At 58.2% G+C, this 57671-nt stretch carries 49 protein-coding genes and 1 pseudogene (1 of these 50 running past the window's edge); 24 read left to right on the top strand and 26 right to left on the bottom strand.

Going from position 1 to position 57671, the window contains the following annotated elements; translation table 11 throughout:
* The 8 genes and pseudogenes from VGC62_RS11775 to VGC62_RS11810 form a co-directional block, all read left to right on the top strand.
* Positions 1–80 (top strand): annotated as a pseudogene (locus VGC62_RS11775) (DeoR family transcriptional regulator); the annotation flags it as partial.
* Positions 81–526: 446 nt separating this feature from the next.
* Positions 527–2065: a glycerol-3-phosphate dehydrogenase gene (gene glpD / locus VGC62_RS11780; protein ID WP_331187260.1), complete on the top strand. Its 1539-nt coding sequence runs from the start codon at positions 527–529 to the stop codon at positions 2063–2065.
* 366 nt (positions 2066–2431) lie between these two features.
* Positions 2432–3346, top strand: a complete 915-nt coding sequence (locus tag VGC62_RS11785; RefSeq protein ID WP_331187261.1) for a glutamate/aspartate ABC transporter substrate-binding protein — start codon at positions 2432–2434, stop codon at positions 3344–3346.
* Between the two features lie 114 nt (positions 3347–3460).
* Positions 3461–4207 (top strand): amino acid ABC transporter permease, encoded by a 747-nt coding sequence (locus tag VGC62_RS11790; protein WP_331187262.1) that lies wholly within the window; start codon positions 3461–3463, stop codon positions 4205–4207.
* Entirely contained in the window at positions 4204–4872 is a 669-nt protein-coding gene (locus tag VGC62_RS11795) for an ABC transporter permease subunit (RefSeq protein ID WP_331187263.1), read from the top strand. The genes VGC62_RS11790 and VGC62_RS11795 overlap by 4 nt, the downstream gene beginning before the upstream one ends.
* Positions 4869–5603 carry an amino acid ABC transporter ATP-binding protein gene (locus tag VGC62_RS11800; RefSeq protein ID WP_331187264.1) on the top strand — a complete coding sequence of 245 codons (735 nt, stop codon included), beginning with the start codon at positions 4869–4871 and terminating at the stop codon, positions 5601–5603. The genes VGC62_RS11795 and VGC62_RS11800 overlap by 4 nt, the downstream gene beginning before the upstream one ends.
* A gap of 92 nt (positions 5604–5695) precedes the next feature.
* The gene (locus tag VGC62_RS11805; RefSeq protein ID WP_331187265.1) at positions 5696–7588 is read left to right on the top strand and encodes a sensor histidine kinase; all 1893 of its coding nucleotides are present in this window, start codon (positions 5696–5698) and stop codon (positions 7586–7588) included.
* 115 nt (positions 7589–7703) lie between these two features.
* Positions 7704–9029, top strand: a complete 1326-nt coding sequence (locus VGC62_RS11810) for a sigma-54 dependent transcriptional regulator (RefSeq protein ID WP_331187266.1) — start codon at positions 7704–7706, stop codon at positions 9027–9029.
* Between the two features lie 67 nt (positions 9030–9096).
* Here the strand turns inward: VGC62_RS11810 and VGC62_RS11815 are convergent, their stop codons facing one another.
* From VGC62_RS11815 to metE, 7 genes are all read right to left on the bottom strand, one after another.
* On the bottom strand, positions 9097–10029 hold the full coding sequence (locus tag VGC62_RS11815; RefSeq protein ID WP_331187267.1) for a PfkB family carbohydrate kinase: 933 nt from the start codon (positions 10027–10029) through the stop codon (positions 9097–9099).
* Positions 10019–11488, bottom strand: coding sequence for a purine-cytosine permease family protein (locus VGC62_RS11820; protein WP_331187268.1), 1470 nt, complete (start codon positions 11486–11488; stop codon positions 10019–10021). The genes VGC62_RS11815 and VGC62_RS11820 overlap by 11 nt, the downstream gene beginning before the upstream one ends.
* Before the next feature lie 133 nt (positions 11489–11621).
* Positions 11622–12638, bottom strand: coding sequence for an ADP-ribosylglycohydrolase family protein (locus VGC62_RS11825; protein WP_331187269.1), 1017 nt, complete (start codon positions 12636–12638; stop codon positions 11622–11624).
* Positions 12635–13348, bottom strand: coding sequence for a GntR family transcriptional regulator (locus tag VGC62_RS11830; RefSeq protein ID WP_331187270.1), 714 nt, complete (start codon positions 13346–13348; stop codon positions 12635–12637). The genes VGC62_RS11825 and VGC62_RS11830 overlap by 4 nt, the downstream gene beginning before the upstream one ends.
* 191 nt (positions 13349–13539) lie before the next feature.
* Positions 13540–14208: a DsbA family oxidoreductase gene (locus VGC62_RS11835; RefSeq protein ID WP_331187271.1), complete on the bottom strand. Its 669-nt coding sequence runs from the start codon at positions 14206–14208 to the stop codon at positions 13540–13542.
* Between the two features lie 110 nt (positions 14209–14318).
* Positions 14319–15311 carry an alpha/beta hydrolase gene (locus VGC62_RS11840; RefSeq protein WP_331187272.1) on the bottom strand — a complete coding sequence of 331 codons (993 nt, stop codon included), beginning with the start codon at positions 15309–15311 and terminating at the stop codon, positions 14319–14321.
* A gap of 172 nt (positions 15312–15483) precedes the next feature.
* Positions 15484–17805 carry a 5-methyltetrahydropteroyltriglutamate--homocysteine S-methyltransferase gene (gene metE, locus VGC62_RS11845; RefSeq protein WP_331187273.1) on the bottom strand — a complete coding sequence of 774 codons (2322 nt, stop codon included), beginning with the start codon at positions 17803–17805 and terminating at the stop codon, positions 15484–15486.
* 107 nt (positions 17806–17912) lie between these two features.
* On the opposite strand from metE, the gene metR reads away from it, so the two are divergent.
* Positions 17913–18830: a transcriptional regulator MetR gene (gene metR, locus VGC62_RS11850; protein ID WP_331187274.1), complete on the top strand. Its 918-nt coding sequence runs from the start codon at positions 17913–17915 to the stop codon at positions 18828–18830.
* A 52-nt stretch (positions 18831–18882) separates the two neighbouring features.
* Here the strand turns inward: metR and VGC62_RS11855 are convergent, their stop codons facing one another.
* From VGC62_RS11855 to VGC62_RS11865, 3 genes are all read right to left on the bottom strand, one after another.
* Complete coding sequence (locus VGC62_RS11855; RefSeq protein ID WP_331187275.1) at positions 18883–19284, bottom strand: NUDIX domain-containing protein; 402 nt, start codon at positions 19282–19284, stop codon at positions 18883–18885.
* The gene (ddlA, locus tag VGC62_RS11860; protein ID WP_331187276.1) at positions 19281–20372 is read right to left on the bottom strand and encodes a D-alanine--D-alanine ligase; all 1092 of its coding nucleotides are present in this window, start codon (positions 20370–20372) and stop codon (positions 19281–19283) included. Before ddlA ends, VGC62_RS11855 begins: the two co-directional genes overlap by 4 nt.
* Before the next feature lie 200 nt (positions 20373–20572).
* Positions 20573–20854, bottom strand: a complete 282-nt coding sequence (locus tag VGC62_RS11865; RefSeq protein ID WP_331187277.1) for a type B 50S ribosomal protein L31 — start codon at positions 20852–20854, stop codon at positions 20573–20575.
* 203 nt (positions 20855–21057) lie between these two features.
* Between VGC62_RS11865 and VGC62_RS11870 the strand changes: the two genes are divergently transcribed.
* The 6 genes from VGC62_RS11870 to VGC62_RS11895 all read left to right on the top strand — a co-directional run bounded on the left by VGC62_RS11870 (position 21058) and on the right by VGC62_RS11895 (position 29803).
* Positions 21058–21426, top strand: a complete 369-nt coding sequence (locus tag VGC62_RS11870) for a hypothetical protein (protein WP_331187278.1) — start codon at positions 21058–21060, stop codon at positions 21424–21426.
* Between the two features lie 529 nt (positions 21427–21955).
* Complete coding sequence (locus tag VGC62_RS11875; protein ID WP_331187279.1) at positions 21956–23569, top strand: FMN-binding glutamate synthase family protein; 1614 nt, start codon at positions 21956–21958, stop codon at positions 23567–23569.
* Between the two features lie 178 nt (positions 23570–23747).
* On the top strand, positions 23748–24884 hold the full coding sequence (locus tag VGC62_RS11880) for an OpgC domain-containing protein (protein ID WP_331187280.1): 1137 nt from the start codon (positions 23748–23750) through the stop codon (positions 24882–24884).
* Positions 24885–25075: 191 nt separating this feature from the next.
* A complete protein-coding gene (locus VGC62_RS11885; RefSeq protein WP_331187281.1) occupies positions 25076–28213 on the top strand; it encodes a transglycosylase domain-containing protein in 3138 nt (1045 codons plus the stop codon).
* Between the two features lie 214 nt (positions 28214–28427).
* Positions 28428–29036, top strand: coding sequence for a PadR family transcriptional regulator (locus VGC62_RS11890; RefSeq protein ID WP_331187282.1), 609 nt, complete (start codon positions 28428–28430; stop codon positions 29034–29036).
* A complete protein-coding gene (locus tag VGC62_RS11895) occupies positions 29033–29803 on the top strand; it encodes a siderophore-interacting protein (RefSeq protein WP_331187283.1) in 771 nt (256 codons plus the stop codon). Before VGC62_RS11890 ends, VGC62_RS11895 begins: the two co-directional genes overlap by 4 nt.
* Positions 29804–30075: 272 nt before the next feature.
* Here VGC62_RS11895 and VGC62_RS11900 read toward each other — a convergent pair whose 3' ends face one another.
* Together VGC62_RS11900 and VGC62_RS11905 are read right to left on the bottom strand one after the other, a co-directional pair.
* Positions 30076–30735: a Pr6Pr family membrane protein gene (locus VGC62_RS11900; protein ID WP_331187284.1), complete on the bottom strand. Its 660-nt coding sequence runs from the start codon at positions 30733–30735 to the stop codon at positions 30076–30078.
* Positions 30736–30963: a VF530 family protein gene (locus VGC62_RS11905; RefSeq protein WP_331187285.1), complete on the bottom strand. Its 228-nt coding sequence runs from the start codon at positions 30961–30963 to the stop codon at positions 30736–30738.
* 245 nt (positions 30964–31208) lie between these two features.
* Here VGC62_RS11905 and VGC62_RS11910 point away from each other — a divergent pair, with 245 nt between their 5' ends.
* Together VGC62_RS11910 and VGC62_RS11915 are read left to right on the top strand one after the other, a co-directional pair.
* The gene (locus VGC62_RS11910; RefSeq protein ID WP_331187286.1) at positions 31209–33236 is read left to right on the top strand and encodes a TonB-dependent receptor; all 2028 of its coding nucleotides are present in this window, start codon (positions 31209–31211) and stop codon (positions 33234–33236) included.
* A gap of 503 nt (positions 33237–33739) precedes the next feature.
* Entirely contained in the window at positions 33740–36172 is a 2433-nt protein-coding gene (locus tag VGC62_RS11915; RefSeq protein WP_331187287.1) for a glucose/quinate/shikimate family membrane-bound PQQ-dependent dehydrogenase, read from the top strand.
* A gap of 120 nt (positions 36173–36292) precedes the next feature.
* Here VGC62_RS11915 and VGC62_RS11920 read toward each other — a convergent pair whose 3' ends face one another.
* The 8 genes from VGC62_RS11920 to VGC62_RS11955 all read right to left on the bottom strand — a co-directional run bounded on the left by VGC62_RS11920 (position 36293) and on the right by VGC62_RS11955 (position 44138).
* Complete coding sequence (locus tag VGC62_RS11920; protein ID WP_331187288.1) at positions 36293–37486, bottom strand: extracellular solute-binding protein; 1194 nt, start codon at positions 37484–37486, stop codon at positions 36293–36295.
* Complete coding sequence (locus VGC62_RS11925) at positions 37483–38487, bottom strand: GTP-binding protein (protein WP_331187289.1); 1005 nt, start codon at positions 38485–38487, stop codon at positions 37483–37485. Before VGC62_RS11925 ends, VGC62_RS11920 begins: the two co-directional genes overlap by 4 nt.
* Positions 38484–38783, bottom strand: coding sequence for a hypothetical protein (locus VGC62_RS11930; protein WP_331187290.1), 300 nt, complete (start codon positions 38781–38783; stop codon positions 38484–38486). Before VGC62_RS11930 ends, VGC62_RS11925 begins: the two co-directional genes overlap by 4 nt.
* A 14-nt stretch (positions 38784–38797) precedes the next feature.
* A complete protein-coding gene (locus tag VGC62_RS11935) occupies positions 38798–39544 on the bottom strand; it encodes an SDR family NAD(P)-dependent oxidoreductase (protein WP_331187291.1) in 747 nt (248 codons plus the stop codon).
* Between the two features lie 147 nt (positions 39545–39691).
* Positions 39692–40453: an SDR family NAD(P)-dependent oxidoreductase gene (locus VGC62_RS11940; RefSeq protein ID WP_331187292.1), complete on the bottom strand. Its 762-nt coding sequence runs from the start codon at positions 40451–40453 to the stop codon at positions 39692–39694.
* A gap of 10 nt (positions 40454–40463) precedes the next feature.
* Entirely contained in the window at positions 40464–41804 is a 1341-nt protein-coding gene (locus VGC62_RS11945) for an MFS transporter (protein WP_331187293.1), read from the bottom strand.
* Between the two features lie 27 nt (positions 41805–41831).
* Positions 41832–42713 (bottom strand): polysaccharide deacetylase, encoded by an 882-nt coding sequence (locus VGC62_RS11950; RefSeq protein WP_331187294.1) that lies wholly within the window; start codon positions 42711–42713, stop codon positions 41832–41834.
* Between the two features lie 45 nt (positions 42714–42758).
* Positions 42759–44138 (bottom strand): amidase, encoded by a 1380-nt coding sequence (locus VGC62_RS11955; RefSeq protein WP_331187295.1) that lies wholly within the window; start codon positions 44136–44138, stop codon positions 42759–42761.
* Positions 44139–44471: 333 nt separating this feature from the next.
* On the opposite strand from VGC62_RS11955, the gene VGC62_RS11960 reads away from it, so the two are divergent.
* The 5 genes from VGC62_RS11960 to VGC62_RS11980 all read left to right on the top strand — a co-directional run bounded on the left by VGC62_RS11960 (position 44472) and on the right by VGC62_RS11980 (position 49524).
* Positions 44472–45473: a GntR family transcriptional regulator gene (locus tag VGC62_RS11960; RefSeq protein ID WP_331187296.1), complete on the top strand. Its 1002-nt coding sequence runs from the start codon at positions 44472–44474 to the stop codon at positions 45471–45473.
* A gap of 196 nt (positions 45474–45669) precedes the next feature.
* Positions 45670–48090 (top strand): endopeptidase La, encoded by a 2421-nt coding sequence (lon, locus tag VGC62_RS11965; RefSeq protein ID WP_331187297.1) that lies wholly within the window; start codon positions 45670–45672, stop codon positions 48088–48090.
* 213 nt (positions 48091–48303) lie between these two features.
* Entirely contained in the window at positions 48304–48696 is a 393-nt protein-coding gene (locus VGC62_RS11970) for a protease inhibitor I42 family protein (protein WP_331187298.1), read from the top strand.
* A gap of 1 nt (position 48697) precedes the next feature.
* Positions 48698–49132: a GNAT family N-acetyltransferase gene (locus tag VGC62_RS11975; protein WP_331187299.1), complete on the top strand. Its 435-nt coding sequence runs from the start codon at positions 48698–48700 to the stop codon at positions 49130–49132.
* Between the two features lie 128 nt (positions 49133–49260).
* A complete protein-coding gene (locus VGC62_RS11980; RefSeq protein WP_331187300.1) occupies positions 49261–49524 on the top strand; it encodes a DUF2845 domain-containing protein in 264 nt (87 codons plus the stop codon).
* A gap of 113 nt (positions 49525–49637) precedes the next feature.
* Here VGC62_RS11980 and VGC62_RS11985 read toward each other — a convergent pair whose 3' ends face one another.
* Positions 49638–50447, bottom strand: a complete 810-nt coding sequence (locus tag VGC62_RS11985) for an NYN domain-containing protein (protein ID WP_331187301.1) — start codon at positions 50445–50447, stop codon at positions 49638–49640.
* Between the two features lie 228 nt (positions 50448–50675).
* Positions 50676–52949, bottom strand: a complete 2274-nt coding sequence (gene katG, locus VGC62_RS11990; RefSeq protein ID WP_331187302.1) for a catalase/peroxidase HPI — start codon at positions 52947–52949, stop codon at positions 50676–50678.
* 409 nt (positions 52950–53358) lie between these two features.
* Here katG and cmoA point away from each other — a divergent pair, with 409 nt between their 5' ends.
* A complete protein-coding gene (cmoA, locus tag VGC62_RS11995) occupies positions 53359–54102 on the top strand; it encodes a carboxy-S-adenosyl-L-methionine synthase CmoA (RefSeq protein WP_331187303.1) in 744 nt (247 codons plus the stop codon).
* A complete protein-coding gene (gene cmoB / locus VGC62_RS12000; RefSeq protein ID WP_331187304.1) occupies positions 54099–55058 on the top strand; it encodes a tRNA 5-methoxyuridine(34)/uridine 5-oxyacetic acid(34) synthase CmoB in 960 nt (319 codons plus the stop codon). The genes cmoA and cmoB overlap by 4 nt, the downstream gene beginning before the upstream one ends.
* A gap of 136 nt (positions 55059–55194) precedes the next feature.
* On the opposite strand, the gene pdxJ is transcribed toward cmoB, so the two are convergent.
* The 4 genes from pdxJ to rnc all read right to left on the bottom strand — a co-directional run.
* On the bottom strand, positions 55195–55941 hold the full coding sequence (pdxJ, locus tag VGC62_RS12005) for a pyridoxine 5'-phosphate synthase (RefSeq protein ID WP_331187305.1): 747 nt from the start codon (positions 55939–55941) through the stop codon (positions 55195–55197).
* A 60-nt stretch (positions 55942–56001) separates the two neighbouring features.
* A complete protein-coding gene (gene recO, locus VGC62_RS12010) occupies positions 56002–56685 on the bottom strand; it encodes a DNA repair protein RecO (protein ID WP_331187306.1) in 684 nt (227 codons plus the stop codon).
* 77 nt (positions 56686–56762) lie between these two features.
* Complete coding sequence (gene era / locus VGC62_RS12015; protein WP_331187307.1) at positions 56763–57665, bottom strand: GTPase Era; 903 nt, start codon at positions 57663–57665, stop codon at positions 56763–56765.
* Positions 57658–57671, bottom strand: the end of a protein-coding gene (rnc, locus tag VGC62_RS12020) for a ribonuclease III (RefSeq protein ID WP_331187308.1). 676 nt of this gene lie beyond the right edge of the window; only the last 14 of its 690 coding nucleotides appear in the window; its start codon lies off the right edge, out of view; its stop codon occupies positions 57658–57660. Before rnc ends, era begins: the two co-directional genes overlap by 8 nt.

Genomic DNA, 57671 nt, shown 5'->3' on the forward strand with positions numbered 1-57671 from the left:
GTTTGGTGACCGACCAGGCACCGGTGCCCGCGCTGGCACAGTTGCTGACACAGAACAAAATTCGATTGGAAGTGGTGTAGACCCGAGGGCAAGCCCGGCTTCTGCATGTCGGGTCAGGGCCAGAACACACGGTAGGAGCGCGGCTTGTACCGCGACCTGGCGCGCAGCGGCAGTAAACCCGGTGCGCGCGGTCTGCCTGCCACACCGTGTGCGCAGGTTTACGACGAGTTCCCCGCCGGTCGCGGGACAAGCCCTGCTCCAACATTTGGGGCGCACTTCAAGCGCGGAATCTGGACAACGGGGGATCGCCTACAGAAGTCGATTCGGCCAACGCTCCTTTAATCACTACATGCGCGCATGTTCACAATTGTTCCTTTCTTTTCTTCTTGATCAGTATTTTCAATCAATACTGAGTGGATAGTCCGTTCTCTTTACGCTACCATTTTCGAAAATGAACATATATGTTCGAATTCGCCATTTTTCGATCATTGTTCGAATCCAAGATTTGAAGACAGGAGAGGCCCAAATGCCCCATTCCACACAGCCAATGCCCCCACTCTCTGAGGTGTACGACATCGCGGTCATTGGCGGTGGCATTAATGGTGTCGGGATTGCGGCAGATGCTTCCGGGCGCGGGCTCTCGGTTTTCTTGTGTGAAAAGGACGATCTGGCCAGCCATACATCGTCAGCCAGTAGCAAGCTGATCCACGGCGGCCTGCGCTACCTCGAACACTATGAGTTCCGCCTGGTACGCGAAGCCCTCGCCGAACGTGAAGTGCTGCTGGGAAAAGCACCGCATATTGTCAAACCACTGCGTTTTGTCTTGCCACACCGCCCGCACCTGCGCCCAGCGTGGATGATCCGCGCCGGTCTGTTCCTTTATGACCACCTGGGCAAGCGTGAAAAACTGCCCGCGTCGAAAAGCCTGCGTTTCGGCGCCAACAGCCCGCTCAAATCCACAATCACGCGCGGTTTCGAATACTCCGATTGCTGGGTCGACGACGCCCGCCTGGTGGTATTGAACGCCATGGCGGCTCGCGAAAACGGCGCGCACATCCACACCCAAACCCGCTGTTTGAATGCTCGCCGCAGCAAAGGCCTGTGGCACTTGCACATGGAGCGCACCGACGGCAGCTTGTTTTCGATTCGTGCCAAAGCGTTGGTCAATGCGGCCGGCCCGTGGGTTGCCAGGTTCATTCGTGAAGACCTGAAGCTGGAGTCGCAATACGGCATCCGCCTGATTCAAGGCAGCCATTTGATCGTGCCTAAGCTGTATGAAGGCGAAAATGCGTTCATTTTGCAGAACGAAGACCAGCGCATCGTGTTCACGATTCCGTATCTGGAACACTTCACCATCATTGGCACCACCGACCGCGAGTACACCGGCGATCCGAACAAAGTCGCGATCACCGAAGGCGAAACCGATTACCTGCTGAAAATCGTCAACGAGCACTTCAAAAAGCAGATCAGCCGCGACGACATCATCCGCACGTATTCGGGTGTTCGACCACTGTGCAACGACGAATCGGACAATCCGTCAGCCATTACCCGTGACTACACGCTATCGCTTTCGGGCAACGCGGGAGAAGCCCCGATCCTCTCTGTGTTCGGCGGCAAACTGACCACCTACCGCAAGCTGGCTGAATCAGCCATGCAGCAATTGGCGCCGTTCTTCACTCAAATGAAACCGGAGTGGACAGCCAAGAGCAGCCTCCCAGGCGCTGAAAACATGACCACACCTGCGGCGCTGGTCACCCAATTGCAGCAGCGTTGCGCCTGGTTGCCCGTCGAAATCGCCCAACGCTGGGCGATCACCTACGGAAGCCGCAGTGGGCGGATTGTCGAAGGCGTGCAAGACCTTAGCGACATGGGTGAGCATTTAGGTGGCGGGTTGTATTCGCGCGAGGTTGATTACCTTTGCAGCGAAGAATGGGCCACACAAGCTGAAGATATTCTGTGGCGCCGAACCAAGCTCGGCCTGTTCACCACGGCGCAAGAACAGCAGAACGTGCAGACGTATCTCGATAAGGTCGCTCGCAATAAAGGCGCTATAGAAGCCGCTTGATCAAAAAATCCTGCAGGCGCGAATTTATTGGCAAGGCGGTGTGCCTGTATCAATGTCTACACCGCCTCGCCAACCCGTTGGCTCCTACAAGCTTCTGTGCCCGCATTCGGGTTTCCGAACACCGCTACCGCATTAGTTCGGAATCCCGGACGCCGCGCTTGTCTTCTCCTCCATATAAAAACTTAAAGTCTTTTTATATCAACAGGTTAGATCATGACAAGTGTTTGGCATGAGTCATGCTCTACACTTATTTACGATTGCTTCGACCATAACGTGCGTCTGAATTGGGCCACCGTTGAAGCGTTCTTAAACAAGCGGGCCTTTCAACATCGGCCCCATAAAAAAAACAAAGTCGAGGATTCATTGATGCGCATCGTTCCCCATTTCCTGAGCGCAGCAATTGCTGTCGCTCTGATCAGCACCCCGGTTGTCGCCGCTGAACTCACCGGCACGCTGAAGAAAATCAAAGAGTCGGGCACTATTACCCTCGGTCATCGCGACTCGTCTATTCCGTTTTCCTACATCGCTGACGCTTCTGGCGTTCCGGTCGGCTACTCCCACGATATTCAACTGAAAATCGTCGAAGCGATCAAAAAAGACCTGGATATCCCAGACCTGAAGGTCAAGTACAACCTGGTCACCTCACAGACCCGTATCCCGCTGGTGCAGAACGGCACCGTCGATGTTGAATGTGGCTCCACCACCAACAACGCCGAACGCGCACAGCAAGTCGATTTCTCCATTGGCATCTTCGAAATCGGTACACGTCTGCTGTCCAAAACCGATTCGGCCTACAAGGACTTCGGCGATCTGAAAGGCAAGAACGTCGTCACCACCGCTGGCACTACGTCTGAACGCCTTCTCAAGTCCATGAACGCCGACAAGCAAATGGGCATGAACGTGATTTCTGCAAAAGACCACGGCGAGTCGTTCCAGATGCTGGAATCGGGTCGTGCTGTTGCCTTCATGATGGACGATGCCCTGCTGGCCGGCGAAATGGCCAAAGCCAAGAAGCCAACTGACTGGGCCGTTACTGGCACGCCACAGTCTTACGAAATCTATGGCTGCATGGTCCGTAAGGGCGACGAACCCTTCAAGAAAGCCGTTGATGACGCCATCGTTGCCACCTTCAAGTCTGGCGAAATCAACACGATCTACAACAAGTGGTTCACCCAGCCGATCCCACCAAAAGGCCTGAACCTGAACTTCCCGATGAGCGAAGAGTTGAAAAACCTGATCGCCAATCCGAACGACAAGCCGGCACCGGACAAGAGCGCCTAAGTACCGCTCACACGCCTGAACCGTAAAAAAGCCTGTTCCCGGGAAAGCATCGGCTTGCCCGGAACTCGCTGCAAAGCGAAGCGTGCATAACAATCGATCAGAGGGGAGACCCTGATGAATTACAACTGGGACTGGGGCGTGTTCTTCAAGTCCACAGGTGTTGGCAGCGAAACCTATCTGGACTGGTACATCACCGGCCTGGGCTGGACCATCGCGATTGCCGTCGCCGCCTGGATCATCGCGTTAACCTTGGGCTCGGTGCTCGGGGTCATGCGCACGGTGCCTAACCGTTTGCTGTCTACGATAGCTGCGGTTTACGTCGAAATCTTCCGGAATGTACCGCTGTTGGTGCAGTTGTTTATCTGGTACTTCCTGGTGCCGGACCTGCTGCCCGAAAACCTGCAAGAGTGGTACAAGCAAGACCTCAATCCAACCACCTCGGCATTTCTGAGCGTGGTCGTTTGCCTGGGCCTGTTCACTGCCGCGCGTGTTTGCGAACAGGTGCGCACCGGCATTCAGGCATTGCCGCCAGGCCAGGAATCGGCAGCCCGCGCCATGGGCTTCAAACTGCCACAAATCTATTGGAACGTGCTGTTGCCGCAGGCGTACCGGATCATCATTCCACCGCTCACCTCCGAATTCCTCAACGTGTTCAAGAACTCGTCCGTGGCCTCGCTGATCGGCTTGATGGAGTTGCTGGCCCAGACGAAACAGACCGCCGAATTTTCCGCCAACCTGTTTGAAGCCTTCACCCTGGCCACACTGATTTACTTCACCTTGAACATGAGCCTGATGTTGCTCATGCGCCTGATCGAGAAGAAAGTCGCGGTGCCGGGCCTGATTTCCGTGGGAGGTAAATGATGGACTTCTCCGGAATCATTCCTGCTATTCCCGGCATGTGGAACGGCATGATCATGACCCTGCAACTGATGGTCATGGGCATCGTCGGTGGCGTCATTCTTGGCACCCTGCTGGCGTTGATGCGCCTGTCGTCGAGCAAGTGGATGGCAAACATCGCTGGCGCGTACGTGAACTATTTCCGTTCGATCCCGCTGCTGCTGGTCATTACCTGGTTCTACCTGGCAGTGCCGTTCGTGCTGCGCTGGATCACCGGCGAAGACACGCCAATTGGCGCATTCACCTCCTGCGTCGTGGCCTTCATGATGTTCGAAGCCGCGTATTTCTGCGAAATCGTTCGTGCTGGCGTGCAGTCGATATCGCGCGGTCAGATGGGTGCCGCGCAAGCGCTGGGCATGACCTACGGCCAGATGATGCGCCTGATCATCCTGCCTCAGGCATTTCGCAAGATGACCCCGCTGTTGTTGCAGCAGAGCATCATCCTGTTTCAGGACACCTCGCTGGTCTACACCGTGGGCCTGGTCGACTTCCTCAATGCCTCGCGCTCGAGCGGCGACATCATTGGCCGCTCCAATGAATTCCTGATCTTCGCCGGTCTGGTCTACTTCATCATCAGCTTCGCTGCCTCGCGCCTGGTGAAGCTTCTGCAGAAAAGGTTTGCCGTATGATTTCCATCAAAAATATCAACAAGTGGTATGGGGACTTTCAGGTACTGACCAATTGCAGCACCGACGTCGCCAAGGGCGAAGTGGTGGTGGTTTGCGGTCCGTCCGGCTCGGGCAAATCGACCCTGATCAAGTGCGTCAATGCGCTGGAGCCATTCCAGAAAGGCGACATCGTGGTCGACGGTACTTCAATTGCCGACCCGAAAACCAATCTGCCAAAGCTGCGTTCGCGGGTGGGCATGGTGTTCCAGCATTTCGAGCTGTTCCCGCACCTGACCATCGTCGAAAACCTGACCATCGCGCAGATCAAGGTCTTGGGCCGCAGCAAGCAAGACGCCACCAAAAAAGGCCTGGCCCTGCTGGAACGCGTTGGTCTTTCTGCTCATGCCAACAAGCATCCCGGCCAACTTTCCGGTGGTCAGCAGCAGCGTGTGGCAATCGCCCGCGCATTGGCGATGGACCCGGTGGTGATGCTGTTCGACGAACCGACCTCGGCGCTGGACCCGGAAATGGTCAACGAAGTGCTGGATGTGATGGTGCAACTGGCCCAAGAAGGCATGACCATGATGTGCGTGACCCATGAAATGGGCTTCGCACGCAAAGTGGCTAACCGGGTGATCTTCATGGACCAGGGGCAGATCGTCGAAGACTGCGCCAAGGAAGAGTTCTTCGGTGATGTCAGCGCGCGCTCCGAACGTGCCCAGCAATTCCTTGCCAAGATCCTGCAGCACTAAGCGTTGAACGCCCCACAAGGGCACAAAACCTTCCGGCCGTGCGTTTTGCGATATCCAGCAAACACGCGGCTGGTCGGTCCAGGACGACTGTGATGAAATGCGACCCCCCTCTCTATCGCGACGCACCGCCATCACTCGCCGTGAAACAACCCCGTCTGATACGCCACCTGTTTCTACCACCGCTGATCATTGTGCTGATGATCGGGCTGGGTTACGTCAGTTATTTATTCAGCGAAGCCAACAGCATCAAGGCGCTGAGCGAGAACGGCGAGCGTCAACTTGAGCTGCACGCGCGCACCGTCGAAAGCGAGATCAACAAGTACAACTACCTGCCCAGCGTGCTTGAGCTTGAATCCAATGTCTCGGATCTGCTGAACGATCCGTCGCCCGAATTGCGCGGCAAGGTCAACGATTACCTGGAGGGTCTCAATCGCCGCAGCCGCAGCCGCGCCATCTATGTACTCGACACTACAGGCCGGGTATTGGCCACCAGCAACTGGCGCGATGCCGACAGTTATCTGGGCGAGGACCTGTCGTTCCGCGCCTATTATCAGGATGCCATTCGCGGTTTACCCGGTCGCTTCTATGGGATTGGCACCACCACCGGCGAGCCCGGTTATTACCTGGCACACGGGCTGGAAGAAAAAGGCAAGATCATCGGCATCGCGGTGATCAAAGTCCGCCTCGAAGCCCTTGAAGAACGCTGGCAACGGGCACGCCTGGAAGCCTTCGTCAGCGATGAGAACGGCATCATCATCTTGTCCAGCGACCCGTCCCGGCGCTTGAAATCAGTGCGCGCCCTAACCCCGGAAATCAAAGAGCGCCTGGCGCGTAGCCTGCAATATTACTGGTGGCCACTGAACGAGCTGGTGCCATTGGAGCGTGAGTCGATCTCCGAAGGCGTGGAGAAACTCACGTTCCCGGCCAACAGCAGTGTCGATCACAATCACACCGTGGTCAGTTATCTGGCCCAAACTCGAAGCCTGGCTGACACACCGTGGCACCTGACATTACTCACGCCACTGGAAGACCTGCGTCGCGAAGCCGCTAATCAAGGCATGCTCGTGGCCGTGGCCTGCGCGCTGGTGGCGTTTTTGCTGATCGCCTGGAATGAGCGGCGCAAGGTTATTTCGACCCGCCTGGCCGCCCGCGAAGCACTGGAACAAGTCAACAACGAACTGGAGCGTCGGATTACCGAACGCACCGCTGACCTGCGTGCCAGCAACGAACGGCTCAAGGGGCAGATCCGCGAACGCAGGCAAGCCGAGGACACGTTGCGTCAGGCACAGGATGAACTGGTGCAGGCCGGAAAACTGGCGGCCATCGGCCAGATGTCGACCAGCATCGCCCACGAACTCAACCAACCGCTGGCGGCGTTGCGCACGTTGTCAGGCAACACTGTGCGCTTCATCGAACGCGGAGCGCTGGACACCGCCAGCAATAATCTGCGCACGATCAACGATCTGGTCGACCGCATGGGCCGCATCACTGCCAGCCTGCGGGCCTTTGCCCGTCGCGGCGAAGACAAAGGGCAAGCATCGTTGGGCAAGGCCGTAGACGCGGCGCTGCAATTGCTCGCCGCGCGCCTGGAAAAGAGCGCGCTGGCGTTGCATCAGGATTTTGCTGACGTTGCACTGATGATCGATCAAACCCGCCTGGAACAGATTCTGGTCAACCTGATCGGTAATGCGCTGGATGCCATGCAAGCGCAACCATTACCCGAACTGTGGCTTGAAGGTGAAGTCGTAGAGGGGCGCTATCGATTGCGCGTACGGGACAACGGACATGGCATCGACGCCCAAGCGCGCAAACATTTGTTCGAACCGTTTTTCACCACCAAACCCGGTGAACAAGGTCTGGGGCTGGGTTTGACCCTGTCGGCCAGCCTTGCTGCCGCTGCCGGCGGGACCCTGAATGCTGAAGACCCGCCCGAGGGTGGAACGGTGTTTGTGTTGAGTTTGCCGCTGGTTGGGCCAACCGCATGAAATCGTCTGGTCGCCCTGTTTTCTGTAGGAGCCAACGTGTTGGCGAGGCAGGCATTGCGATTCATCAGCCCAGCCGCCTCGCGAAAACGTCAACATTGCCGATATGGAATCGCACATGAACACTGACCTGACCGTTCTCATCGTCGAAGACGATCCCCACGTCCTGCTCGGTTGCCAGCAGGCACTGGCGCTGGAAGACATTCACAGCGAAGGCGTCGCCAGTGCAGAAGAGGCACTGGCGCGGGTGGGGGATAACTTCGCGGGCATCGTCGTCAGTGACATCCGCCTACCAGGGATCGATGGTCTGCAACTGCTGACTCAGCTCAAAGCGCGCGACCGCAGCTTGCCGGTGGTGTTGATCACCGGGCACGGCGACGTGTCGATGGCTGTCAACGCCATGCGCGATGGTGCTTACGATTTCATGGAAAAACCCTTCTCCCCCGAGCGTCTGGTGGAAGTGGCGCGGCGCGCGCTTGAACAACGCGGGCTGGCCCGTGAAGTCTGGTCGTTGCGCAAGCAACTCGCCGAGCGCGATTCGCTGGAAGGCAAGATCATCGGGCGCTCCCCCGCCATGCAAAACCTGCGTGCGTTGATCGTTAATGTCGCTGATACGTCGGCCAACGTGCTGATCGAAGGCGAAACCGGCACCGGCAAGGAATTGGTCGCCCGTTGCCTGCACGATTTCAGCCGTCGGCACTCACAGCAGTTTGTCGCCCTGAACTGCGGTGGGCTACCGGAGAACCTGTTCGAAAGCGAGATTTTCGGCCACGAGGCCAATGCGTTCACCGGCGCGGGCAAACGGCGTATCGGCAAGATCGAACATGCGCACAACGGCACGCTGTTCCTCGATGAAGTCGAAAGCATGCCGATCAACCTGCAAATCAAACTGCTGCGAGTGTTGCAGGAACGCACGCTGGAACGGCTCGGTTCGAACCAGAGCGTAGCGGTGGATTGCCGGGTGATCGCCGCGACCAAAGCGGACCTGGGCGAGCTGAGCAAAGCCAGTCAGTTCCGCAGCGACTTGTATTACCGGCTGAACGTGGTGACCCTGGAGTTACCGCCGCTGCGCGAACGTCGCGAAGACATCCTGCAATTGTTCGAGCACTTTTTGCAGTTGTCGTCCTTACGTTTTGATCGCGAGCCACTGCCACTCGACCCGCAGACGATGGCGGCGTTGATGAGCCACGATTGGCCGGGCAACGTGCGCGAGCTGCGTAACGTGGCCGAGCGTTACGCCCTTGGGTTGCCAGCATTCAAGAAGAGCGGCTCGACGGCGGAAAGCCAGAGCCTGGGGTTTTCCGAAGCAGTGGAAGCGTTCGAAAAGAATCTGCTTAGCGAAGCGCTACAGCGTAGTGGCGGGAATCTGAGCCAGGCCAGCCAGGAACTTGGCCTGGCCAAGACCACGTTGTTCGACAAAGTAAAAAAATACGGGTTGGGGTGATGCGCACAACCGCCTCTGGTAGAAGCCAACGTGTTGGCAAGACATAACTGTAAACCCTGGGGGACGCCTACAGCTCAGCGTGTGCAGCGATGAGGTTGTCTACCTCTTGCGGGGTCGGTGAGGTCGCTGGCCCCCAACGCGTCACGGCAATGGCGGCGGCTGCGTTGGCGCGCAATGCTGCTTGTTCTGTTGAATAGCCCGCCGCCATGTTCGCCAACAACACACCGGCATGGGCATCGCCCGCACCATTGGTGTCGATCGCCTCGACCGGAAAACCGCGCACATGCCGTGTACGCGTGCCCTGCCGAACCCAACAACCTTGCGCCCCATCGCGCACCACGATCAACGCGCTGTCCGTCAGCAAGTCACTCAACCGCTCAAGCGCGTCAGCAATCGCTTCGCATTGAGTAAAACGCAACGCCTCTTCGCAGTTGCTAGTCCATAGCGTGATCAGCGGCAATACTGCATCCATCTGCGGACTGTCCGCAGACTTCACCAGCGGGCCGGGATCGAACGCCACGCCTGCGCCCTGCGGCAAGCGCAATAGCCACGCCAGCAAGCTCGCCACCTTGTCTTTGTGCAACAGGCTGTAGCCGCTGACAAATACGTAGTCCTCGGGCCGCACCGTGACGCGGTTCAGGTCTTGCGCCGATAAGCCACCCTCCGCGCCCACGTAAGAAATGAACGAGCGCTCGGCCGACGGTTCGATCAACGCCACCGACAAGCCGGTGTCCTGGTCGTGCGAGACCGGCGTGGCGATTTCGATGCCCTCGGCGGCCATCGACTGACGCGCCAGATCACCGAATCGACCATTGCCATGACGCCCCAGATACACCGTTTGCATCCCGTGACGACGCGCGGCGGCCATCACATTAAAGCCACCGCCCGTTTCGAACGTCGCCGAACTGGCAAGCACATCGCCCCCCGAACGAGGCAATGCCTCAAGGGCCATGACCAAATCAACCACGACCTGGCCGGTATACAGCAATCTAGCGGGCATGAACGGCCTCGTTTGTTACGACACGACGGTCGCGGGAACCACCAACAATGGCGTACAAGCCACCGGCAACCACAAAGGTCACGATCCAGCCCAAGCCGTTGTGGCCGAACCAAGAGTCGGCCAGGAAGCCCTTGAACAACACGTTTTCCGGGGTTGTGGCGACGGTTGTGAAGCTAAAACCGAGAACGATTGCCAAAGCCCAGGCACCCAGCGCACGCCATTCCACCCCACCGCGATACCAATAAGCGCTCTTGGCCGAGACGTCCATCAAGTCTGTGGGCGAGTAGTAATGACGATGAATCAAGTCGACGATAAAGATCCCGACCCACGCCGTGATGGGTACCGCCAGCATCGAAATGAAGGTAATGAACGGGCCGTAGAAACTGTCGGCGATCAGCATGAAGTAGATAGAACCGGCGAAGATCGCGACGATGTCGACAATCACCGCATGGACGCGTTTGATCTTCAGGCCCAGGGTCAGGGTGGTCAAACCGGCCGAATACACCGACAGGTTGTTTGACAGCAGCAGGCCACCAAACGCCGTAATCAGGTATGGCACCGCCATCCAGGTTGGCAGCAGTTCGCGAATCGCAATGATCGGGTCAGTGGCCGACGCCAAGTGGTCATTGCCCACCGACAACAATCCGCCAAGCGTGATCAGCAGCACCAGCGGAATGCCAGCCCCAAACGCAGCCGACGCCACCAACCCCGATGCTTTCACACTGCGATGCTGATAGCGCGACATGTCCGCCCCAGCGTTGGCCCAGCCGATACCTGTACCGGCGGCCATGGTGCCGACGCCGATGATCATCGCGCTCAGCGGCGCGGGCGTGGCATCGAACACCGCCGTCCAGTCGATATGAGCGATGAGAAAGCCACCGACGATGATGTTCAGTGCACCGAAGAGGTAAGTTGCCCATTTCTGAATGACCAGCAGCGTGGCATGGCCAAGGCCGGAAACGGACAGGGTCAGCAACACGAAGATTGCGATGAACACCAAGGTCAGCCCTGGCGCGCTCTTCGCTGCCACAGGCGTACCAAACAGGATCGAACACAGCGACAGCAGCACGAAAGCGGCCGTTGTGGTATTGACGGTTTCCCAACCCAGCCGCGACATCAGCGAAACGATGGTAGGGCCGATGTTGCCACGCACGCCGAAGATGGCGCGGGAAAGCGTAAGGCTCGGCGCTCGACCGCGACGACCGGCGATGGAAATCACACCCACCACGGCAAACGAACCCGCCGCGCCAAGAATGGCGACAATGACAGCCTGCCCCATGGATAAGCCCCGGAAAGCGACCAGCGTCGCACCCAGCGGCAGTCCAAGAATGCTGATGTTGGCCGCAAACCAGACCCAGAACAATTGCAACGGATGGCCGTTGCACTCGCCTTCCGGCACCGGTTCGATACCGCGTGTTTCAAGTTGCCCTGCGCCTTGAGTGGACTTGGATGAAGTCATGGAAATGCTCCGGTTGCCGTTTATTCTGGTTGTGGGCAGTACGCAATCCAAACGACATCCTTGTCACATGAGGCTTTTCAGGCTGCGAAAAGTCCTGTCTTGTTAGATGTTCTACAGGGCGCCTTGCGGCCTTTCAGATCGCACGCAGGGACAACAAATGCTCGACCAGCGAATACAGCTCCAGATCGTTGACAGTCTTGATCTGCTCGATCATTTGCGCAGGCCAGGCACTCAAACCCTGGCATGCACCGAGCATTGCGCCAAGAATCGCGGCGATGGTGTCAGTGTCGCCGCCCAGGCTTGCCGCCATGCACAGCGCGTCGAAGGCCGAAAGCCGGCCTGTCGCGACCTGATGCGCCAACGCAAAAGCTGCCACCACGGACTCCTGCGAGGCCACGGAGGTGCCGATGACGTCGTAGATCAGCGTCGGCAATTGCTGGTTATCGCAATTGGCACACAGCTTTTGCGCCCACTGAACGCGGGCGGCGATACGTCCACCGGCAACCCAATGGCCATATTTTTCCGCTTGCTGCGCAATCTCGACGCCAAGCTGTAAAGCATCCTGCAACTCATCACCGTTGAGACCGGCCGAGACGACAGCCGCCACCGCGGCCGCACTGGAAATACCCAGCGTGGTGTTGTGAGTGACTTGACAGGCCTGGACCACTGCCTCGACAAATTGCTGCCGATCACGCACGTCAGCAGCAATGCCCACGGGCGTGATGCGCATGGCCGCACCATTGGTGGTGCCGAAGCGTCCTGCTTCTTCAGGGGTATGGCCCGCTAGAATCATTTCAATAGCGCGCTTGGTCGACGGGCCAAGCAAGTCTTGCGAACCTTTGGCCTGCATGACGACTTCCCAGTCGATCAGGCTTTGTGCCAGATCAGAAGGATCGATCCGCCCGCCTCCAGCCACCAGCAGTTCCGCGACCAGCATGGCCTGCTCGGTATCGTCAGTGATGGAACCTGCGGCCAGGTTCGGCGCAATCGGCTGATCGGCGTCGGCGGCGGTCAGTGTGGTAATGCGATCAAAACGCTGCTTGATCTGCTCGCGGCTCAACGACTGCGTGGGCATCCCCAACGCGTCGCCCAGCGCCAAGCCGTAAAACGCACCCAAGGCGCGGTCGCGAATGTCGATAAGGCCAGTCATGAGGACGTTCCAAACGCCAGGTACAGACGAAAATGCACGGGGTCCAGAAGACTCTCCACATGCTCCATGAAACGCCCTCGACGATCATAGGTGGTGCGTAACGCTTTGAGAAAAACACTGCCGGGCTCGCGCATCATCAAAACGGCATCGTCGGCGGTCAATGGCTCGGCGCAGATCCATTGATCACCACGATCACCCACAAAGCCGTGGGCTGCGAGAGTGATGGTCAGCGAGTCGTCGATCAAGCCCATTTTCGGCACACTCTCCAAGCCATCGCTGGCTGGAATCAACGCGCGTTCAAGCGACACGATGCTGCCATTGGCAGCGCGACGTCGGCGATCCAGCGCGATAAAGTGGCGCGTGCCAAAACGGCTTTCCATATCCGGGCGCTCGACATGCACCAGCCGCAGGATCTCGGTATCGATCTTCGCGCCGGTGTCGGCCAAGGCCTGCGCCCAGCCGCTACGCTGATCCAGCGAAATACCGTCGTAGGTGACAATCGAACCGACACCCGACTGAGTAGCGATGTAATTGCGCCGCTTGAGTTCAGAAAGCGCTTCACGCAGCGTACCGCGGCTGACGTCGAACTCCTGCGCCAGCAGATGTTCGCCCGGTAACAGATCACCAGACTCTATCTCACCGGACTCGATGCGTCGGGCGAGCTCGTCGACCACGCGTTTTTTCTTATCAAATCGAACATGTCTAATCATGTACAAATTGATAACTGAAAGCGGGTCTGCGCAGCAAGGGCTTTTTGCTGTCTGGGGGAAAGAAAACCCGTAGACCTGTGTTTAAAAGAGCGGCTCAGATAACCCCATTTGCGCACAAGGTCGCCCCACAGGATCGGTGAAACACCTGTGGAACAGGGCTTGTACGCGAAAGCAGCGGTTTGGCCGATGGGTTAGCGGGCGGGATGTACCAGTTTCGCTTGCTCATCAAGCACCTGACGAATGGCACCCACAAACACGTCCACAGGCTGCCCACCCGAGACCGCGTATTGGTCATTAAATACGATGGTCGGCACTGAACTCACGCCCCGCTGCACCCACAGTTGTTCAAGCTCACGCACCTCGTTGGCGTATTCATCCGACGCCAGAATTGCCTCGGCGCGCGTCCGATCCAGCCCGACTTTTTGCGCAGTGTCCGCCAGCACTCGATGGCTGGATGGGTCGGCATGCTGGCTGAAATAAGCCGCGAACAGTGCGTCTTTCAGCGCGTGCTGCTTGCCCTCCAGCTCAGCCCAATGCAGCAGGCGATGGGCGTCGAACGTGTTGTAGATACGGCGATCACCTTCCTTGAACACAAAGCCCAACTCGGCGCCACGCTCACGAATTTGTTCACGGTTGGCCCTGGATTGCTCTGGAGTCGAGCCGTATTTCTGAAAGATATGTTCGTTGAGGTCCTGGCCTTCGGGCGGCATGTTCGGGTTGAGTTCGAAGGGCTGGAAATGTATTTGAGCGTCGACGTCGTCACCCAGATATTCCAACGCCTGATCCAGCGCCCGCAGACCGATGACACACCAAGGGCAGGAGACGTCGGAGATGAAGTCAATTTTCAGGGGAGTGCTCATCAAATGCCTCACTCGTAGAGGGGAAACTTCGCACGATACGCCAATGCGCCACCGTTTAGGACCCTGCCCGGCAGACTGATTTTGACGCTGAGCGAAGCCCGTTGGAGCGATCAGAGTTGTGCCACATGGGACGGATCTTCACGATGCTCACGCAAATAAGGCAGCACCGCCCCCAGCAACGGCGCCTTGAATGCCTCCTGAAAACGGTGAGCCAATCCGGGGATTAGTTTCAGTTGGCTACCCTGAATGTGCGCGGCCACGTGAATGCCATGCATCACAGGTAGCAAAGGGTCTGCCGTGCCATGCACAACCAGCGTCGGCACACGTAGGCGGTTGAGCAGTTCGACGCGGCTGGGCTCAGCCAGAATCGCCAGAATCTGCCGTTTTACCCCTTCAGGGTTGAACGCCCGGTCGTAGGCAATAGCGGCTTGTTGCAGGAGTGCCTGCCGGTCATCCTTGACTTGTGGGCTGCCCAAAGCCGCGAGTAAATCGGCCTGCTGCTCCAATGCCGTTTGACGATCAGGCGCGCCACGCCGTGCCAGCAATTGCAGCAACGCCGGGTTTGGCATTGGCAAGCCCGGCGCACCGGAACTGGTCATGATCAGCGTCAGGCTTTCCACCCGTTTGGGCGCCATGTCCGCCAGATGCTGAGCAATCATGCCGCCCATGCTGGCGCCCAACACATGAAATTGCTGCACGTGCAACGCACTCATTAAACCCAGCGCATCCTGAGCCATGTCGGTCAACGAATACGGCGCCGAGACCGGCAAACCGATCTTATAGCGCAGCACTTCATACGTGAGATTGGCCGAAGCCGGCGCCTGCACCCACGTCGACAGCCCCACGTCGCGGTTGTCGTAGCGAATGACGCGAAAACCCTGCTGACACAACGCGACAACCACTTCATCGGGCCAGTGGATCAACTGTCCGCCCAGGCCCATGACCAGCAGCAGCGCAGGGTCCGACTCGCGACCGATGCTCTGGTAAGCCAGATGCACCTCGTCGAGTTCGGCCACTTGCGTGGCAACGTTGACATCGCACCGCGACGCCGCAAAAGACGGTAGGCCGCAGAGCAAGGCAGCCAGAAAAAGTAGAACACGCATGAAAAACACCGAAACGCAGAACCTCAGGAGGCGGCGAGTCTGATGAAGTTCTGCAAAGCGCGCTGCCACAGTTGCGTGACAATTTGATGAAGGCGGCTCAGTGGTCGTGACGGTAGGGGACTGATCTTATTTTTCGCGTTTTTTGAAAAATCAATCTGTCCCCTGGTAGGGGTTATGCCAACTCGCTGCGCAACTGCCGAGCCGCCGCCACCATGTTCACCAACGCCGCTTCCGTCTCCGGCCAGGCGCGGGTCTTGAGCCCGCAATCGGGGTTGACCCACAAACGCTCGGCCGGAATATGTTTCACCGCTTTGGTCATCAACTCGACCATTTCTGCGGTGTCCGGCACACGCGGCGAGTGGATGTCATAGACGCCCGGACCGATATCATTCGGGTAGTGAAACGCTTCAAATGCCTGCAACAGCTCCATGTCCGAACGCGAGGTCTCGATGGTGATGACGTCGGCATCCATCGCCGCGATAGCCTCGATTACGTCATTGAATTCGCTGTAACACATGTGCGTGTGGATCTGGGTTTCATCGCGCACACCGGATGCGCACAACCGGAAAACTTCCACCGACCAGTCCAGATACGCCTGCCACTGTGCCCGACGCAGCGGCAAGCCTTCGCGGAACGCGGCTTCGTCGATCTGTACGATCTTGATCCCGGCCTTTTCCAGATCCACCACTTCGTCGCGAAGCGCCAGCGCCAGTTGCTGCGCCTGCACTTTGCGCGACACATCCTCACGCGGGAACGACCACATCAGCATCGTGACCGGGCCGGTAAGCATGCCCTTCATGACGTGATCGGTCAGGCTTTGTGCATAGCGAATCCACTCTACGGTCATGGCCGTCGGACGACTCAAATCACCGAAAATCACCGCAGGTTTCACGCAACGCGAACCGTAGCTCTGCACCCAACCAAAGCGGCTGAACACGTAGCCGTCGAGCTGTTCAGCGAAGTACTCGACCATGTCATTACGTTCGGCTTCGCCATGCACCAGCACATCCAGCCCCAAGCGCTCCTGAGTCTCCACGGCATGGCGGATTTCCGCACGCATCGCGTCGTTGTAATCATTAGCCGACAACTTGCCTTGCTTCCACGCCTGCCTGGCCAACCGAATCGATGCGGTCTGTGGAAATGAGCCAATGGTTGTGGTCGGAAACGTCGGAAGATTGAGACGCGTGCGCTGCGCCTCAATACGCTGGGCAAACGGCGAGTGACGCAGGCTGTCAGCCGCAGTGATCGAGGCCAAACGCGCCTGAACGGCAGGCTTGTGAATGCGCGGCGACTGTTGACGGCTGAGCTGCACGGCACGGCTTTCGGCCAACGCGGCCTGTACCGCAGGCGCCTGTGGATCATTCAATGCGGCGCTGAGCACGGCGATTTCTTCGCACTTTTGCACCGCAAACGCCAGCCAGCTTTTAAGCTCTGCATCCAGTTGGTCTTCGCGTTGCAGGTTGACCGGGCTGTGCAACAGCGAGCAGGAACTGGCCACCCACAGGTTATCGGCGAATCGCACCTGGGCCTCTTTCAACAAGCCCAGCGCGTGCTCTAGATCACAACGCCAGACGTTACGCCCGTTGACCACGCCCAACGACAGCACCTTGTAACTCGGAAGCCGGTCAAGCACGGCGGCCAATTGTTCCGGCGCCCGCACCAGATCGACGTGCAGGCCGTCGACGGGTAGTGAAACCGCCAGCCCGAGGTTGTCTTCCAGCCCGCCAAAGTAGGTGGCGATAAGTTTTTTCAGCGGCGAATATTGCAGGCTGTGATAGGCGCGTTCGAAGGCGTTTTTCCACTCCTGTGGCAGGTCCAGGCTGAGAATGGGCTCATCGATCTGCACCCATTCCACGCCCTGCCCCGCCAGACGGCCCAGTATTTCGCCATAGACCGGCAGCAGACGCTCCAGCAGATCAAGCTTGTCGAAACTGTCGCCCTTAGCCTTGCCAAGCCACAGGTAAGTCAGCGGGCCGATCAGCACTGGCTTGACCTTATGCCCTAGGGCGATGGCTTCGTCGACCTCTTCGAACAGCTGTTCCCAGCTCAGTTTGAAGCGCTGATCTTCGGTGAATTCAGGGACCAGATAGTGGTAGTTGGTATCGAACCACTTGGTCAGCTCTTGCGCATACTGCGTCTTGCCATGCTCGGCATGGGCGCCGCCGCAACAGCTGTCCGTGGCGCCACGGGCCATTGCGAACAAGGTGTCTAGCGTCGGCAAGCCGCGTGTGTTTTGGGTCCCGGTGAAGCGTTCCGGTATCACGCCGAACGTTAGGGAATGGGTCAGCACTTGGTCGTACCAGGCAAAATCGCCCACCGGCAATAGATCAATGCCCGCGTCCTTCTGCAGTTGCCAATGCGCGGCGCGCAACGTGCAGCCGACCGAACGCAGGCCGTCCTGATCCAGATCGCCTTTCCAGTACGTTTCCAGTGCTTTTTTCAGTTCGCGATCCGCGCCGATACGTGGAAATCCAAGGGTATGGGCCAGGGCCATGAGAGATTCTCCGTTCAAAAGATGGCGCTATTGTCGACACCCACCACAACATGAGACAAACTCATTGTTTTCTCGTTGATCACAAGTTTTACTCATGGAGCACAGCGGTGCTGGAAATACGCCACCTCAAGACCCTAAATGCCCTACGTGAAGCCGACAGCCTGGTGGACGCTGCCGACCGGCTGCATCTGACGCAGTCGGCGCTGTCCCACCAGTTCAAAGAACTGGAAGAGCGCATGGGCATGCCATTGTTCGTGCGCAAAACCAAGCCGGTGCGCTTCACCAGCGCCGGACTTCGCCTGCTGCAACTGGCGGATTTAATGCTGCCGCAATTGCGCGCGGCGGAACGCGATATTTCCAGGCTGGCGGGCGGCGTGGCCGGGCGTCTGCATATGGCAATCGAGTGCCACAGCTGCTTCCAGTGGTTGATGCCGACCATCGACCAGTTTCGTGATGCCTGGCCGGAAGTGGAGCTGGACCTGGCGTCCGGTTTCGCCTTCGCGCCCTTGCCGGCTCTTGCTCGTGGCGATCTCGACCTGGTGGTGACTTCTGACCCACTGGAATTGGCCGGTATCACGTATGTGCCGCTGTTCACCTACGAGGCGATGCTGGCGGTGGCCAACCAGCATGCACTGGCGAGCAAGCCTTACATCGTGCCGCAGGACCTGGCGACAGAAACGTTGATCACCTACCCCGTGGAGCGTGATCGGCTGGACATCTTCACGCGCTTTCTAGAACCCGCTGATGTCGAGCCTGCGCAGGTGCGTACCTCGGAGCTGACCGTCATGATGATGCAGCTTGTCGCCAGTGGCCGCGGTGTATGCGGGATGCCGCATTGGGCGTTGCATGAATACAGCTCACGCGGGTATGTGAAAGCCAAGCGGTTGGGTGAAAAAGGGCTATTCGCCACACTCTATGCGGCGATCCGCGCCGATATGCTCGACGCCCCATACATGCGCGATTTCTTGCTGACCGCCAAGGACACATCGTTCTCGACGCTCGATGGGGTGAGCGCGGTGAAGTAGGCAGAGTGATCTGCCTAGGGTTTTTCGTTCGTCGAAATACTTGAGTTCGGCTTCAGCCGATGAGGCTTCGATAAAGCGGCAAGATCGAATCCCGGGTCAGCGGCGCCAGGTGCAAGTAGTCGACATTTCCTGCGTCGACCCAGACGATTTCCTCGATTTCGGCCGCAGGCTCGACCGCTTGATCCACATCGAGCCTGAACAGTTGGCAGTTGACCTCAAAACCCGGCTCGTTAGCTGCAATGGCCAAAAACTCACCGAGGAACTGCGCCTTGCCGGGCTCGACTACCAAACCGAGTTCCTCTCTTAACTCACGAGCCAACGCCAGCGCTGGCAGCTCACCGGCCTCGATCTTGCCGCCCGGTTGCATAAACGCCCGGGTCCCGCGCTTACGCACCAGCAAGGTTCGACCATCAGCGCCAATCAACAAGGCAGCGGCAATCCGAATGACCGTCATGCAAAAGCCTCGTGTTTCAATGCACGCGATTCTTCAGCGCGTTCAAGCGCCAACACGATCAAGCGATCGATCAGTTCCGGGTACGTCAGACCACTTGCCTGCCACAACTTTGGATACATGCTGATGGAGGTAAAACCGGGCAATGTATTGATCTCGTTGATGATGATCTCCCGAGCCTCGGTGACAAAGAAATCAACTCGAGCCAGCCCCGCGCAACCCAATGCCTGATAAGCCTGCAACGCTATGGCACGAACGTCGTCGCCAAGATCCTGCGGCAGCTCGGCAGGGATCGCGATCCGCGCCTGACCACCATTCAAATACTTGGTGTCGTAGGCGTAAAACTCATCATTGGCGATCACCTCGCCACACACGCTGACCTGTGGTTGACGATTGCCCAGCACTGCGCATTCCACTTCGCGCCCAACCATTGCTTGCTCAATGAGCACTTTGTGGTCGTAGTCGAATGCCAGTTTCAGTGCCTTGGCGTAGCTTGCTTCATCAGTGACCTTACTCACGCCGACAGACGAACCCTGGGCCGCCGGTTTGACGAACATCGGCAGGCCCAGTTGCGCCGAAACACTGAGAAAGTCGACCGATTCGCCGCGCTGCAACACCACAAAAGGCGCCACGGCAATGCCCGCGTCGCGCAACAGGCGTTTGGTCACGTCCTTGTCCATGCACGCGGCAGAACTCAATACATCCGGCCCAACGCAGGGAATGTCCATCAACCGCAGCAACCCTTGCAGCGAGCCATCTTCGCCCAGGTTGCCGTGGATCAGCGGGAACACCACCTCGATGCGCGGCAATTGAAGGCCCGTCTCGGCTTCAACGAATTGTGGCCCTTGGCTGCCAGGCAGCAACGACAGCAATCGTCCGGATTCGCTGAGTTTGATCTTCGAAGGATCGGTGGCGTTCTGCAGATAATCGCGCTCGTCAAAACGCAGCCAGCGGCCTTGTTTGTCGACCCCAATCAGAGTGACAGAGTAACTGTTGCGATCAATCGCGTTGATCACGTTGCGTGCCGACTGCAACGACACTTCATGCTCGGAAGATTGCCCACCGAAGACGATAGCGACTGACTTTTTCAAAATACAAACTCCTGGATTTCAGGCCGCAGAGCTAAAAGCAATTTTCGGCGTTCGTCCAGTTCCATGAACAGTTGTTTGACGAAATGCAGTACGCGCATCAGTCAAAACTGTCAGTACAAGTCGTCGATAAAAAAGACAGGCCAAAAAAACGCGCGCTGATCGATCTTGCGAGATCGTTCAGAGCGCGGGTCCGACAGATGTCATTGAGCGGTAGGGGAATCTTTTTTTCCACCTGAACCAAAGGTCGCGAAGCGCTTATTGAAGCCAGCAATACGGCCTTCGGTAGTGGTTTTGCGCTGCTGACCTGTGTACATCGGATGCGAGGCGCTGGAGACATCGAGAGCAACGTAAGGGTACGTGTTGCCATCGGTGTGCTTCTGCGTGCGGTCGGTGTCGACGGTCGAGCCAATGAGGAAAAAGACATCGGCTGCGGTGTCGTGGAACAGCACCTGACGGTAATCGGGATGGATATCGGGTTTCATGGTGTCTCCAGATTCAGATAATCATGCAATACGTTATACAGTAACAATACCCAGAAGTTCAATTCAAACCGTTTTTGTTACCGTTACAACTTTAGCCTTTTCCCGAGCATGCGCCTGAGGCTAAGGTTCGCGCCGCTGTAATGCCGCCCACCCCTGATTTCCTGTCAGGAATGGACTGAAAATCTACCAAGGAGGTTTTTGCCATGTTGATGATCGATCGCTACGAACTGACCCTCGAAGGCCATGAACACCTGCTACATGCCCAGAACTCGCTACGCCTGCTCGACAGTTACATTGAACGGGCCGATGCGGCGAGCGACCCAAACATGCTTAAAAACTACGCAACAACAGTGCGTGCCGCGCTCGACAAGGTTGTCGACGATGCCCTGGCAGTCGATGGCCGTGACGCGTTCATGCGCCAGGCCTGCGATTGGGGTTTTACTGCACTTGCGCCAATCGAGCGTGTGCTGATCCAAAGCCTGCGCTCGTGCAGCATCGAAGGCGCGAAGGAGATTCACCAAATGGTCGAGCGAACAGTAGAGCGCAAGCCATACGTCAGGACCGATATCTGAGGCGACTATCGCCCACGGCACCAAATGAAGGGCCGCGCAGTCGATGCGCGGCCCCGTTCGATATAACGCCTGCCAACCTGCCACCAAGGCGCACCACACAATGCGGCCTATCGGGTAGCCATAACGCCCAATCCGACTGCCAAAGAACCTTTCTTGACGGCACTGCACCACATCCCAGCGCACACAACAGACACGAGTCACTGGCGACCCTCATGGTTCTCTTTATCAGATGACGGCTGATCGGGCACAAAGTGCTGGCCTGATCGCGGGCTCTGCGGGCAGTATGCGCACCGGCAAGTGTTACGGGATATTTACACAGCGGTAGTAACCCTATAAGGGCAGTGGTGGACGACGAAATCCAGTTCAACCACCCGCTCGATGCCGATCATCATCCGAACCGCTGTCAATATGCCTTCAGGCGCAAAGCACTTGAGGCGAGGAAAATTCTTACCTGCTGTCGAGGGAAAAAGGCGCGGCACAGCGCCAATGCTGATCTGTCATTAACCGTGTATTGACCCCAGGATTACGTATGAGTCTGTCCCTTCTCAGCCGTTACGCCGTCTTTGTTGGCTGCGTGTTGTTCACCCTTGTGAGCCTTCCGTTTCTGTACCACGAATGGCTTTGGCCGTTCACCCTGACCACCGCAATCCTCAGCCTGATCGGAGTTTTCGACCTGCTGCAATTGCCGCATTCGATAAGGCGCAATTACCCGGTCATCGGCAACATCCGATATGCCTTCGAAGCCATCCGCCCGGAAATCCGCCAGTACTTGATGGAGTCCGACAGCGACGCCCTGCCCTTTTCCCGCGCCCAGCGTTCGCTGGTGTATTCACGGGCCAAGAACGAGTCCGCAGACAGACCGTTCGGCACACTGATTGACGTCTACCAAACCGGTTTCGAATATATCAGCCACTCCATGCGCCCGGCGCCATTGGCGGACCCCAACTTGTTCCGCGTCACTGTTGGCGGTCCGCAATGCACACAGCCGTATTCGGCGTCGATCTTCAACATTTCGGCCATGAGTTTTGGCTCTCTGAGCGCCAACGCCATCCGCGCGCTCAACCGCGGCGCGAAGCTGGGCAACTTCGCACATGACACCGGCGAGGGCAGTATCAGCCCCTATCACCGGGAGAATGGTGGTGACCTGACATGGGAGCTGGGCAGCGGGTACTTCGGCTGCCGCGCCGCAGACGGGCGCTTCGACCCCGAACGCTTTGCCAAACAGGCGCAATCCCCGCAAATCCGGATGATCGAAATCAAGTTGAGCCAAGGCGCCAAACCCGGCCATGGCGGCATCTTGCCCAAAGACAAGGTCACCCAGGAAATCGCCGATACCCGTGGCGTACCGATGGGCGAGGATTGCGTTTCACCGTCGCGTCACAGCGCGTTTTCCACGCCACTGGAAATGATGCATTTCGTCGCGCAACTGCGTGAGTTGTCTGGCGGTAAGCCCGTGGGCTTCAAGTTCTGTCTGGGGCATCCGTGGGAACTCATGGGCATCGCCAAAGCCATGTTGGAAACCGGAATCCTGCCCGACTTCATTGTCGTCGATGGCACCGAAGGCGGCACCGGCGCGGCCCCCGTGGAGTTCACCGACCACATGGGCACACCCATGCGCGAGGGCCTGCTGTTCGTACACAACACGCTGGTGGGCGTGAACCTGCGGGACAAAATCAAGTTGGGCGCCAGCGGCAAGATCGTCAGCGCATTCGACATTGCCAGTGTGCTGTCCATTGGCGCCGACTGGGCCAACTCAGCGCGTGGCTTCATGTTCGCCATCGGCTGCATTCAGTCTCAGTCGTGCCACACCAACAAGTGCCCGACCGGCGTCGCCACCCAGGACCCTCTGCGCCAACGCGCACTGGTGGTTTCAGACAAGGCAGAACGGGTGTTCAACTTCCACCGCAATACATTGAAGGCCTTGGCCGAGATGCTGGCTGCGGCCGGTCTGGATTCGCCCTCGCAACTGGAAGCCAAACACCTGGTGCGACGCATGTCCGCCACCGAAATCAAACTGTTCTCGCAGTCCCATGTCTTCCTTCAACCAGGCCAATTGCTGAACGGTGTGATCGATGACAGCTTCTATTCGAGGATGTGGCGCATGGCGCGGGCCGACAGTTTTGAACCCAATGAGGTGGTGTAAAGCAAATCGATAGATCGGATTGTTGGACAAAGGCTCCTGCTTACATTCTGTAATACCCATCCTTTGCTTTCATAGGGTAAACCCGCCAACCTGCGCCGCCGATCAGCCCCGTTGGCGGCGCGCAACGATGGCCGTCTCTAGCCTATCCTTATCAAACTGACTTCAAGAGCCCACCGTCATGACGAACGGACGCGACCATCGAGTCGACTTCTTTCGAGGTTTGGCGCTGATCTTCATTTTTTGGGATCACGTGCCGGACAACCCCTTCGCTCAGTTGACCCTGCGCAACTTCGGCTTCAGCGATGCGGCGGAAGTGTTTGTATTTCTCGCAGGTTATGCGGCCGTGCTAGCCTACGGCCGTATTGCCCAACGCGACGGATTGGTGGTCGCCTGCGTGCGCATCCTGCGTCGAACGTGGGTGCTTTATGTCGTACACATCTTCTTGCTGACACTGTTGATGGGCATCGTTTTCGTCGCCAACAATCACGTCGAAACTCGCGACATGGTGCGCGAAATGGGCCTTGAGTACTTCGTCGGCAACCCGCAACAGGCACTCGCCGATGAACTGCTGCTGCGCTTCAAACCCAACCTCACCGACCCGCTGCCACTCTATGTTTTGCTGATGCTGGCGCTGCCGTTGATCCTGCCGATCATGCTGCGCAAGGCTGAGGTGGCCATTGGCTTGTCCATCGCGCTGTACATGATGGTCCCGCTGCTGGGCTGGAACCTGTCGGCTTATGAAGGTGGCGGCGTCTGGTACTTCAACCCGGTGGCGTGGCAACTGGTTTTCATCCTTGGCGGCGCCTGTGCGATGTATTCACAACGCGCGCCTGTGGTCCTGCGTGAAATACGACCACTTTGGCTTCAGCCAACGTTCGTGATTTCGCTGTTGTATCTGCTTTTCGCTGGCGTCATCACTTACCTGTCGAAATTCCCTGAGGTTCACGACGCACTGCTGCCCAAGGTCCTCACCGAACTGATCTACCCCATCAGTAAAACCGACCTATCGCCACTGCGCCTGCTGCACTTCGTCGCTCTGGTCTACGTCGTCACCAAACTGCTTCCTGCCTCCTGCGCCTGGCTCGACAACTGGCCCGTGCAGCAAACCTGCCGCATGGGCCGCTACTCCCTGGAAGTGTTCTGTCTGGGCGTTCTCCTTGCGCCGCTCGCCGACATGGCCAACGCGCTGGCTGGCGACATCTGGCAAATGCGCGTGATTACCGCCCTGCTGGGTCTGGCGCTGATGCTGTTGATGGCCAATGGGCTTGAGCTGAACAAACGGCTGGGGACGCCGGTGCAAGCGATGCGGGTTTGATGCTGAGAACCTGATGACCCATCTCATGAATGAACTCGCGATAGTTCAGGCAACAAAGATGCGGTGAATGCACGGCCTGCCTGCTGCGCATCGGAAATACCTGACTGGCCCGCTACAAAAATTTCATCAATCTCAGGCAGCGTCTACGCTTGTGACAGGTGCGATTAACAGGTTTAACCGGGCCAATCGATATGGGCGCTTTGTGGCATTCCAATGAGAAACAGACTGCGGTCGTAGCTGACAGTCAGAATGATGTTCCAATGCCAAAAAGCCCGCACCGCCGACGTTACCTATGGCGTGTGTTCTGGTTGTTGGTGCTGATAGCACTGCTGATCCTGGGATTTGCCGTCGTCTCTGAAACTCGCAGTTCAAAGCTTCAGGCCAGGGAGTTCAGTCGCTTTGCCAAGAAGTTGAGTTACTCACTTCAGCCAGGCCCGAGCGATGCAATTGTGTACCCCGGTGACGGGCCTTTCGACAAGCGCCTGGGCTATTCGTCGCTGGGGGATTTCCTGCCAAGGTTGCTCAAGCGGGACTACCTGATCACACAGCAGACGCACTTTTCCCCTGATCTGCTGGCTTACACCAAGCGCGGTTTTTTTGTGCCGTATCAGGAGAAGATTCAGTCTGGCCTGACGATCACAGATTGTCGTGGCGCGGCGCTCTATCAGTTCGTCTATCCGCAGCAGTTGTATTCGACCTTCGCGTCGATTCCGCCAGTGGTGGTGAACAGTCTGCTGTTCATCGAAAACCGTGACCTGCTCGCGCAAAACCAGCCACTGGCCAACCCTGCGGTGAACTGGCCGCGATTTTTCAAAGCGGCGCTTTCACAAGCGGCAAAGGTCATCGGCTTGCCCGGGCAATCGGCAGGCGGCAGTACGCTGGCGACGCAGCTGGAAAAGTATCGGCACTCGCCGGACGGCCTGACGCAGTCGGGTAGCGAAAAGCTGCGGCAAATGATTTCCGCCAGCGTACGCGCTTATCAGCCGGGGCCCGAAACGCTGGAGGTTCGCCAGCATGTGGTGCGTGACTATCTCAACAGCGTGCCGCTGTCTGCCGTGCCGGGCCATGGCGAAGTGCATGGTATGGCAGAGGGGTTGCGGGTCTGGTACGGCGCGGACTTCGAGCGCACCAATCAGTTGCTGGCAATGCCCACTGCCGATGCGCAAAACCTTGCGGCTCAGGGCTTGGCGCTACGCGAAGTATTGTCGTTGATCATCGCGCAGCGGCGGCCATCGCACTTTCTGGCCAAAGGTCGCCAAGAGCTTGCGGACCTGACTGATAGCCATATTCGTCTGCTTGTACAAAACAAGGTAATCACTCCTACACTGGCCGACGCTGCGCTGTCAGCCACCGTAGCCTATCGTGACTGGGTGCAGCAGCCGACGATTCAGCCCATCGAAACCAATAAGGGCATCAGTGTCGCGCGCACGCGGCTGTCCAATCTGCTCAACCGACCGCTTTACGACCTGGACCGCCTGGATCTATCAGCCACCAGCACCCTGCAGAACGATTTGCAGGTCAAGGTCAGCCAATACCTGCGTGATCTCGCCAAGCCTGAGTTCGCCAATCAGCTCGGCCTGCTGGGTGAGCATTTATTGACGCCGACCAGCACTCAGCAGGTGCGTTACAGCTTCACCTTGTTCGAACGCAGCCCTGATGGATCGCGGGTTCGGGTACAAACCGACAGCACCGATCAGCCCTTCGACATTAACGAAGGCAGCAAGCTGGAGCTGGGTTCGACGGCAAAAATGCGCGTGCTCACCACTTACCTGCAAATCATTGCCGAGCTGCACGACCGCTACGGCGCCATGAAGAACGCTGATTTGAAAAAAGTACCGGTTGAGGAGCCTGACCGGCTGACGCGTTGGGCCATCGATTACCTGATGCAGAACAACGATCGCGACCTGCCGAAAATGCTCTCTGCCGCGCTGGATCGTAAATACTCGGCAAGCCCCGGCGAAAGCTTCTTCACCGGTGGTGGAATGCATCACTTCAACAACTTCCGCAACGAGGACAACGGTCGGCTGCCGACCCTGCGTGAAGCGTTGCAGGAATCGATCAACCTGCCGTTCACTCGGCTGATGCGCGATCTGGTGCGCTATAGCACCTACCAAGGCCCGAGCAACAGTGCCGAGTTGCTCAAGGACGACAGCGATCCACGGCGTCAGGAATACCTGGCGAACTTCGCTGATCGCGAGGGCACGGTGTTTTTGCTGCGATTCTGGAAACGCTATAAGGACAAGAGCACACAAGAGCGGCTCGATACTTTCCTGGACGGTGTTCATCCTGCCGCCAGCCGGCTGGCGGCCGTGCATCGTTATCTATTGCCTGAGGCCAGCGCGCAAGCCTTCAATGCGTTCGTTCGCGCGCACATGGCTCAGGATAAGACCAAGCCTACCCTGAGCGACAAACGCCTGGCCGAGATGTACCAGAGCTATGGCCCGGGCGCCTATGACTTGCCGGATCAGGGCTACATCGCTCGGGTTCACCCGCTGGATTTGTGGTTGGTCGGATACCTCATGCAGCACCCGGATGCGCAGTTCAAGGACGCTGTGGCGGCCAGTCGCTTTGAGCGTCAGGAAGTCTACAGCTGGCTGTTCAAGAGTCGACACAAGAGCGCCCGCGACAGCCGGATTCGCACCATGCTGGAGATCGAAGCGTTTCTCGATATCCACCAGCGCTGGCAGCGATTGGGTTACCCGTTCGATCATCTGGTGCCTTCATTGGCGACCGCAATCGGCAGCTCGGGGGACCGCCCAGCGGCGCTGGCCGAGCTGATCGGGATCATTCAAAACGACGGCATCCGCCTGCCAACCCTGCGCATCGACAGCCTGCATTTTGCGGCCGATACGCCCTATGAAACGCAGTTGGCGAATAACCCGGATCTTGGCAAACGCGTACTGCCCCCGGAGGTGGCGGCGGCGATGCGTGGGGCGTTGTCACGGGTGGTCGATGCCGGCACGGCGAGGCGAGTTTCAGGCAGTTTCAAACTGGAGGACGGCAGCATTCTGGCCATGGGCGGTAAAACCGGAACCGGCGACAACCGAATTGAGAGTATCGGTTCCGGTGGGCGGATTCTGGCGTCTCGGGCGATCAATCGGACGGCGACGTTTGTGTTTTACATCGGTGATAACCATTTCGGCACGCTGACCGCATTCGTGCCGGGGCGCGCTGCGGAGGGTTTGCGCTTCACCTCGGCGCTGCCGGTACAGGTGCTTAAAGGCATGGCGCCGATTCTCAATCCATACCTGCTGCCGGGGGCTCATACGCAATGTATGGCGCCGGGCCAGACGGTGGTGGATACCTCGCAATCAGCACGTTCCCTGTAGGCATGGTCGAGGGCCGAAGGCTGCGAGAGACCCGTTCATTCAGTACATTTCTATCGCCCTGAAAACTACATCGCAGCCTTCGTACCTCGGCAGCGACCATGGAAGGTCCGCGCACGCCGTCGTGACAAATGAGAACCGTTCGTCTTTATCGCTCTTGCGTACATATAAAGATATATCTTAAGGTATATCTAACTTGTAACAGGAGATGAAAGAGATGGGAGACTCCCCACATGATAACCATGGGCACCACCGCCCTCACTTCGGTGATCACGGCGAAGGTCGCGACGGTTTTGAGAAACGCCCTGGTCGCGAACGCGGCGGTCGAGGGCCGCGTGTATTCGCACCGGGTGACCTGAAATTACTGCTGCTGGCGTTGATCGCCGAACAGCCCTGCCACGGCTACGACCTGATTCGTCAGATTGAAGGCATGTTCGATGGGGCCTACAGCCCAAGCCCTGGCGTGATCTATCCGACGCTGACCTTCCTTGAGGAAAGCGAGCTGATCCTAGGCGACGCCGAGGGCGGCAAAAAACGCTATGCCGTGACCGTAGCCGGCCAACAATCCCTGAACGAGCAAGCCGTGGCGCTGGATGGCGTGAAGATGCGCATTGACGTCAGCAAGCGCTCGTTGCGCGGCCATGATCGCCCACCGGAAATCCACGAAGCCGTGCATAACCTGCGACATGCCTTGCAGCTGCACCACGGGCGCTGGAGCCCGGAAGAAATCACCCGCGTTCGCGACCTGTTGAACAACACCGCACGCGCCATCGTCGACGGCCCCCAAGGTGATGCCCTCCAAACGACAACGGAGAAATCTGTATGAATACACAGCAATCGATCCACCGCGTCAGCCATGAAATCAAACGCCGCAAACTGCAAGTGCTACGCGTTACTGACCTGACCCCACGCATGCGCCGCGTGACCTTGCATGGTCCGGAGTTGAGTGGCTTCATCAGCCTCGGCACCGATGATCATGTGAAGTTGCTGTTCGCGACCACGCCAGAAGAACACGCCGCGCTGGAAAATTTCACGCCGGGCGGTAACAGCGAGGGCCCGCGCCCGGTCATGCGCGATTACACGCCACGTCGCTACGACCCCGTGTCGGGAGAGCTGGATATCGATTTCGTGCTGCATGGCGACGGCCCTGCCGCGACGTGGGCCGAACAGGTCGCGCCAGGTCAATCGCTGTACATCGCCGGGCCGCGCGGTTCGATGATCGTCCCGGACATATTCGACAGCTATCTGCTGATCGGCGATGAAACCGCCCTGCCCGCCATTGCCCGCCGTCTCGAAGAACTGCCTGCCAACCGCCAGGCATTGGTGGTGGTGCAAATCGAAAACGACGCCGAACGCCAAGTGCTGAAAAGCAAAGCGCAGGTGGAGGTGATCTGGGTGGTGCGTGCAGAACAGGATTTGCTGCAAGTCGTCAAAGAGCTACGCCTGCCCCAAGGTGATTTGTATGCCTGGGTGGCGACTGAATCGGCGTTGTCACGCAAGATTCGCCGCGTACTGCTGGATGATTTCGGTTTGGCTGAAGCCGCCGTAAAAGCTGCCGGATACTGGCGCCTGGATGAGTCGGACGAGGGCTAATTGCAGCCCTGCGCAATCTGTCGCAATCCATGATCAAAATGCGATCTGACCCTGCCCCCACGTAGGAGCAGGGCTTGTCCCGCGACCGGCGGGGAACCCGTCGTAAACCTGCGCATGCGGTGTGACAGGCAGACTGCGCGCACCGAGTTTACTGCCGCTGTGCGCCAGGTCGCGGGACAAGCCGCGCTCCTACGGTTGGTTCTGGCACGTTTGATACGGCCTAGCTTTTCAGCGAAAAACACCTGCTGAAAGCTTGACCGGGAACCGAGCTTTTACAGGGATCGAGACGCTCGAAATCGATCCGCGCTCCACAACACCAACCCAAGCATCACAAACCCCGCCAGCACGCCCAGCGCATTGATGAACGCCTTGGAGAGTCCAATCGTGCCGATGTCGATGAATGGGTACACATAGTCGCCGATCAAACTCCCTCGCAACAACACGTAGGCAAAGTAGATCGCGGGGTAAGCGATCCACTGCAACACATGCTTCAACCCCAGCAAGCCTTTGGGCACGTACAGCCACCAATACGCAAGGAACGCCAGCGGCATGATGTCGTGCAATACCTCATCGGCTACTCGCTGCCAGCCTTCGGGCTGCCACAAGTGTCGTAGCAACAGGTTATAGGCGATACCTACCAGCAAAATGCTGACGGTGATGCCGCCGCAGACAATCGGTGATCTGAAAAAACGATGCCCCGCTGAATGCCGCTTGGTAATGGCGCAGGTCAACGCAACGGCCACCAAGGTGTTGGTCAGTACCGTGAAGAAGCTAAAAAACTTCACCAGACCGCCGATCACACTCGCTTGGTCTTCCCATCGCGCAATCAGAATCAGGTAAAGCTGAACCGCCAACCCAAACCAGCCGAGCACCGCCGCAGCAGTCGCATAACGCTTGTGCCCCGCTGCCAATTGCAATTGATCACTGTGCATTTACCAGCCTTTGCCGCGCGCCAGCTTTACATACAACGCCTCGACTTTCTCTCGGGCCCAGGGTGTCTTGCGCAGAAATGTCAGGCTCGACTTGATACTCGGATCGCTTTTGAAGCAGCGAATGTCGATGCGCTCGGCCAGCCCCGACCACTGATAGTGCTCGACCAGCGCATGGAGGATTTGCTCCAGCGTCACGCCGTGCAGCGGATTGTTGTTGGGTGTGGTCATGCCAAGCCTTTTACGCTCAATGAAGGGGACGTTTCTTGCGAGGTGCGCACCTTAGCCGAGGTGTCGATCAGCGGGAAGGGCCTGTTTGGCTGAGGACACCACTTTGTGCGGTATGTGCCTGGAAAAAGTCTAGTACACAGACCACGTTCGCAAAGATGGATTCCAAAATGATTGCATTTTTATTGTTATGTTATAACACTAACAATCTCATTTTCGTGTCCCTCCTCTGCCAAGGAAAATTTTGCATGGCCCATTCGTCCCAACATCTGCTTTGGCGCCTCACGCCGCTGGCCACCGCCCTGCTGATCGCCTCCCCTACCTACGCCATCGAGCTTGAACAGCAGGTCATTACTGCCAACCCGCTGGGCAGTGACCAGTTGGCGTCGCCCAATACTGTATTGACCGGCGATGAACTGACGCTGCAACAAAAAGGCAGCCTCGGTGAAACGCTGAACAAACAGCCAGGCGTGTCGTCATCGTATTTCGGGCCAGGTGCCAGCCGACCGATCATTCGCGGGCTGGACGGTGACCGAATTCGTATCCTGCGCAATGGCGTTGGCGCACTGGATGCGTCGTCACTGTCCTACGACCACGCCGTGCCGCTGGACCCGGTTAATGTGGATCGCATCGAAATCGTCCGCGGTCCGGCTGCGTTGTTGTATGGCGGCAGCGCCATCGGTGGCGTGGTCAATACCTTCGACAATCGCATCCCCACCGAAGCCATCGAAGGCATCCACGGTGCAGGCGAATTGCGTTATGGCGGCGCCGATACCACCCGCAGCAGTGCCGGCAAGCTGGAAGCGGGCAACGGCACATTCGCCCTGCACATCGACGCCAACGCCCGCGAGTTCAACGACCTGCGCATTCCAGGTTATGCCCGCACCGCTGATCAACGTGCGCGTGAAGAAGGCGACGACAAGAAGCATCGACTGGGCAACAGCGACGGTCGTCAGGACGGTGGCGCGGTGGGTGGGTCCTACACATGGGACGACGGTTACGCCGGGCTGTCCTACAGCAATTACGATTCAAATTATGGATCGCCTGCCGAGCAAGACGTGCGCATCCGCATGAAGCAGGATCACTACGCTTTCGCCTCGGAAATCCGCAACCTCAGTGGGCCGTTCAGTTCGGTGAAGTTCGACGCCGGTTACACCGAATACAAACACATGGAGATCGAGGGCGGCGAAGTCGGCACAACCTTCAAGAACAAGGGCTACGAGGCCCGTGTCGAGGCGCGCCATCAACCTATCGGGCCATTGAATGGGGTAGTTGGGGCGCAAGTCACGCGCAGTGAGTTTTCCGCGTTGGGTGAAGAAGCGTTTGTGCCGAAAACCGATACAGACGCCGGTGCGCTGTTCATTCTCGAAGAACTGCAAGCCACCGATCGCTTGAAGTTGAGCCTGGGCGCACGTTTAGAGCACACCACTGTAGATCCGGACGGCGCCGGTAACCAGCGCTTTGCCAACGCAAACGACTCCAGCAGTTTCACCGCTGGCAGCGTGTCCTCGGGTGCGGTCTACACGCTGACGCCGATCTGGTCCCTTGCCGCGACCCTGGGTTACACCGAGCGCGCCCCGACGTTTTACGAGCTGTATGCCAACGGTGCGCACGTTGCCACCGGCACTTATGAAGTGGGCGACGCCGGTCTTTCAAAGGAAAAAGCCGTATCCAGTGACCTGGCGCTGCGCTTCGATAACGGCACGCACAAGGGTAGCGTCGGCATGTTCTACAGCCATTTCTCCCATTACATCGGCTTGCTGGGGACAGGTCGTACGCTCAACGATGACGGCGAAGAGGACGCCGATGGCATTCCGGAATACACCTACTCCGGCGTACGCGCCCGCTTTGCCGGCCTTGAAGCGCAGGACCACTGGAAGCTGGCCCAAACCCGCTACGGCAACTTCGCACTGGAATTGTCCGGCGATTACACCCGCGCCAAAAATCTCGACACTGGCGAGGCATTGCAGCGTATCGCGCCGTTACGCCTGAACGGCGGGCTGCTCTGGGAACTGGACAAGTGGCAGGCACGAGTAGATGTCGAGCACGCAAGCTCGCAACATCGCGTGCCGGACAAAGAAACCGGCACCGATGGCTACACCACATTGGGCGCCAGCGCCGGTTACACATTCAACCTCGGTGGCAGCCAGTGGCTGGCCTTCGTTAACGGCGAGAACCTGACCAACCAGACGGTGCGTTACGCCAGCTCGATCCTGCGCGATATCGCCCCAGCACAGGGACGCAGTATTGAAGTTGGGTTGCGCACCACCTTCTGACTCAACAGATCTAGGGGCTGGCTGAGTAGCCAGCCCTCTGCAAAACCTGTCCGAGCGTGCTCGTCCGACGCCTCTCCTGCGCCGATCATCGAACGTTCGATGATCCAGCGTGCCCTAGACCATTGATTTAGATGACGGGCGATTTCCCGCTAAAACACCCTATGCACTTGCCACACTCTCAACGCGACCTTCCAAACAGCGCAAACGCCCGCAAAACGGTCGTTTTCTTGTCATGACGCGACCTTTCCAAATATTCACTTTTTAATAATTCGTTAGCGTCCTATCATTGCCCACTTCAAAGCTGAATCGATTAATCCGTCATCTCGGTGACGTTGTCCACGCCAAACCCAGCCTGAAGACTCAATTCTCATCGAATTGTCCCCATTCGCCTTTCTGCATGTCATTTCAGGAACTAGCGTGAATATCAGGGCTTCAAAGGTTCAGGCATCACGTTACAAAAAAAACAAACGTCAACCAAATTAATCGTTACGGAGTACGACACTATGAGCACTGACAGTGCTTTCAGTAAGAATCGCCTGCTGCCGAGCCTGCTCGGCCTGGTGATTCTGATCATGGGCCTGGTCTTGCTGGCTGGAGGCGTAAAACTGCTGCAGCTGGGCGGTTCCCTGTATTACTTGCTGGCCGGTATTGGTCTGACAGTCACCGGTGTGCTGTTGATCATGGGCCGCCATGCAGCATTGGGACTGTATGCGCTGGTGCTGTTCGCGAGTACGGTCTGGGCCTTGTGGGAAGTCGGCCTGGATTGGTGGCAGTTAGTGCCACGCCTGGCGCTGCTGTTCGCCCTGGGCATCGTCTTGCTGTTGCCATGGTTTCGCCGCCCGCTGCTGCTCGGTAAGCCTGGCGGGAAAAGCACTGGCGCACTGGGTGTCGCCGTGGTGCTGGCGGGTCTGGCCGCACTGGCGAGCCAATTCACCAATCCTGGCGAGATAAAAGGTCAACTGGATCGCGAAACGGCTGGCACCACCAGCGCTGCACCGGCCATGCCGGACGGCGACTGGCAGTCCTATGGCCGCACTGCGTTCGGTGATCGCTACTCGCCACTGGCGCAGATTACTCCGGAAAACGTCAATAAATTGGTTCCTGCCTGGACCTACCGCACTGGTGACATTCCGGGCCCGAACGATCCGGGCGAGACCACTGCGGAAAACACCCCGCTCAAGGTCAACGGCATGCTTTACGTGTGTACGCCACACAGCCAGGTGATCGCTCTGGACCCGGACAGCGGCAAGGAACTGTGGCGCTTCGATCCAAAGATCAGCAGCGGCAAGGCGGCCAACTTCAAAGGTTGGGCGCACATGACCTGCCGTGGCGTGTCGTATCACGATGACGCCGCTTATGCGGCTGCGCCAGCCAACACCTCCGCCCCGGCGCAAAGCCCGACCACGCCAGCCGTTGCTTCTGCCGGCAGCAGTGCATGCCCGCGTCGTCTGTTCCTGCCAACCGCAGACACCCGTCTGATCGCCCTGAACGCCGACACCGGTAAAGTGTGCGAGGACTTCGGCACCAACGGTTCAATCGACCTTAGCGCCAACATCGGCACCTATGCGCCGGGTGGTTATTACTCCACCTCGCCGCCGGCCGTGACCAAAGACCTTGTGGTCATTGGTGGCCACGTCACCGATAACGTCTCCACCGACGAGCCTTCGGGCGTGATCCGTGCATTCGACGTGCATACCGGTCGCCTGGTCTGGAACTGGGACAGCGGCAACCCGGATGACACCACTCCGCTTGCGCCGGGCAAAACCTACACCCGCAACTCGCCCAACATGTGGTCGATGTTCAGCGTCGACGAGAAGCTGGGCATGCTCTATCTGCCAATGGGCAATCAGATGCCTGACCAGTGGGGTGGCAATCGTACGCCCGAGTCGGAAAGGTTCAGTGCAGGCCTGGTCGCGCTGGACATCGCCACCGGTCACGTGAAATGGAACTTCCAGTTCACGCACCACGACCTGTGGGACATGGACGTGGGCGGTCAACCGACCCTGCTGGACATGAAAACCGCCAACGGCATCAAGCCTGCTGTACTGGCTTCGACCAAACAGGGCAGCATCTATGTGCTGGATCGCACAAATGGCCAGCCCATCGTGCCGATCAACGAAGTCCCTGTACCACAAGGTGCGGTTGCAGGCGATCGCACATCGCCGACTCAACCAAAATCGGACCTGAACTTCATGCCGCCGCCCCTCAAAGAGCGCGACATGTGGGGCGTCACCCCGTTCGATCAAATGCTTTGCCGCATCGACTTCAAATCACTGCGTTATGAAGGCCCGTTCACCCCGCCATCGCTGCAAGGTTCGCTGGTGTATCCGGGTAACTTCGGCGTGTTCGATTGGGGTGGCATTTCGGTCGACCCCGTGCGTCAGATCGCCTTCGTCAACCCGAACTATATGGCCTTCCGTTCGAAGCTGGTCCCGGCAGCCGACGTGGAAGGTGGCCCAGGTCGCAAGAGCGAAACCGAAGGCGTGCAGCCCAACAAAGGCGCGCCGTATGGGGTGATTCTCGAAGCGCTGCTGTCGCCAATGGGCCTGCCATGCCAAGCGCCAGCATGGGGTTATGTGGCGGCGGTCGATCTGACCAACCACAAAACCATCTGGATGCACAAAAACGGCACCGTACGCGACAATTCACCGGTTCCACTACCGCTGACCATGGGCGTTCCGGCGCTGGGCGGTACGTTCATCACCGCCAGCGGCGTTTCATTCCTCAGCGCGACCCTGGACCAGTACCTGCGCGCTTACGATGTACGTAACGGCAAGCAACTGTGGGAAGCCCGTCTGCCCGCAGGCGCGCAAACCACGCCCATGACCTACACCGGCAAGGACGGCAAGCAATACGTGCTGGTCGTTGCAGGCGGTCACGGCTCGCTGGGCACCAGGCAAGGCGACTATGTCATGGCGTTCAAGCTGCCAGATTGATGTTGTCGTGAGGTAAAAACCAAGGCGGTCATCGAAAGATGGCCGCCTTTTTTGCTCCTGAATGTCGATGGCCGCCACGACGGGTGCCGATCGTCCCCAGACGCATGAACCGTCAGTCGATCACTGGCGGCGGGCGCCTTTTACCCCCGCGCGCAAAATATCGCTCCAACGCCGCACCAGGTAATTGTGCTCGTCCATTACTGAGTTCCAGACCGCGATATGGCCCATACGTTGCTCATAGGAGCCGCCGTCGCGTACTTCGCCGACATCGATCAACGGCAAACCATCGCTGCCCAGCAATTGCTCGCGGGCGGGCAGTCCGGCGTACCAGTAATCCCATTCCGCAGGGCTCAAGTGATCGCGGCTGCGCGCCGGATTGCCGATGTAATAACCCTGCCGCGCCATCACTGCACCTGGCCAGCCCGACAGCCACCAGTTCAAATAAGCGTACGCCGCATCGAGCACCGGACCTTTAGCATGACGTGAAAGGGACAAGCCACCAAACCAGCCGCGATAGCCTTCGCGAGGCACCGCGACCCGATACTTCACCCCTGCGCGATGCAGTCGAACCAAGGTTGGCGACCACAAGCTCTGAATATCGATCGTGGGGTGCAACATCAACTCCGCAGCCTCTTCATCGTCCGACCAAAACGCTCCAAACATGCCCTCGGCTTGCTTGCGCAGCAAAATATCGGCCAGCGTATCGATCTCTTCGATGCTCATGTTGCCAATGTCATCGAACTGAGCCAATCGCGCGCCTTGCACGGCCAATGCAGCGTCCAGCGCGCCAATGGCGGCGTCACTTTGCAGCGCAATACGACCGCCCCACGCAGGGTCGAGCAACCAGCCCCAACTTTCGTTTTCCGAGTTCAGGCCTTCTGGCAAACGTTCTGGCCGATAAGCGAAACTGTCTGCGTTGTGGGTCAGCGGCAGCATGCTGATGCGCTCGCTGACCGCACTGCCCAGGCTGCCATCGTGCTGCACAAACAAACGCTCGCTGGGCACGCTGCCGCTGCCGAGTTTGTCATTCACCGACAGTCGCCCGCGCTTGGGTAAATCGTTGATCTCATGCCACAACGCGATACGTCGAGTGTCGATAGGCTGAATCGCCCGGGCAGGCCAGACAAAATCGACATTGTGAAACCACTGGTCGTAAAGGTCATAACTGTCGGGCTGCATGACCGCGATGCGTTGCGCGGTCTGTACATCATGCACCTGATACACCAGCTTGATCCCCAGGTCCTGCTCGGCGCGTACCCGAAGGGACTCCAGCAGCGTCACCGAGGTACCCAGCACGCGAAGCGTTATGCTCATGCCGCAGTCTCGTGGACGGTCGGCGATAGACACTGGCTGAACACATCGAACGAGCGGCGCAGTTGATCCGGGTCTAGCCCACGCAGGATAAACACCAGCCGCGACGTGCGATCCTCACTTGGCCAAGCCGGCAAATGCACCGGCGCATGCAGGCAATGCTGCACGCCGTGGATGACGACAGGGGCTCGGCTGTTGTTCACGTTTAGCAGTCCTTTGACGCGCAGGATTCGTTCGCCATGGCATCTTAACAGCATGGACAGCCAGACCCCGAAACCGACCCAATCCAATGGTCGCTCGAAAGTCAGGCAGCAGACCTGAGCAGCACCGTGGCGCGAGAAGGTCGACTGCACGCGATGCAATTGCCAGCGTGCGACTTCTTTGCTTGGCTGCGTACCGCGCAAGCCTTCGCCCAACAACAACTGGTCGCCGCTGTGAATATCGGCGGCGTCCAGAGTCGGCACGGAATTTATTGCTTGTAAACGCGCACGCAATGTCTGTTGTTCGTCCTCACTGACGATATCGGTCTTGCTGATCAACAGCCGATCCGCCGCCGCGACCTGCGCGATCCATTCGGGATGAAGCCGCTCCTGTAAGGCAGCGTGGCTGGCGTCCACCAGTGTCACCACCAGACCAATGTGAAAGCGTCCGCGCAGGTGCCGGTCCGTGCCGAGCGTGGCCAGAATGGGTGCCGGATCGGCCAGCCCGGTGGTCTCCAGAATCACTCGACGGAACGCCGGGATCTCGCCCTTCGCGCGGCGCGCCAACATGCCTGACAGCGCGTCCTTGAGTTCACCGCGGATTGAGCAGCAGACACAGCCGCTGGGCAGCAAAACGGTATCTGGGGCCACCTCTTGCACTAACAAATGGTCGATACCGACATCGCCGAACTCATTGATCAAGAGCGCGGTGTCACCCAGTTTTTCATCTTTGAGCAAACGTTTGAGCAAGGTGGTTTTGCCGCTGCCGAGAAAGCCGGTAATAACATTCAGGGCGATGCTCATACCTGACGCTCCAACTGCTCCAGCAGCTTTTCGTCCAGTGGGTCCAGCGCTCGACCTATCAGCAGCTCAGCACGCTGCCAGAGCTGATCCAGGCCTGTGGCCAGTTCCTGTTTGCCGGTGGCGCCAAGCAACAAATAGGACACGCCCTGAAAGTCCTCGACCTTCAACCGGAACGGCGCCACCACCTTGTTGATCGTGGCGATACGGCGCAGCCGCTCGCGACGACGTGGCAGCTCATCGCCCAACGGATCACTCCAATGCACGTCTTCGCCCAGCAGGCCGCAGAGTCCACACATACTCGCTTGCTCCTTTATGGCATGACATCGCCGCAATTGGGGCCAAGTGTCTGACCGACAAACAGGTTACCGCCCGGCTCGCTGGCTAACAGCACGGCCACTGGCGCAACCTCTTCGGCCAGACCGAAACGTCTCAATGGCAACTCGGCGACCTTGGCGGTTTTCCAGGCACTGCTGATACCCGCTACCAGCGGCGTTTCGATGGGGCCGGGGGCGATAGCGTTGACAAGCACATTGTCCTTTGCAACTTCCAGTGCCAGGGATTTGCTGAAGCCGATGACTCCGGCTTTGGCTGCAGCGTAATGGGTCAACTCCGCGCCGCCCTTGATACCCAACTGCGAGGCGATATTGATGATGCGGCCCCAGCGTTGCGCGAGCATATGCGGCAAAGCGCGCTGGCTGGCGACGAACACACTGGTGAGGTCGACACGCAACATGTCGTTCCACATGTCCATGGTCAGATCGACGCAGCGTGCCTGGGTCAACATGCCGGCGTTGTTCACCAAAATGTCGATGCCGCCAAAGTGTTTGATACACGCATCAACGCTGGCTTGCGCGCCTTCGACAGTGCCGACGTCGGCGACGCTTTCAACGACCTCGACACCGAGTTGACGGCAGGCTTGAGCGGTCCTCGCCAGGCTGATCGCATCACGATCGCCCAACATCAGGCGCGCACCCTGTTCGGCGTATGCGCGCGCAATGGCAGCGCCAATTCCGCTGCCAGCGCCAGTGATCACGGCGCGTTTGTTGTTCAGTTGCATGTCTTGGTCCTCAAGAACTGGTTGTGGCAAATCCGCTTCTGCCGAAGGCGTAGGTGCATGGTTTTGCTGGCTCTGCGCACCAGATCGTCAGCCAGCTGGACTCCCACGCCCTCCGGGCAGAATCAACAGCCGTACAATCTGCGTTCCCTACTCCGGCCAGCGCACGGTCAGGCCACCATCAATGACGATGCTCTGTCCGGTCAGATAGCTGGACTCATCGCTGCACAAGAACCGCACCAGTGAAGCCACTTCATCCGCTCGGCCGACACGTCCCAGCGGGATCGCCCTGGCGGCCTTCGCCAGCCCTTCCGGCCCCAGCGAGTTTTTGCTGTCCAACGATTGTGGCGTCTCGATCAAGCCTGGAATTACGGCGTTGCAACGAATCCCGCGTGGCGCCAACTCCACCGCCAGCGAACGACACAGCCCCGGCACACCGGCCTTGGCCGCAGCGTAATGCGAATGCTCCTGCCAACCGTAGACGCCGCCGGCAATCGATGAAATCGCCACCATCGAACCGCCTTCGCCCATGTACCGCGCCGCTGAGCGGAAGGTGCGCATGACTCCGGTGAGATCGACGTCGAGCATCTCGTTCCAGCGCTCATCGGTCATTTCCAGCAGCGGCGCACGCCGCAACAGCCCGGCGTTGGCCACGGCATAATCAATGCGACCAAACACACTGACAGCCTGCTCGGCCAGCCCATCCATCGATGCGCTGTTGGTCACGTCCAGCGGTGCCATCAGGCATTCGCCGCCAACCTCCAGCACCTGCCGTGTGGTGATGTCCGGGTCATAGGGATCAACAGGGAAAAACCCACCGACCACCGCCACGCCCTGCTTGGCGAAGGCCACCGCCAACGCCTGCCCGATGCCGCTGGCGGCACCGGTGATCAACGCTACTTTGCGAGTCATGTTCTGCTCCTTATTTCACGGTTTCCGGGCGTACGTGTCTGGCGGCGAACATCAGCGCGCCGGAGAGAAAACACGGGACCGCACCGAAATAAAGCGCCGAGGTCTGCCAGTCGCCACCCGTGCTCAGCACTGTGGTGGCGCCAAAGCCTGCGACTACCGCGCCAATCGGGCCCATCGCATGAATGATCGCGCCGCCGGTGGCGCGAATACTGGTGGGAAAACTTTCGCTGATGAAAAACAATGCCGCCGAGTAGGGTCCGATCAGGAAGAACAGACCGAGGCTATAAAGTCCAACCACCGTAGGCATGTTGCTCGGCCCGTAGAGCATCCCGGCGAACGACAGGCCTCCGAGCATCCAGCCCAGACCGATAACATTGCGCCGACCGATCTTGTCGCCCATCCAGCCATGGCTCAGGTAACCGCAATAACCCACCAGGTTCGACAGCACGAGGATGATCAGCGAGTTCTCGAACGAGATGTGATGCACGCTGACGATCACCGAAGTACCAAGCACGCTGAACACTTGGATTGCCGCCCAGTTCAGCAGGATCGCCGCACCAATGACCAATGTTGCCCGACGCGACGTACCACGAAACGCAGCCGCCAGACCGGCCGTGCGATGCTCTTCATAATCCACGCCATACGTCGTAGCAACCGCTTGCGCCTGACCCACGTCACCGGCCTTGCGCAATTGAGTAATGCGCTGATGAATCTGGAACTGTGGGCTCTCCTTGAGCTTGCGCGCCATGAACGCGATGACCAATGCGGGGATCGCCGCAAAGACGAAACAGCCCTGCCAGCCAATGACCGGCAACAACACAGCAGTCAAACCCGCAGCAATCAATGCGCCCACCGGCCAGCCGCCTTGTACCAGGCTGTAGATGAAGCCACGACGCTTAGCCAGTTTCGGGTCTTGCGAGGCTGCGTAGATTTCACTCAGATAGGTCGCGTTGACAGTTTCTTCGGCGTAACCCAGACCGCTCAACGAACGGATCAGAATCAGCGGCGACTTACCCCACGAACCACCGAGCGCAGTCAATGCCGAGCAGATCGCCGACCCGGTCACGGTAAGGATGATGCCCATGCGTCGCCCGAGGCGGTCCACCAACGGCCCGATTGCCAGCGCGATCACGGCTGTACCCACGGCCGCCCAGGTTGCGATTTCCGCCTGCTCTGCTTCACCCCAGTTGAAATGACGGCCGATCTCTGGCAGCAAGGTGCCAAACAGAATGAAATCGTACACCGCAAACACCCACGCAAAAAAGGCGATCCAGGTGGCATAGCGCACTTGTTCGGAAGTCAGTTGCTGGGGTTTCCAGCCGGTCAAATCGAGCTTGTTGTAGAGGGACATGGGGCACGCCTCGCAAGTAAGGAGCAATCAGCGGTTACGGGGATTACGGCGGACAAAGTCATCGGCGATTTCGTCAAAAGTGACGAACCTCACGCCTTCGTGACCCTGGATGTGCTCGATCAGACGCTCCAGCATCAGCAGCACTTGCGGCCGGCCAGAGACGTCAGGATGGATAGTCATGGTGAACACCGCGTGTTCGTTTTCGCGATACACCCAGTCGAACTGATCGCGCCACATTTCTTCCAGATGACGCGGGTTGACGAAGCCGTGGCTGTTGGGCGCCTTCTTGATGAACATCATTGGCGGCAGGTCGTCGAGGTACCAGTTGGCCGGAATCTCGACCAAATCAGTTTCCTCGCCGCGCACCAGCGGCTTCATCCAAGTGTCAGGGTGCTGGGTGTAATCGATCTTGGTCCAACTGTCACCGACCCGCACGTAGTACGGATGGAAGTCGTTGTGCATCAGGCTGTGATCGTACTTGATGCCTTTTTTCAGCAGCAGCTCGTTGGTGACCTTGCTGAATTCCCACCAGGGAGCCACGTAGCCGGTCGGGCGTTTGCCGGTCATTTGGGTGATCAGCTCGATGGATTTATCAAGGACGATTTCTTCCTGCTCGGGGGTCATCGCAATCGGGTTTTCGTGGCTGTAACCGTGTACACCGATTTCATGACCGGCGTCGGCTACGGCTTTCATCTGCTCAGGGAAGGTTTCCATCGAGTGGCCGGGTACGAACCAGGTGGTACGCAGGCCGTAACGCTCGAACAGCTTGAGCAAGCGCGGCGCACCGATTTCACCAGCGAACAAGCCTCGGGAGATATCATCTGGCGAATCTTCGCCGCCGTACGAGCCCAACCAGCCTGCTACGGCGTCAACGTCGACGCCGAAAGCGCACAGAATTTCTTTAGCCATCATTATTCTCCTGCGGGTTAATCAATGGGGTTCAGATGAGCTGACTCAGAACGGCTGTAGCGCAGCTTCGACTGCCAGCGCCGCACGCAACAGCCGCGAGTCCTCGCCGGGCGGCGCACTGAGCAACAACCCGGTAGGCATACCTTGCGCATCACGGCCGCAGGGCAGCGACACACCAGGCAAATTCAGCAAACTGCCGGGCATGGTCAGGCGCAAGGTCGCAAGGTTAGTGCGCACGAATAGCTCATCGTCGGTTTCCAGCGGCGCCAGTGGTGGCGCGACGTGGGCAACGCTTGGGGTGATCAGAATGGCGCCGTCGAGTTCGTCGATCAGCTGTTGTTGCAGCGCTTCGCGAGCGCTGTAGAGGTTGATCAATCGACTGGCTGGAAAACTGCGCGCGGCTTCCAGACGACGGCGAACCCGTGGATCGAGTTGATCTGCAGCCTCACTGTCGAGCAACGGCTGGTGCAGAGCGAAGGCTTCGGCAGAACCTAGCCAGCCTTGTTGCTCGATCAGTTTCAGGGTCGCTTGAAACACTGGCGAGGGACGCAGATCAATCAGCGCGCCAGCGTGTTTCAGACGCGAAAGGCAACGCATCAGGTTGTCGCGGACGGCAGGCTCCACCCGCTCATCAAAAATGACGGCCTCATCGGCCCAGAATCGCTGCCCTGCCAAGCTGCGAGGCACCAATGACGTCGCTTGGCTGCGGCCACGCAGAATGTCATCAATGGTCAGCACATCACGCACGCTGCGAGTCAGTGGCCCAAGGCTATCCAGCGTATGAGCCAACGGAAATACGCCGTCACGGCTGTAGCGTTTGCAACTGCCGCGAAAACCTATCAAGCCGTTGAAAGCGGCCGGGATGCGGATCGAACCGGCAGTGTCGGTGCCCATGGCAATCGGCACGATACCCGAAGCGACCGCCACCGCTGAACCCGACGAGGAACCGCCCGGAATGCGCGGCTGATCAGTGCCGTGAGGGTTGTGCGGCGTACCGAAATGCGGGTTGAGGCCGAGGCCTGAATAGGCGAACTCACTGAGGTTGGTTTTACCAACGCTGACCATCCCGGCTCGCGTCAACAAGCCAACGCTGGTGGCGTCGAGCAGCGATGCAGACACATTGCGGCGCACGGCGGCGGCAGCGCTGGTCACGCTGCCAGCCACATCGAACAAGTCTTTCCAGGCCAGTGGCACGCCATCAAAGCGGCTCAGTGGCTGCCCGGCTTTCCAGCGGGCAGCTGACGCCCTGGCTTCGCGGCGGGCGCGGTCGATGCACAGAGAAATAAATACATGGTCGACCTGCTCGGCCATTGCCAGTGCGTGCTCCAGCGCCTGAACCGGATCGCCGGACCCGGAAGCGAACGTCTCGGCCATTGCGGTGGCATCGAGGTAAGACCCTGACGCCGCAAAATCGCGTTCTGACATGCCCACACCCTTAAAATGTACATATTAGTAAAATGTACGTTTATAAAGGCAGAAACCATGCCAGAGTTAAGGCTGGTAACTCAATTCACCCTCAATCAGCACAGCCAATCAGGCAGGATGACTTGCCTGGTAGGCCTTTCAAGTCGGGTTTTTATCAAGACATAACAGGCGAGATTGACCGACTGTCACACACGAAATCAAATAATGTACTTTTAATAAAAGATCCATTTTAGTGCAGAAAGGTAACAACAGTCCCATGAGTGGGCACAGCAACGTAGACCCCGGTGACAAATCCACATGTGCGAGAATCGCCGTCCGTTCCCCGAGAAGCGTATGAAATCGATGTCCGCCGAGGATTCACGCCCCGCATCACGCTACGCCATGATTCGTCAGGTCTTGCATGACGCTATCGTCAACGGTGCCGCTGCCCACGGCCTGGTCTTGCTTGAAGCGCCGTTGGCCGACCTGTTCGGGACTAGCCGTGTGCCAGTACGCAAAGCGCTGAACCTGCTACACGATGAAGGCCTGATCAGCCGTTTCGACGGGCGCGGTTATCTGGTCAATCCTGACGGTGGCAAGATCGAGCCGCTACGGCTGACCCTCACCCATAAGCAGTTCGGCCTGGACAGCAGCGAAGAACTGGTGGATACGCGACCGCTAGGCGAGCGCATGTTCGATGAGATCGGCGCGGCGTTGTCGACCTGCATCGCCTTTGGTCACTACCGACTGGATGAACAGAGCGCAGCTGAATATTACGGCGTTAGCCGTGCGGTCGTGCGCGAGGCGCTGATGCGTTTACGTGATCGTGGATTGGTGGAGAAGGAGCCATATTCGCAATGGCTCGCCGGGCCGCTGACCGCTCGGGAAGTGACAGAAGATTACGAACTGCGCGCGTGCCTAGAGCCAGAGGCACTGCGCCAGACCGCTCCGGACCTGAGCAGGGAAACGCTGGAAGCGATGCTCGCAAGGGTGGTGCGGGCGCAGAACAGTGGGCAGTGCAGCCTGGCGCAGATAGAGCAGATCGAAGAGGATCTGCACCATCGCTGCCTAGCGGGCCTGAAAAATCGCAAGATCGCCACACTGATTCGTCAGGGCCAGAGCCCGATGATTATCAGCCGGATTTTCTACAGTCAGTTGGGCATCGGTCCGGACGACGCCATGTTGGCGGAACATCGATTGATCCTGGAGCTATTACTCCACGGCGCGTTTGACGCTGCTGCGCTGAACCTCAAAGAACACCTGCACCGAGCCCGACAGCGCATGTTGCAGCGGTTGAAAGTGCTGTCGGTGCTCCCGGAACAGGAAGTCCCGGGGTATTTGACCAAGTTGAGCTGAGCGAATCTGGCTCTACCGTTCAAACATCAGTGCGCTGATGAAGTAACGCAATCAGGCAAATGATGCCAACGAAAGGCGAAATGTCCCGCTGATAGCTGTCTATCACCGTCCATCTTCCATGCTATTGATCGCAGCTATTGAAACCTGAGAGCGCCTGCCCCATCTAAGGCTCATCCCCCTTTGCGCAGGTGCCCCAATGAGCGACCAGCAAGCAGACTCACAGAATTCCTCGGAAGACTTCGACCACGACCCCGAAGTCACCCTCGGTTCCAATCGAAAAAGCCTTGCACTGCCTGGCCAGAATCTCCCGGATCAGGTCTATATCATCCCGATTCATAACCGCCCTTTCTTTCCGGCGCAGGTGTTGCCGGTCATTGTCAATGAAGAGCCCTGGGCCGAAACCCTCGAACTGGTGAGCAAATCCGATCACCACTCGCTCGCGCTGTTCTTCATGGACACGCCGTCAGACGATCCACGCCACTTCGACACCAAAGCGCTGCCCGAATACGGCACATTGGTGAAGGTCCATCACGCCAGCCGCGACAATGGCAAATTGCAGTTTGTCGCTCAAGGCCTGAGCCGTGTGCGCATCAAGAGCTGGCTCAAGCACCACCGTCCACCGTTTCTGGTGGAAGTCGAATACCCGCACCAGCCCAACGAGCCGACCGATGAGGTCAAGGCGTATGGTATGGCGCTGATCAACGCCATCAAAGAGCTGCTGCCACTGAACCCGCTGTACAGCGAAGAACTGAAGAACTACCTCAACCGCTTCAGCCCTAATGATCCTTCGCCGCTCACCGACTTCGCCGCGGCCCTGACCTCCGCCACCGGTGCCGACCTGCAGGCCGTGCTCGATTGCGTGCCGGTGCTCAAGCGCATGGAGAAAGTCTTGCCGATGCTGCGCAAGGAAGTCGAAGTCGCGCGCTTGCAGAAAGAAATCTCCGCCGAAGTGAACCGCAAGATCGGCGAGCATCAGCGCGAGTTCTTCCTTAAAGAACAGCTCAAAGTCATCCAGCAAGAGCTGGGCTTGACCAAAGACGATCGCAGCGCCGACATCGAACAGTTCCAAGAGCGTCTGGTGGGCAAAACCCTGCCAGCACAGGCGCGCAAGCGTATCGACGAAGAGATCAACAAGCTCTCGGTGCTGGAAACCGGCTCGCCTGAATACGCCGTGACGCGCAATTATCTGGACTGGGCCAGCTCAGTGCCGTGGGGTGTATACGGCAAGGACAAGCTCGACCTCAAACACGCGCGCAAAACCCTTGATGCCCATCATGCCGGGCTTGATGACATCAAGAGCCGCATCCTTGAATTCCTCGCGGTCGGCGCTTACAAAGGCGAGATCAGCGGCTCTATCGTGCTGCTGGTCGGCCCGCCAGGTGTGGGCAAGACCAGCGTCGGGCGTTCCATCGCCGAATCGTTGGGTCGTCCTTTCTATCGCTTCAGCGTCGGCGGCATGCGTGACGAAGCCGAGATCAAGGGCCACCGCCGCACCTACATCGGCGCCCAACCGGGCAAGCTGGTGCAGGCGCTCAAGGACATGGAAGTGATGAACCCGGTGATCATGCTCGACGAGATCGACAAGATGGGCCAAAGCTATCAAGGCGACCCGGCCTCTGCGCTGCTGGAAACGCTGGACCCTGAACAGAACGTCGAATTCCTCGATCACTACCTGGACCTGCGTCTGGACCTGTCGAAGGTGCTGTTCATCTGTACGGCCAATACACTCGATTCGATTCCCGGACCGTTGCTCGACCGGATGGAAGTGATTCGCCTGTCGGGCTATATCACCGAAGAAAAACTCGCCATTGCCAAGCGTCACTTGTGGCCCAAACAGCTGGATAAGGCAGGCGTGCCCAAGGACAAACTGACCATCAGCGACAGCGCGTTGCGTGCGGTGATCGAGGGCTACGCCCGAGAAGCCGGCGTGCGGCAGTTGGAAAAACAACTGGGCAAACTGGTGCGCAAGGCTGTGGTCAAGCTGCTGGACAACCCAGACAGCATCGTCAAAATCGGGCCCAAGGATCTGGAAGCTTCGTTGGGCATGCCCGTATTCCGTAGCGAGCAGGTGCTGTCCGGTATCGGGGTCATTACCGGCCTGGCCTGGACCAGCATGGGCGGCGCGACACTGCCCATCGAAGCCACGCGTATTCACACGCTCAATCGTGGCTTCAAGCTCACCGGGCAACTGGGTGATGTGATGAAGGAGTCCGCAGAAATTGCCTACAGCTACGTCAGCTCGAATCTGGCGAAGTTTGGCGGGGATAAATCGTTCTTCGACGAAGCCTTCGTTCACCTGCACGTACCCGAAGGCGCGACCCCGAAAGACGGCCCCAGCGCGGGCGTGACCATGGCCAGTGCGCTGTTGTCGCTGGCGCGCAATCAGGCACCCAAAAAAGGCGTAGCCATGACCGGCGAACTGACCCTGACCGGGCATGTGCTGCCGATTGGCGGCGTGCGGGAAAAAGTCATTGCCGCGCGGCGCCAGAAGATCTTCGAACTGATCCTCCCGGAACCTAACCGCGGCAACTTCGAGGAGCTTCCGGATTACTTGAAAGAAGGCATCACCGTGCATTTCGCCAAGAAGTTCGCCGACGTGGCGAAAGTGTTGTTTTAAGCAACTGCGTAACCTTCGGCAGATTGCTTCTGCCGAAGGCGTTGGAGCGCGGTTTGGTCTGGGCCACACTCGGACGAAGAAGTCGGTATAGACGCAAGATGTCCGAAACCAGACCGCCGCCTTCGCGGGCAAGCCTCCAACACAGTCTGAACAGGTTTCACTGCCACCTTCTTCGGTTATGCTCGACAAACGTTGCCTACGATCGGAGCCTCTATGACCCCTGCCCGCCTGCTCGTCCCCTTGAGTCTTGCGCTGTTGGCCGCCTGTGCCCAGCAACCCAAGCAGATCGTTTCCCTTGATGACCAAAAAGACTGCCCGATCAAACTCAAGACCGGCCAAACGCTGATGCTGATGCTTCCCAGCAACCCCACCACCGGCCACCGCTGGTTGGTGCAGAACCCCGCGCCATCGATCCTGCGCAGCCTCGGCCCCGAGGTGTACAGCAACCCGGAAGACATCGGCACTGTCGGCACCGCAGGCCAGTCAGTCTGGCGTTATCAAGCCGCAAGCAGCGGGACAGGTCACCTGATGATGGTTTACCAGCAACCCTGGGCCCCGGAAGTCCCACCTGAACGCACGTTCGATTGTGCAATTACGGTGAATTGAAATGTTCACCCTGCGCGTTATGACCATCAACGATTACGACGCGGTCCTCGATCTGATGAAGCGCACCCCTGGCATCTCCTTGCGGAATGCGGACTCACAGGCTGCAACCGCCAAGTACCTGGAGCGTAATCCTGGTTTGAGCTTTGTTGCGCAAGTCGCAGGTGTGCTCGTCGGTTGTGTGATGTGCGGCCATGACGGTCGTCGAGGGTATTTGCAGCATCTGGTCGTGCTTCCCGAACACCGACGCCAAGGCATGGCAACAGCGTTGGTCGAGTGCTGCCTCTCGGCTCTGGAGCAGCTAGGCATATTCAAATGTCACCTTGATGTGCTCAAGACCAACACCTGCGCCGCTGACTACTGGAGCAGCCGGGGCTGGAAACTCAGGACCGACATCGACCGCTATTCGTTTACGCGACCGGGAAATGAAAACGCCTGATCATTCCCTCTTGCAGACTCCTGCTCACCCAGCGCAATTATCGACCCAGCATCAGCGCCGCAATTCCACAAAATCCAAACAGGGGAGTTTGAAAGCAAATCTCCTCTCGCTTTTTCAGCCTCAAGGAAATGAAGATCATGCGTTGGTGTTTCGCAACTTTTTTCATCACGATTTTTCTGTTTAGCGCCTCATCAGCCCAGGCATCGATGCGCTGTGACAAGGGCATAATCAGCGGTGGAGAAACCATCGCTGAAGTGCTTCGCAAATGCGGGCAGCCTGATGATCGTGATGTGATCCAACCCGCTGTCGATAGTAGCGGGAAACCCGCCTATCAATCAGTCACCGTTGAAAACTGGGTCTATGGCCCCGAAATGGGATGTACCAGTATTTGAAATTCATTGATGGGAAACTGGTTTCAATCAATAGCCAGCGGGATTGATCCGCTCACTAGAGACCACGACCGCTCCCCATCAAGTCGCGCCTGACTGGATGTTTATCCGGGCCACTAGCGCGCGGCCCGATGCCTCACATAAATCACCCCCGCTCCAGAGCCCGCCGCCGCGCGCGTCTGAAGCTCAAATGCACTGGCCTGCGCCTTGATCAAATCGCTTAACTTCTTATACCCGTGGGTGCGCGGGTCAAACTCAGGACGTAGCTTTGTAATGTTCGTGCCCAACGCCCCCAACTGCGCCCAACCTTCATCATCGGCGATGTCATCCAGCACCTTGGCAATGAAAGCCACCGGCACTTTGGGTTTCTTCTGCTCTACAGGGGCCACAACAGCCTTGGTGGGCTCAGTCGTCGCTGATTGGGATTGCGCAGTCACAGGCGCTTCCTGACCCTCATTGGGCACAATCGCGTCCTCACGCAACAGCTCGGTGTAGATGAACTTGTCGCACGCCGAGACAAACGGTCTTGGCGTTTTTTCTTCGCCAAAGCCATACACCGTCAGCCCTTCTTCGCGCAGGCGCGAGGCAAGCCGGGTGAAGTCGCTGTCGCTGGAAACCAGGCAAAAACCATCGAAGCGGCGGGTGTAAAGCAGGTCCATCGCGTCAATGATCAGCGAGCTGTCTGTCGCATTTTTGCCTTTGGTGTAGGCAAATTGCTGGATGGGTTGGATGGAATGTTCAAGGAGGACTTTTTTCCAACCGCCCAGTTGAGGACCGGTCCAGTCGCCGTAAATGCGCTTGACGTTAGCAACGCCATATTTGGCGATTTCTTCGAACAGTCCTTCGACAATGGCGGCCGGCGCATTGTCGGCGTCGATGAGTACGGCGAGGTGTTTTTGCCTGTTGCTGGCAGATGAAGTGGCCATAAAGCGTCCTTGATTGAGATAGGCCAACATAACGCTAAACCATTCGGGAAAACATGGGGACAGGCCGCTCAGCATTGTCAGCAACAACAAAGACACAATCGCAAAGGCAGATAACAAACTATCACCGTAAGAGCTGCCGAATGATGACGACGGCGAAAACATAGAAGCGCGCTTTCGCAACCTTCGACGGCTCTTACAGGTTTACGTTGGACGTGCCGTCCTAGGCGTTCACCTCAATAATTCAAACCGATCAAGGTTCATTACTTTCGTCCAGGCCGCTATGAAGTCATTGACGAACTTCTCCTGGGCATCAGCGCTGCCATAAACCTCGGCCAATGCCCTGAGTTGGGCGTGTGAGCCGAAGACAAGATCGACACGAGTGGCGGTCCATTTGACCGCGCCGGTTTTACGATCACGCCCTTCAAACTCTTCCTTGGCGTCCGAGACCGCTCTCCATTGCGTACCCATGTCCAGCAAATTGACGAAGAAGTCGTTGGTCAGCGACTCTGGTCTCTGGGTGAATACGCCGTGCTTGCTTTGCCCGGCATTGGTATTGAGAACACGCAGGCCGCCGAGGAGTACTGTCATTTCTGGCGCGGTTAGGGTCAGCAATTGCGCTTTATCGACCAACAATGCCTCAGCCGAGACGTTGTATCTGCCTTTGAGGTAGTTGCGAAAGCCATCAGCGACGGGCTCGAGAAAACCGAAGGACTCAACGTCGGTTTGATCCTGCGAGGCGTCCATGCGGCCCGGAGTGAAGGGCACCGTCACGGTGTGACCGGCATTTTTTGCCGCCTGCTCGACACCTGCGCTACCGGCCAACACGACCAGGTCAGCCAACGAGATTTTCTTGCCGCCCGGTTGCCCATTGTTGAATTCACTCTGGATACCCTCAAGGGTTAGCAATACGTTCGCCAGTTGCGCAGGCTGGTTCACCGGCCAATCTTTCTGTGGTGCAAGACGGATGCGTCCACCATTGGCGCCGCCGCGTTTGTCGGAACCGCGAAAGCTTGAAGCCGCAGCCCAGGCAGTGGAGACCAGTTGTGAGACCGAAAGACCTGACGCCAACACCTTGCTCTTGAGCGATGCGATATCGTTTTCATCGACCAATGGATGATCGACTGCTGGAATCGGGTCTTGCCACAGCAGTTCTTCAGCAGGCATTTCCGGGCCGAGATAGCGCGAAAGCGGCCCCATGTCGCGGTGAGTCAGCTTGAACCAGGCGCGAGCGAATGCGTCGGCCAACTGATCCGGGTTATCACGCAAGCGCCGCGCAATCGGTTCATAGATCGGGTCGAATCGCAGGGCCAGGTCTGAGGTCAGCATGCTCGGCGCACGACGCTTGGAAGGGTCGTGGGCATGCGGAACGGTACCGGCACCCGCGCCATTCTTCGGCGTCCACTGATGAGCGCCGGCCGGGCTTTTGGTCAGTTCCCAATCGAAACGGAACAGGTTTTCCAGATACTCATTGCTCCACTGGGTAGGTGTCGACGTCCAAGTCACTTCCAGGCCGCTAGTGATCGTGTCAGCGCCTTTACCTGTGCCAAAGCTGTTCATCCAGCCTAAGCCTTGCTGCTCGATATCGGCCGCTTCGGGCTCGGCGCCGACGTTGTCGGCAGGACCGGCACCGTGGGTTTTGCCAAAGGCATGGCCGCCCGCGATCAATGCGACGGTTTCTTCGTCATTCATCGCCATCCGAGCGAACGTTTCGCGAATATCTTTAGCCGATGCGACCGGGTCCGGGTTACCTTCCGGACCTTCAGGGTTCACGTAGATCAGCCCCATCTGCACAGCAGCGAGCGGCTTCTCCAGGTTGCGCCCCTGACTATCAGTACGACTCTCTTCGCTACCATGCATTTCAGGCTCGGCCACCAGCGTCCCTTCGCCTGGCTGTTGCATTTCCTTCTGCGCGCCGTAGCGGTCCTCGCCGCCCAGCCACGTGGTTTCCGCGCCCCAGTACACATCCTCGTCCGGCTCCCACACGTCCGCACGACCGCCAGAGAAACCGAAGGTTTTAAAGCCCATGGATTCCAGCGCGACGTTACCAGTCAGGATGATCAGGTCAGCCCAGGAGATTTTCCGGCCATATTTCTGCTTGATCGGCCATATCAGCCGACGCGCCTTGTCCAGGCTGACGTTGTCTGGCCAACTGTTAAGTGGCGCAAAGCGTTGCTGACCAGCCCCCGCGCCGCCGCGACCATCCCCTGTACGGTATGTCCCGGCACTGTGCCAGGCCATGCGTATGAACAGCGGTCCGTAGTGACCAAAATCCGCTGGCCACCAGTCTTGCGAGTCGGTCATCAGCGTTCGCAGATCGTTTTTTACAGCAGCCAGGTCCAGGCTCTTGAATTGTTCGGCATAGTTGAACTGCTCGTCCATCGGATCGGACAGAGACGAGTGCTGGTGCAAGATTTTCAGATTGAGTTGGTTCGGCCACCAGTCGCGATTAGTTGTACCACCGCCAGCGGCATGATTGAACGGGCATTTCGATTCTGTTGACATGATTTATCTACCTCTATTTGCGTACACCCAACTATCCGGCCCGGTCTTCAATCCAGGTCGCACGCTGTGAAATCGATGGCACAGGAAGGCCAAGTGTTCTATCAACAGGTCGTGCCGTTGCACAGAGACGCTGCTGACAGCCAATCAGATTGCCGGCACGAGGTATGAATAGGCTTTTGCTCATTCTTATTCTCCTTATCAGGTTTCAAACGGCCAGTGTTAGCCGACCTCAAGTGAAGACTAGATGCCCCTGCGAAGACAGCTAATAGAAAAAGCGTAAGTTATTGATAGCCCTGCTCTGTTACCGATTGCCTGGTGTCACTTCCCTTTCATCGTTTGGAAATCGGTTTCGGATTGGCGGCGCAATTGGCTAAAATGCCGCACTTTTCACCTCCCGCCGGAATCACCCGTGAGCCAAGAACCCGACCGCATTTTCGCCCATCCACTGCCTCAGGTGCCGGACTTCGCCTTTAACGAGGACGTGGTACGGGTGTTCCCGGACATGATCAAGCGTTCGGTGCCGGGATATCCGACGATCGTCGAAAATCTCGGCGTGCTCGCGGCGCAATTCGCTCAGCCACACAGCGTGCTGTATGACCTGGGCAGCTCCCTTGGCGCAGTGACCCAAGCATTGCGTCGGCATGTCTGCGTGGAAGATTGCCGGGTGATCGCTGTGGATAACTCCAGCGCGATGGTCGAACGTTGCCGTGAATACCTCAACGGCCAGGACTCAATGTTTCAGGAGCTGTTACCTGTCGAGGTCATCGAAGGCGACATTCTGGCCCTTGATTTTCAGCAAGCCTCGGTGGTGGCGCTGAACTTCACCCTGCAATTTATCGCGCCAGACCAGCGTTTGCCGTTGCTCGGCCGCATCCGTCAGGCGCTAATGCCTGGTGGGGCATTAATCCTCTCGGAAAAACTGCGCTTCGACGACAGCGAAGAACAGGCGTTGCTGACCGATTTGCACGTGGCATTCAAGCGCGCCAACGGTTACAGCGAGTTGGAAATCGCCCAGAAACGCAGCGCTATCGAGAACGTGATGAAACCCGACAGCCTTGAACAGCACCGGGAACGTTTGCTGGCAGCGGGCTTTTCGAAAGTCGTGCCATGGTTCCAGTGCCTTAATTTCGCCTCTTTGATTGCCCTACCATGATTGATCTCACGCCCCTGGTCCGCCGTTTGGCGGGCACTCCGCTGTATGCCTGGGCCCAAGGCCTGCAGGCACAACTCGACACCAGGATGGAAAAGGGCCACGGCGACCTGGAGCGCTGGCAAGGCGCGCTGAATGCGCTGCCTGATGTGGTGCCCAAGCATGTCGATTTGCAGGACAGTTTTACCCTGGATGCCGATTGTGACGACGAAACCCGAGCGCAGATGCGCAAAGCATTGATGGGCCTCTCGCCATGGCGCAAGGGGCCGTTTGATGTGTTTGGCGTACATATTGACACCGAGTGGCGCTCGGATTGGAAGTGGTCTCGGGTGTCGCCCCATCTTGATCTGACAGGCAAACGCGTGCTGGATGTCGGTTGCGGCAATGGCTATTACCAGTGGCGCATGCTGGGCGCAGGCGCCGACTGCGTGATTGGCGTCGACCCGAACTGGCTGTTTTTTTGTCAGTTCCAGGCCATGCAACGCTTTTTGCCGAATCTGCCGGCGTGGCATTTGCCCTTCACCCTGGAAGACCTGCCCGCCAAGCTGGAAGGCTTCGACACGGTGTTTTCCATGGGCGTGCTGTATCACCGAAAATCGCCAATCGATCACTTGCTGGCGCTAAAGGATTGCCTGGTCAAAGGCGGCGAACTGGTGCTGGAAACCATGGTTGTGGAAGGCGACGTGCACCAGGTATTGGTGCCCGAAGACCGCTATTCGCAGATGCGCAACGTGTGGTTCTTGCCGTCGGTGCCTGCACTGGAGCTGTGGCTAAGGCGCGCGGGGTTTATCGATGTACGGTGTGTGGATGTCAGCACCACAACGGTCGAGGAACAGCGCGGCACGGAGTGGATGCGCTTTCAGTCATTGAGTGACTTTCTCGACCCAGAGGATCACAGCAAAACCGTAGAAGGTTTGCCAGCACCACGGCGGGCAGTGATTGTAGGGCGTAAGCCTTAGACCGGCATCCCGGAACATTCACACTCCCGGAGCCTACCGTAGGCTGTTGGAGGCTTGCCCGCGAACGCCATTGCTCGGCCTAGCAATCTGCCGAGTGTTTCGGCCACTTCGCGGGCAAGCTTCGCTCCGACAACTATCAGGACTTGTACGCGGCAGCCAGAATCAACGCCTTCATCTCGGCAACCGCCGCTTTGAAACCCACAAAAAGCGCATGCGCCACTAATGCATGGCCGATGTTCAGTTCATTGACGCCTTTGATCGCCGCGACCGCTTCGACGTTGTGGTAATGCAGGCCATGACCCGCGTTGACGATCAGGCCCTGGGCCAGCCCGAATGCCACGCCATCGGCCACGCGTTTGAGCTCTTCGGCCACTTGGCTCGGCGTTTGTGCATCGGCATAGCGACCTGTGTGCAATTCAATCGCCGGGGCGCCTATACGCTTTGACGCCTCAATCTGCCGCTCATCGGCATCAATGAACAACGACACCTCACTGCCCATCGCAGACAGACGATCCACTGCAGCCTTGATCCGCGCCTCTTGACCCGCGACATCGAGCCCGCCCTCGGTGGTCAACTCCTGGCGGGTTTCCGGCACCAGGCAGATATGTGCCGGTCGAATACGCTCTGCGAATGCCATCATCTGGTCCGTGACACCCATTTCGAAGTTCATGCGGGTCTGCAGCACATCCTTCAACAGCAGCACATCACGCTCCTGAATATGCCGACGGTCTTCACGCAGGTGAATGGTAATGCCATCGGCGCCAGCTTCTTCGGCGTCCAGCGCGGCCTTGACCGGATCGGGATAACGGGTGCCGCGGGCCTGGCGCAAGGTGGCCACATGGTCGATGTTCACGCCAAGAAGAATGCGGGGGCTTTGGGTCACGGGGCTCTCCTGAAAATCTGATCTGACCAGGCCTTACGGCTTGGCGATGGCTAAGCGATGTTAGGGTTTACGAAACAACTCACGACTGACCAGCGGACGACCACCAAGGTGTACCGCCAGCGCTTGACGCATCAACCGTTTGGCCGCCGACAGAGCGCCAGGCGCAGTCCAATCGGCTTCGGCCATGGCGAGCAATTCGGCGCCCTGAAACTGACCGGGCTGAAACAGATACACTCGCTCAAGACCCGCGTCCACCTGCAGGCGGTACATGCCGTCAGCTGACAATGGGTCGCCATTGACATCAACGTCGAGGGCAAAACCGTAACCCAGATCGTCCAGCAGACGCCACTCGAAAGAACGCAACAAAGGTTCCAGCGGACGGCCTTCGGACAACGCGACAAGGGTTGCAGCGTAGTGATCGAACACACCGGGATGAGGGTCTTCAGCGGGTAGCAAGCGGATCAGCAGTTCGTTCAAGTACAGGCCGCTGAACAACGCCTCGCCTTCAAGCCAGCAGGAAATACCGAAAGCCTCCATTCGGCCAACGTTTTTCAGCTCGCTGCGCCCGCGAAACTCAACGTCCAGCGGCACGAACGGTCGAGCTAGCGTCCCCGCCTTGCCACGCGCGCTGCGCAATACCGCACGCAGACGGCCTTGCGGCGTAATGAAGTCGACCAGCGCGCTGGTTTCTCGGTACGCCCGGCTGTGCAACACGTAAGCAAGTTGGCCGGTGGGCGTGCTCATTGTTCAGCGGGCTCGAGGGAGAGGTGGCTATAAGGGGTGCATCAGTTGCGGACAACTCCACAACTGATGGTCTGGCGTTACAGGTCGCCGTAGCCCAGCGAGCGCAGGGCGCGCTCATCATCGGACCAACCACCTTTGACTTTGACCCAGAGATTAAGCATGACTTTGGAGTCGAACAGCACTTCCATGTCACGACGTGCATCTGTACCAATGCGCTTGATGCGCTCACCCTTGTCGCCAATGATGATTTTCTTCTGGCCATCGCGCTCGACGAGGATCAGCGCATGGATGTGCAGGGTTTTGCCCTGCTGCTTGAACTCTTCGATTTCGACGGTGATCTGGTACGGCAGCTCAGCACCCAGTTGACGCATGATCTTTTCGCGGACCAGCTCTGCGGCCAGAAAGCGACTGCTGCGGTCGGTGATCTGATCTTCCGGGAAGAAGTGGTCGTTCTCGGGCAGATGACTTGCGATCAGTTTTTCCAGCGCCTCAAGATTGTGCCCATGCTGCGCGGAGATCGGCATGATCGAGGCATTCGGCAGTTGACCTTGCAACCATTCCAGATGCGGCATCAGCTCGGCCTTGTCTTCGATGCGGTCAGTCTTGTTGATCGCCAGAATCACAGGCCCCTGCACGTACTGCACACGCTCAAGAACCATCTGGTCTTCGTCAGTCCAGCGAGTGCGGTCAACCACAAAGATCACCACATCGACGTCTTTCAACGCCGCCGAAGCCGTCTTGTTCATGTAACGGTTGAGCGCTTTCTCGCCGTTCTTGTGCATGCCAGGAGTGTCGACGTAGATCGCCTGCACGGCGCCCTCGGTCTTGATGCCCAGCATGTTGTGACGTGTGGTTTGTGGCTTGCGCGAGGTGATCGCGAGTTTCTGGCCGAGAATATGGTTCAGCAGCGTGGACTTGCCCACGTTGGGCCGGCCAACAATGGCGACGTAGCCACAACGTGTAGCAGTTGAATCAGTCATTGCCGT

The sequence above is a fragment of the Pseudomonas sp. genome (assembly GCF_036404235.1).
Classification (GTDB): domain Bacteria; phylum Pseudomonadota; class Gammaproteobacteria; order Pseudomonadales; family Pseudomonadaceae; genus Aquipseudomonas.

Excerpts from the sequence above, each read along its gene's own strand:
- glpD (WP_331187260.1), top strand. The coding sequence starts at position 527 with ATGCCCCATTCCACACAGCCAATGCCCCCACTCTCTGAGGTGTACGAC.
- VGC62_RS11785 (WP_331187261.1), top strand. The coding sequence starts at position 2,432 with ATGCGCATCGTTCCCCATTTCCTGAGCGCAGCAATTGCTGTCGCTCTG.
- VGC62_RS11790 (WP_331187262.1), top strand. The coding sequence starts at position 3,461 with ATGAATTACAACTGGGACTGGGGCGTGTTCTTCAAGTCCACAGGTGTT.
- VGC62_RS11795 (WP_331187263.1), top strand. The coding sequence starts at position 4,204 with ATGATGGACTTCTCCGGAATCATTCCTGCTATTCCCGGCATGTGGAAC.
- VGC62_RS11800 (WP_331187264.1), top strand. The coding sequence starts at position 4,869 with ATGATTTCCATCAAAAATATCAACAAGTGGTATGGGGACTTTCAGGTA.
- VGC62_RS11805 (WP_331187265.1), top strand. The coding sequence starts at position 5,696 with ATGAAATGCGACCCCCCTCTCTATCGCGACGCACCGCCATCACTCGCC.
- VGC62_RS11810 (WP_331187266.1), top strand. The coding sequence starts at position 7,704 with ATGAACACTGACCTGACCGTTCTCATCGTCGAAGACGATCCCCACGTC.
- VGC62_RS11815 (WP_331187267.1), bottom strand. The coding sequence starts at position 10,029 with ATGCCCGCTAGATTGCTGTATACCGGCCAGGTCGTGGTTGATTTGGTC.
- VGC62_RS11820 (WP_331187268.1), bottom strand. The coding sequence starts at position 11,488 with ATGACTTCATCCAAGTCCACTCAAGGCGCAGGGCAACTTGAAACACGC.
- VGC62_RS11825 (WP_331187269.1), bottom strand. The coding sequence starts at position 12,638 with ATGACTGGCCTTATCGACATTCGCGACCGCGCCTTGGGTGCGTTTTAC.
- VGC62_RS11830 (WP_331187270.1), bottom strand. The coding sequence starts at position 13,348 with ATGATTAGACATGTTCGATTTGATAAGAAAAAACGCGTGGTCGACGAG.
- VGC62_RS11835 (WP_331187271.1), bottom strand. The coding sequence starts at position 14,208 with ATGAGCACTCCCCTGAAAATTGACTTCATCTCCGACGTCTCCTGCCCT.
- VGC62_RS11840 (WP_331187272.1), bottom strand. The coding sequence starts at position 15,311 with ATGCGTGTTCTACTTTTTCTGGCTGCCTTGCTCTGCGGCCTACCGTCT.
- metE (WP_331187273.1), bottom strand. The coding sequence starts at position 17,805 with ATGGCCCTGGCCCATACCCTTGGATTTCCACGTATCGGCGCGGATCGC.
- VGC62_RS11855 (WP_331187275.1), bottom strand. The coding sequence starts at position 19,284 with ATGACGGTCATTCGGATTGCCGCTGCCTTGTTGATTGGCGCTGATGGT.
- VGC62_RS11865 (WP_331187277.1), bottom strand. The coding sequence starts at position 20,854 with ATGAAACCCGATATCCATCCCGATTACCGTCAGGTGCTGTTCCACGAC.
- VGC62_RS11870 (WP_331187278.1), top strand. The coding sequence starts at position 21,058 with ATGTTGATGATCGATCGCTACGAACTGACCCTCGAAGGCCATGAACAC.
- VGC62_RS11875 (WP_331187279.1), top strand. The coding sequence starts at position 21,956 with ATGAGTCTGTCCCTTCTCAGCCGTTACGCCGTCTTTGTTGGCTGCGTG.
- VGC62_RS11880 (WP_331187280.1), top strand. The coding sequence starts at position 23,748 with ATGACGAACGGACGCGACCATCGAGTCGACTTCTTTCGAGGTTTGGCG.
- VGC62_RS11885 (WP_331187281.1), top strand. The coding sequence starts at position 25,076 with ATGGGCGCTTTGTGGCATTCCAATGAGAAACAGACTGCGGTCGTAGCT.
- VGC62_RS11890 (WP_331187282.1), top strand. The coding sequence starts at position 28,428 with ATGGGAGACTCCCCACATGATAACCATGGGCACCACCGCCCTCACTTC.
- VGC62_RS11895 (WP_331187283.1), top strand. The coding sequence starts at position 29,033 with ATGAATACACAGCAATCGATCCACCGCGTCAGCCATGAAATCAAACGC.
- VGC62_RS11900 (WP_331187284.1), bottom strand. The coding sequence starts at position 30,735 with ATGCACAGTGATCAATTGCAATTGGCAGCGGGGCACAAGCGTTATGCG.
- VGC62_RS11905 (WP_331187285.1), bottom strand. The coding sequence starts at position 30,963 with ATGACCACACCCAACAACAATCCGCTGCACGGCGTGACGCTGGAGCAA.
- VGC62_RS11910 (WP_331187286.1), top strand. The coding sequence starts at position 31,209 with ATGGCCCATTCGTCCCAACATCTGCTTTGGCGCCTCACGCCGCTGGCC.
- VGC62_RS11915 (WP_331187287.1), top strand. The coding sequence starts at position 33,740 with ATGAGCACTGACAGTGCTTTCAGTAAGAATCGCCTGCTGCCGAGCCTG.
- VGC62_RS11920 (WP_331187288.1), bottom strand. The coding sequence starts at position 37,486 with ATGAGCATAACGCTTCGCGTGCTGGGTACCTCGGTGACGCTGCTGGAG.
- VGC62_RS11925 (WP_331187289.1), bottom strand. The coding sequence starts at position 38,487 with ATGAGCATCGCCCTGAATGTTATTACCGGCTTTCTCGGCAGCGGCAAA.
- VGC62_RS11930 (WP_331187290.1), bottom strand. The coding sequence starts at position 38,783 with ATGTGTGGACTCTGCGGCCTGCTGGGCGAAGACGTGCATTGGAGTGAT.
- VGC62_RS11935 (WP_331187291.1), bottom strand. The coding sequence starts at position 39,544 with ATGCAACTGAACAACAAACGCGCCGTGATCACTGGCGCTGGCAGCGGA.
- VGC62_RS11940 (WP_331187292.1), bottom strand. The coding sequence starts at position 40,453 with ATGACTCGCAAAGTAGCGTTGATCACCGGTGCCGCCAGCGGCATCGGG.
- VGC62_RS11945 (WP_331187293.1), bottom strand. The coding sequence starts at position 41,804 with ATGTCCCTCTACAACAAGCTCGATTTGACCGGCTGGAAACCCCAGCAA.
- VGC62_RS11950 (WP_331187294.1), bottom strand. The coding sequence starts at position 42,713 with ATGGCTAAAGAAATTCTGTGCGCTTTCGGCGTCGACGTTGACGCCGTA.
- VGC62_RS11955 (WP_331187295.1), bottom strand. The coding sequence starts at position 44,138 with ATGTCAGAACGCGATTTTGCGGCGTCAGGGTCTTACCTCGATGCCACC.
- VGC62_RS11960 (WP_331187296.1), top strand. The coding sequence starts at position 44,472 with ATGAAATCGATGTCCGCCGAGGATTCACGCCCCGCATCACGCTACGCC.
- lon (WP_331187297.1), top strand. The coding sequence starts at position 45,670 with ATGAGCGACCAGCAAGCAGACTCACAGAATTCCTCGGAAGACTTCGAC.
- VGC62_RS11970 (WP_331187298.1), top strand. The coding sequence starts at position 48,304 with ATGACCCCTGCCCGCCTGCTCGTCCCCTTGAGTCTTGCGCTGTTGGCC.
- VGC62_RS11975 (WP_331187299.1), top strand. The coding sequence starts at position 48,698 with ATGTTCACCCTGCGCGTTATGACCATCAACGATTACGACGCGGTCCTC.
- VGC62_RS11980 (WP_331187300.1), top strand. The coding sequence starts at position 49,261 with ATGAAGATCATGCGTTGGTGTTTCGCAACTTTTTTCATCACGATTTTT.
- VGC62_RS11985 (WP_331187301.1), bottom strand. The coding sequence starts at position 50,447 with ATGGCCACTTCATCTGCCAGCAACAGGCAAAAACACCTCGCCGTACTC.
- katG (WP_331187302.1), bottom strand. The coding sequence starts at position 52,949 with ATGTCAACAGAATCGAAATGCCCGTTCAATCATGCCGCTGGCGGTGGT.
- cmoB (WP_331187304.1), top strand. The coding sequence starts at position 54,099 with ATGATTGATCTCACGCCCCTGGTCCGCCGTTTGGCGGGCACTCCGCTG.
- recO (WP_331187306.1), bottom strand. The coding sequence starts at position 56,685 with ATGAGCACGCCCACCGGCCAACTTGCTTACGTGTTGCACAGCCGGGCG.
- era (WP_331187307.1), bottom strand. The coding sequence starts at position 57,665 with ATGACTGATTCAACTGCTACACGTTGTGGCTACGTCGCCATTGTTGGC.